Genomic DNA, 57,671 nt, shown 5'->3' on the forward strand with positions numbered 1-57,671 from the left:
AAATCGCCAATAGATGACATACGTGCATACAAACGATGTTTATCGGCGCCAGCGCGTCGACAAATGCCCTGCGGATTATGCCGATAAAAGTAGTAAGCTTGCTCAATATGCACCACAGTATCTGCGAACAACTCGGCCATGTAAGAGAAAATTTCATCTTCAAATAACTCTCCTTGCGGAAATACTATTTGATGCTCAAAAATAAACTCTCGACGAAATAACTTGTTACATACCGAGGTATTCTCGCTAATATTTTGATGGGCGTAGCACTCTACACCCTGGGCAGAAAACTTACTAAAACCACAACTTACCCAATCCGCTTGCTGCCCACTGGCCTCATTAAACAAATGCTGATACATGTTTTCATCTACGTAATCATCACTGTCTAAAAACCCAAGATACTGGCCCTTAGCGTGGCTCATTCCAATGTTTCGCGCTTGAGCTAAACCCACGTTTTTATCTAGCTTAACAATGCGAATTGCCAACCTGGATTGCTGAGCAAAACGCGTCGCTAGTTGATAAGCCTTATCCGGTGAAGCATCAATCACCACAATAACTTCCAGTGAACTTAGTTGCTGGTTTTCTAGGCTAGTTAAACATTCCCACAAATATTGCTCGGTATTAAACACCGGAACCACCACTGACACACTGACCTGAGAAGCAAATACACTTTCCATTATTTAGCTCCTTCACTACTCAAGCTGGGCGATAACAGCCCTGCAGAAAACTGTTGTTTGAACTGGCGCGCCTTTACCCAATAACTCAGCAATACAATTTGTGTGGCCGAGCCCCTAAATTTTAAATAACGGCTTACTTTGTAGTCTTGTAGAACAACTGCGCAGCGCTCAAGCAAACGGTACTTACCCACTAGATGGTCGATAAAACTAAAGAAGCCCAACAAATCAACAGCAGAAATATGATAATAAAGCGCGCTTAAAGCGTGATTAGCTAAACACTGCAGCAGCTCCGCCGCATGATCTTCAATAGCGCCCCGGCGCTCCATATCGGCTAAAAACCTTGCCAGCATCAACTGCTTATCATAGAGGTTGAATCGACCGTGGTTATCTCCACGGCACAGGCCTTCTGGACTCATTCGGTAGTTGTAAAGCACTTGATTAACCTCTGCTACATTCTCGGTAGCAAAGCGTGCGGTATACGCAAAAGGTTCATCTTCAAAAATCACATTGCTATAAAAATTAATTTGCTTGGAAAGCAGATAAACACGACGAAACAGCTTGTTAGTCACAAAGGTATCGTCGTAATACTCTTTGGTAGGAATGTTGTGGTATTCCACACTAGAGGCATGCGTTTCAAAAGAGCGCATTTGGCAACTCACCACATCGGCATTGGTTGTGAGCGCTTTGCAAAACATCAGTTCAAACATATTTGGCTCTGCATAATCATCGCTGTCTACAAAACCAATGTATTCACCCTGCGCCGATTGCATGGCAATGTTGCGAGCCATCGACACACCCACATTTTTTTCCAATACAATTTTGCGAAAGCGTTCTGGATATTGAATACAAAACTCGCCAGCAATCGCTGCGCAGTTGTCTGGAGAGGCATCAATAACCACTATTACCTCAACATGTTCGAGCGTTTGCTTGGCCAGTGAGCTCAAACAACTTGCTAGGTACTGCTCAGATTTATAGACAGGAACAATAATAGATACGTTAAACATGGCGATGCCCTCTTTTGCTATTCTTCGACCCGTTATTTCGAGTTCGAATTCAGGTCATAGCAACACTAGAGCAAAAGCTAGGCCATCCATTATTAGTTATTTAAATTCAATAAGATAAGAGCGAGGAAGTTGTAACAAGGAACGCTTGTTTAGCGGCTTTTGCATTCTGCAATGGGTTGGCGAAGTAGTTGAGCAATCGCCACCACTAAGGCAGTAAAAATATAGATAGGCCAAGTGAAGCCTTGAGTAAGGAAAGTGCCCGAAACAATGGTGCCTAACATACCCGCAAACACCCCTTCAGCGCAGGAGAACAAGCCTGCATGCTTGCTTGTGGCATGTTGTGCGAGGGTCATTAGATTTTGATGGGCGAGCCGACAAACTTTAAATAGCAGCACGCAAAATACAATAAACCCCACAAAGCCTGTTTCTGCTAACACCCCAAACCAAGTGCTATGAACGGCATGGTTTTTACCATCCCAGTGAGACGAGAAGAAATAGTAGTTAGCATAAAAGTTATCAATTCCAACTCCGGTAATGGGATTATATAAAGCCATCTTAAAGGCAGCCTGCCACGCATAAATTCGGCCCATTGAAGACTCATCAATTCCCGACTCGGCCGCCCCACCCGAGCTACGCTCCGACACCCCAGCCAGAATAAACAATATCGGCAAAGCCAAGGCGCCGGCGCTAATTAGCAGCGCCTTATTTTCCACTCTTCGCCATGCTAGCACTGCACAAATGGTGGCAATGCCTAACAATCCACCTCGGCTTTGAGTGGCCAAAATGGCCAAGATAATCGCTCCAGCACATACAATGGCCAGCAAACGAGTAAACGAAAAACCTCGCTTTAAGCTAAAAGCTAAGGCAAAACCTAAGGGAAACTGCAAGGTTAAGGCGAGGTCGTTTGGGTCTCCAAGTACCGAACCCATCGAGCGGCCAATGGTTACTCGGGTACCCTCTACCATCTCTATACCGGCGGCGGCATTTTGTAAGGCAACAGTCGCAATCATTAAGCCACAAACAAAAAATGCAACGGCTGCTCTCTCAAAATCTTCGGGGCGACGCATTAACCAAGCAATCGCCACAGTCATTAATGCTATCTTGCTAAATACCCCATTAAAATAAGCCATTGCTGTAGGCCTACTACTAGCAAATATCACCCCCACCGCACACAAAGCCACAAACAACATTAAGCAGCTTAATTCTTTACTCCAGTAGATTTGCATTTTGCGAGAAATGAATAAATGCCAAGCCAAACAAGCTAAGGATGCAAGGGCCAATAATTGCGGAATGCGTAAAACATACAAGGCAGGAAAAGCTTCGTGTAAACGAAAAAATGAGAAACAAACAAAGCCAAGCACTACCCAGAACGGTTGTTTCATCACCATTACAACAAGCAAAGGAAGAACGCCTAAGGCTATTGGAATCAAGGGATTAGATAGCTTTAACCAAATTAAAGCTACCAACGCCACAACCAATAATGACCAAGCTAAAGGCTTGAGTCGCATTCCGCTATGGTCTTGATTTTTTAAGGCTGCTTTCATCTACATCACTCTCTGGCATTCAGCTTGCTTATGTAGCTGTATAAGCAAGCTGAATGCCAGCTACTATCCAGGAGATTGATATGCCTAACTTAGTGAATAACCAACCCGTATGCAGTGTAGTGATCCCTACTTACAATTGTTTAAGCTACTTAAAACAAGCCTTAGCAAGCGTTGAACAACAAAACGTAGATGAGCTGGAAGTTATTGTAGTAGACGACAACTCTAGCGATGGCACCTGGCAATGGCTACAAAACCAACAACAAAAAACACCGCATCTACGCAGCATTAAACTCAGCGGCAAAGGCCCGGCAGTGGCTCGTAATATCGCCATTCAACAAGCAAAAGCGCCACTTATTGCTTTTTTAGATGCCGATGACATTTGGTTAGCAGGCAAACTACAACGCCAAATCGAATTCCATCAAGCAAAGCCTGAGTTAAGCTTTAGTTTTACCGATTACCGTCATTTGGGAGAACATGGCGAAGACCGAGGCACTTGCTTCGAGTTTTGGCCAAACTACCAAGCCCTAAGCCAACAACAAAAGGGCTACCAACTTAAACCCGATGCCGCAGCAAGTTTGTTTGCAGAAAACGTGGTTGGCACCTCTACGGTAATGGCATCACGCACAGCCTTACTAAAATGCTTCGCTTTTGATGAGCAACTGCCCTCGGCAGAAGATTGGGACTTGTGGCTAAAGTTGGCATTACTAGGCCCTGTTGGCATTAGCAACCATGTTGATTGCGAATACCTAATGCGCGATGGTTCTGAAAGCAGCAAAAGTCAGCTACGCATTAAAGCCATGCACATTATCTATCAGCGCTATGCGCAAGCAGTAAAACAGCAATCACCAAAAGCTTTAGCTCAAGCCAAAGCTCGCATCGCCACCGCAGAAGCTGAGTTATACAATGAACAAAGCCTGCGGCTATCAGCAATATTCTCAAGAGTTCAAGCTCTTTACTATTCCCCGAATCGCCGACGCGTTATAGAAACCTTAGCGGACACCCGTAATTTGTTAATGCTGAGATAGCCTAGGGTTTTATTGTTATTAAGGCATTTAAAATAAAAACAGTTTTAAAGCGTAAAGCTTGCGGTTACGACTAAAGCTTAGCTGTCTCTATTGCTTCTATCTTTACACCAAAACTAGAGATATTAGCTAAGGTAGCGTTTTGGTGGGCTCGAATCTGAGCGCCACTTGCGTGCTCTTTATCGTGAGTTGTGTGAGCATCAGATACCAACACTACCGGATAACCCAGACCAGCCGCTCTGCGAACAGTGGTATCCACACAAAACTCAGAGGCATAGCCGCACACAATTAGGCTATCAACAGCTAGCTCTTTCAATAACTCTTCAAGGTTGGTATTTAGAAACGAATCGGGAGTGGTTTTGCGAACAAAATGATCGCCCGTTTGAGTTACTAGGCTAGACTGCAATGCCCAGCCCTCGGTTCCATACTCAATGACAGAATTGGCATGTTCGTGCTGAATAAAGATTACCGGGACAGACTTTGCGCGCGCCAAACTGGTAACTTGATTGATGTTGTTAAGTACCACTTGAGACTCAAATGGTTGAGGTTCTGGGTCGAATAAAATCGACTGAACATCAATAACCAATACTGCAGATTTCATTAATATCCTCTGATTAAGCTAATGCCGCTTTAGAGTAGGCGCCGCCACGCGCCAAACTAAAGTCCAAGTTATAGGCTCACCTTGCAGCCATACTCCAACTCCATCTCATCAGGCACCTCGAACTTGCCTTCCATAAAGTCAAACATCATGTCGGTCACTTCAAAGGAATATACTTTAGGGTCTTTTTCCATATTGCGTTTAGCGACTCGCTGCCTGCGTGTTTCCGACGCAGCTTCTATGTAGTGAACTTCAGCATTTATTTTCAAAGCCTTAGCATGATTTACAAAAATGTCTCGTAGCGCTTTGGTAGTAAAACCTAAATCGAGAACAACGTTTCCACCTAATGCTAAAATTTGCTCACTCACTTCCCATATTTGCTGGTAGCAACGCTCTACCCGCTCCATCATCCACGAGAAATCGAGTTCCACCATATCCTTAGCAAACAGCGTCTGCATCCAAGGATCTATCGAGAATTTAACTGCGCCAATGTCTTCGCAAATTGAGAGCGAATAGGTTGTTTTACCTGCCCCTGTTGCGCCGCAAACTATGATTAGCCTAGCCATTTCCAACATCCTTTTATGTCTATTCTATGAGTGGAATATAAGATCAAATAGGCAAAATATAAATTAGCTCGTTAAGTGCAAAACAGCTAATCAGCCAATTATTTATAGTTGCCAAAATCCGTGCTCAATTGAGCCAAGTATATAAATCGCAAAGCTCGTAAGCATTACACTCAGATGCAACCTCTAGAGTTACGATCTCAAGGTAATGTACTTTCATGCTTATCCCTTTTTATAGGTAGTTACTATCAGCTGAATACTGGCCTAAAGAAACTACGCTCTACACTTAAAACACATCGAGTATCTTCTGCAAACTTAGCCTCTTTCATTAGCCGATCAGGTGATTAGCTCTCTCACTTCTAGGCCAATAAAACTGGGTAACTTAATCAAGAAGCGCTAAAACGCATAAAAGCGGCCCAGCTTAGCTAAACCGCCTTTATAGACTTACCTGTAAATTAACTCACCCTACAAGCGCACTACGGTATCACAGCGCTTCTCAATCATGTAGGGATCGTGGCTTACCAATAACAGCGCACAACCTTGTTGTTTCGCCAAATCCACTAGTAGGTCGGTCACCTCTTTTGCAATTATCGGATCTAAGCGAGAGGTGGGTTCATCGGCAAACAAAAATACCGGATCCAGTAACAAAGCACGCAAAATTGCAAAACGCTGCAATTCTCCCCCTGACACCTCGGTGCTTCTGCGCGCGAGAAGCTCTGGTGCCAAGTTGAGTTTGTTCATTAAATCCGGCACACGCTCGCGCTCTACCTTATGCAGCTTGAGCAAGTCTTCTAACAATACTCCAAGTGAAACACTAGAGGTAATTGCCGCAGGAGGGTCTTGGTAAAGCTTCAACCATTGATAAGGTTTGGCGTCGTTCTTTAACTTGTTTACCTGGCCATCAACCGGCTTAAGTAAACCCAGTAAAGTATCGCCTAAGGTGCTTTTACCACAGCCACTATCACCTACCACTCCCACCACTTCGCCAGTGTGAATAGTGAAATCGATGTTCTTCGACAGCGCTGTACCATTGCGACCTATCGCTAAACACTTAGTTTCGAGCACTGGGGTTTTAGCAATTTGGCTTTTCTCTCGCTGTTGCCAATGGCGTGGATCCGCAGCAATCAGCAATTGGGTATAAGCGTGTTGCGGGTTTTCCAATACTTGCTCAGCACAACCCCGTTCAACAACTTCCCCTTCTTTCATCACAATAATCTCACCACCAATCTGGCGTGCAACTTCTATGTCATGAGTAATGGTAAGCAAACCACCACCCTTGGCACTATTGATTAGCAATTGAATGATGTCGTCTCTGCGGCTTACATCAAGCCCTTTGGTTGGCTCATCGGCTAGCACCAGTTTTGCTCCACCAGCTGTTGCCGCAGATACCGCTAAACGCTGCGCCATACCACCGGATAGCTGCCCAGGGCGTTTTAAGGCGCTGCTTTTCAAACCCACTCGGTCCAGATCTTCTATCGCGCGATTGAATGCAGTTTCTTCGTCGAGATTGTGTAAACACTCGTAAACTTCAGACACTTGTTGATAAGCCGGCATTAACGGGTCAAGCGCGCGCCAAGGCTCTTGAGGTAGCATTATCACCTGTTTGCCCCAAAGACTGGTGAGTGACTTTTGCTCATGAGCTTTACCAAACACTTCTACCTTACCTTGTTGCGATAATTCGCTAGGTAACAAACCCACAATGGCTTGAGCTAACAAGCTTTTACCCGAGCCGGTTTGGCCAAGAATAGTTAAAGGTTTGTCTTGGTATAACTGAAGCGACAAGGGTTGAAGCAACTCAAGCTCTTTGGCATTAATCGAAAGATCAGTCAGCTGAATTAAGAGATTCACGGCTCGCTCCTGCTAATAAATGAAAACCTAACACCAATAGAGCAACCACGAGTAAGGGTTGAGCGAGTACCCAGGGTGCTTCAATATAAAACGGAAATAGCTCCACACTCATTAAGCCCAGTTCGGCCAATGGTGGTTGAATACCTACCGCAATAAAGCCCAGCGATGCCATCATTAAAATGGCATTCGCAGCGCCAAAGGCTGCCATGGTAAATACCGACGAAGCGACTGCTGGCCAAATGTGACGCTTAAACTGATACCATTTACCAAAGCCCATCATGGCGGAAACTTGCCGTTCGGGGCTATCGACAATGGTTCGCGTAATTGCGCGGGTTACCCGATAGTACTCAACCCACTGCACCAATGAGATAGCGAGGTACATCACTAAAAATGAACCCGGCGCCAGTGCAGAAAGTAATAACACCAACACCAAACCAGGTAGCGCGAGTAGTATATTCACCACCACATCTAGAGCTTGCTCAACTCGGCCTCCCGCCCAAGCAGAACAAACGCCAAGCGTTACACCTAATACAGAGGCACTAACAACACAAAGCACGCCTAAGCTAAATGACAAGCCGATAGCACTGGCTAAACGGGTCATCATATCTCGACCAAAGTGATCGGTACCCAGCCAATTGTTGGCACTTGGCAGTAATAAACGCTGTGCTAAGTTTTGCTCATCAATACTATGTGGAGATAGCCAAGCCACTAATAGCGAAAATGCCAGCAGCCCAAGCAGAATAATTAAGCCAAGCTTTTGATTTAAATTTAATTGCTTCATCATTTCTCTAGCTGACCTCTTGGATCAATCCAGTAACACAACACATCTATCAGGCTATTTAGCAATACAAACAACACCCCCATGGTAAGGGCACAGCCTTGAATAACCGGAATATCGCGGGCAAAAATAGCGTGCGCAAGCCCGTGACCAACACCAGGCCAAGAGAAGAGAGACTCAATCATCACTATCCCCTCAATCACACTCACCAGTTGAATACCAATAAAAGCAACAACGGGCACAGCCATATTTCTCACACCGTGGCGAAAAAAGGTTTGATTCTCGGTTAAGCCTTTTACTCTGGAGAATAGATAAAAGGGTGAACGAAGCACCCTGCCTACGCTATTGTGAACCACCCGATTTGAAACCGCCGCCAAACTAATCGCTAAGGTTACACTTGGCAAAACAAGATGTTGCCAAGTACCGTAACCTGCTACCGGGAACCATTGCCACTCAATGGCGAACAGCAAAATTAGTATCAAACCTAATACAAATACTGGCATTGCCCGGGTGAAGGTAGAAAACCACACCACCAGCGAATTAATCACGCCGCCTTTTTTCTTCAATACTTCTTTAGCCGTTAAGGTACCTAAAGGCAGCGCAATCAATATCGATAAGGCAATGCCAACTCCTGCTAGCAGCAATGAATGGCCAAGTTGATGCAACACCATTTCACTAACCGGTAATCCACTTACCAGTGAATTACCTAAGTTAAGCTGCAGTAGGTCTAACAACCAACTAACGTAGCTACTCAACCAACCTTGGTCTAAGTTTAATTCTTGGCGAACAAGTTCTGCCGCTGCTGAATCAACGTTATCTTGCCCGTAGCGACTGGCCGCAATTCTATAAGCCATGTCTCCTGGTAGGCTACGCATCAATACAAAGGTCAGCGTACCCACTCCCCAAGCAACCAAAATAAGTTGGTATAAGCGCTTTTTAGCTAGATCCCACAACATCGTTTACGTTCCTACTGTTCGAAATACATCTGGTTGATGAAGTAATCACGCTCAAATGGGTCGAACTTAAAGTTCTTCACTCGTGCATTAACCGACGTATGTTGGCTGTAGCTAGAAATAGGTAGCACTGGCGTATCTTGATAGATCTCTTGCGCCACCTCTTGGCTTAAGGCAAAAGACTGCTCAGCTTGGCTGGAATTTAGCAACTCAGCAATGGCAGTATCTACCTGAGGATTTACCCAGTTCATGGTTCCCCAGTCGCCACCACCGTTGGCAAAATCACTACTAATAATGGGTAAAGGGTCGGCACTAAAGCCAAAGTTGCGGGCAATAAGCGCCATTTCTAAAGAACCATCGGTATGACCCGCTGGGATCATGCTTGAGTTAGTTACATCTACTTTTAAATCTACGCCAAGTTTGGCCCACTGCGCTTGAATAGCCGTTGCTACTGTAGCCAGTTCTGGACGGTCTGCGTATGTCATCATAGTAATTTTAAATGGCTTACCATCGCGCTCTAACAATCCCGACGTACCTTTTTGCCAACCTAAACCGCTGAGTATTTGCTGAGCCTGTTCTAAGTTGTAAGGATTATTATCAACTCCTTCAATAAACCATTGCGACATAGAGCTAGGCATAAGTTGTGCAGTTTCAGAACCTTCAGCGCCCAGTACATTTTTGCTAATGGCGGCTCTATCTAAAGCCATACTCAAGGCTTGGCGAGCTTTAACATCACTAAGGAATGGGTGACCAGCATTTAACTTCACAAACATTGTTCGTGGGATTAGATTGCTGTGAACAGCTAACTCGGTGCTTGATTCAAGTTGGCTAAGCATGGCTGGGTCTAGGGTAAACACTATGTCAGCTTCGCCAGATTTAGCCTGCAAAATACGGCTTTCGGCTCGGTGACCAGTTAAATATGTTGCAAAGCTGATTTGAGCCTTTTCTCCCCAGTACTCATCAAACTTTCTCACGGTTAATTTATGAGGCGGCGAAAAGCTTTCCATTTGGTATGGGCCACTGCCATATAGCTCTGGTACCGCACCATCTTCTTGGTAGGATTTTTCTGCCAAAATAGCATTTGAATAGTTGGTTAACAGCGCCGCGAACGCCACATACGGTTTAGCTAACTCGATACTAATTTGATTGCCGCTAAGTGCAGAAATGTTCACTACTTCTGCTTTGCTTAAAGTACCGTGCTTACTTTGAGCAACCTTAAGAGAATGAACAGCTACATTTGCGTCAAGCGCCGAGCCATCGTGGAAGGTCACTCCATCTCGCAAAGTAAATTGCCAGTTCAGCCCATCTTCACTCACCTGCCACTGCGTTGCTAATCCCGCTGTAATCGCGCCACGTTCATCCACGTTTAACAGCGTCTCAATCACTTGCATTCGGGTTAATATGTAGCCCTGTTTAGAGGGATCTAAACTGGTCATTTCCCAAGGACCACTAATAGATAAAGTATTGGCTTTACTTGGCGTTAAAAATTCAGATTTTTTGGAGTCTTTAAACATTACAGCGGTAACAACAACCGCTAGTACGAGCACAACAAGCAACGCACCACGCTTGAGTTTGTTCTTGGGTTTATAAGATATTTCAGTCATAAGGGTTCCTAACGTATTCCATTTAACGCTACAAAAAAGAGATTTTGAAAAGATACTCGGTAGAAAATTTAGAATCGCAGAGGCGGAGAGCGCGTTCTTGGAAGTGCAGTAAAACAGGCCGTTTCTTCTAATGTACTAAAGCTAAGAGAGCACTTAGTAAGAGCGACTAAAGTGACTGAACTAACTGGATAGCTTATTGCTTTAAGTATCGCATCATAAATTTCACACTGGTGCTGTTCATGAACATGCTGCTCCACCTCCATCGCATGAATGAGCGAAAGGCTACTCAACCCCACAGGGATAATGAGCATCGCCAGTATTAGCAATTTATTAAATTGGAAGCGGCTGAAATAAAACACAGTAGCAACAGTGGGATACGAATAAATGTGATGTTATATCATTTCAATTGCAAATCACAGCCAAGATAGTAATTAACAAATAAAACGATATAGGGCCTAAGCACGCAACAAAGAAGTTTTCTAAAACAGAGCTCATGCCAAATGTAAGCAAGCCAATAAAAATTGAACAAAACCAGCCGCTAAAGATTTCTTCGCGCAGTCAGTCACGCAAGCCTTTATGAAATTTCGTTTCAATAAAGTCAATTTAAAAGCAAATGAATAAAAACAAAATACAATAAGATATTGATTACAAAAACAAAAAATAAAAAAACACTTTATAACCAACATCTGATTAAAAAATGACCTTTATTTAACTTCACATTTTTATAACATTGACCTAACCTTTACCTAGAAGCTGATTTGTGACGCAGTTAACAATATAACTAGTCATCGTTAATACCAAATCGTCTTCCGTAACTCTGTTAATAAGTCGACAGCCATTGCACTCATTACAGTAATAAAAACTTTTTTGTAAAAGGAATCACTATGAAAGTTTTAAGTTTAGCTTTAGCTCTTAGCTTTGCAGCAAGCTCTGTTCAAGCCATGGGCATATATGTTTTTAACGATAATTTTGACTGTTCAAAAGTATTGAAAACCGAGCAGTCTCGCGGCCCTATAACCAAAGCGGTTATAGATGATTGCAAAATGAAGACTAAAAAGTAATTCCACAATCGTTAACTTCTGGTCTTTTAGAGCTGCATTTTCAGCTGAGAATGCAGCTAGTTTTTTAGAACGGCAAATACTTATCCTTCCTAAGATCCATCAGATAAGCATTTTGAATTAATGCAAATTGCAACAGGAAACAAGCACAATCAAGCTCCCGTTAAGCCAGCTGGCTATACACCTTTTCAAACTGCGGGATAATTGCTTCTGGAGAATAACGCTCGATAATGGTTTGCCTGGCCTGCTTAGCAAGCTGTTGCTGAAAGTCAGCATCTTGTTGCCAGCGTTTAATGACTTTACACCACGGCTCCACTTCAAAGCTTTCTAGTATAAAACCATTTTGTTGGTGTTTAATGAGATCACTCAACGCCCCAACGTTACTGGCGATAACCGGGATCCCTCTGCTCATGGCCTCTAAAGCAGCCAACGGCAAGCCCTCATTTCGTGAAGGCATACACAGTAAATCCAGTTCTTGCCAGCAAGTATCCATGCTGTTTTGTTTGCCGCGTAGTCTTAGATTACTTAAGTTTTTGTGCTCATAACTTGGCAATAAAGCCCCCTCACCAAACACCACAAAGTTGAGCTCAGGCATGGCCTTAGCCAATTGGTAAAAACGATCAGGCCCCTTTACTTCTGTTAGCCGACCAACAAAGCCAATGGTTAGACGGCGCTTATGTCGCCGCGACTTTAAGGTCGATACAAACGGAGGGACTTGCACGAAGTTATTCACTATCTTGCTAGACGCTGCAACACGCTTGGCTATATCTCTACTAATAGCAATTCTGGCCTGCGACAAACACGCAGTGTAACGATCTAACCAGTCGTAGCAGGCTAAACGCCCTTGGCTAATTTCACCTGCATGATAGCTAGAAACCAACTTGATAGGTTTAATACAGCGTAACACACGCCCAACTAAACTCGCTTTGTAACCATGGCTATGTACTAGCCTTGGAGAGAAGTCATTCACCGCATGCAACAAACTAGCTATCGCGCCGTCGAGTATTAACCAAGGTACTTGAGCTTGCTCTAACTGACTGAGCATCGGATGAGGCTTGATATAAGCCTTCCAAAACACAACACATATAGTATGTCCTCGTTGATGAAGCGCTAAGGCCAAATTGAACACATGGCTCTCTATACCGCCCACTGTTTGGCTGTCGATAAACAACCAAACAGAATGCGCTTGAGGAACCATCTCACCATGATGATATGCCTGCATCACATTGACCTCTTAAAACGAAAAGCTCGGTGAAGTAACACCTAACTCTGCCAAACTTAACTCTTGATGAACTCGAGTCACGTTGCCAGAAGATAACTGCCAAACCTCCGCCACTAAAGTGCTGGCATGAGCAGGCAAAGTTATATCTAGCGCCATTTGTGATTGGCTAATTTGACCACGCCATACACAAGAACTGTACTCTAGACTTTGCTGCTCCATGTCTTTCCATTGGGTGCAAATGTTTAAGTAAGCTCGTTCGTCTCCCAGCATTGGATAAGACACCTGCAACTCTATATCTTGCTGATTACTAAAAATAAAACTCTCTGCAACCTGTACGTCTTCTAAGCTGGTTGCAATTGGTGTTGGTTCAGGGCTTGGCTCTGGCATTGTTTCCACCGGTGTTGTTGGCTCTGGGCTTGGTTCAGTTTCTACAGTTTCAACAACTTCGGTTTGGCCACCTCCACCACCGCCCCCGCCACAAGCCACTAACAAGCTGCTGCTTAACACCAATAGCCCACTACTTAAGATACGGTTTACATTGATTAACTTGTTCATGGTCTTACTCCTGATCTTGATAAATAAGTTCGCTGCGGGCATTCTCCAGCAAGTACCAGTCACTGGCTTGTTGGCCTTCGCTTTGTGCGTATTCAATAAAGTTGGGGTAGGCATCGCTTACTTTGATTCGCTCAAATGGATACTGCCAGTTGTAAGGCACAATGATTGCCCAAGGCAGGCCGTTGCCAGTTTGGTAGTAAGAATTAGCCGCTGGGTTGGATACATCATCCATGCTTCCCCACAAGGTATCGTCGGCTTGCGAGCTTGGGCTTTGATTTTTAGCGTGGATCTCTAAGCCACGGCCTGGCGAGTTTTCAAAATAGGGGTTACGCGCATGCTCGGTTGCGTAGATAAACGGATCAAACGGGGCACTAGGTAAACTACTGGCCGCGACACCTTCAAGCATTGGTAACAATACTTTAAAGTGAAGTTGACCTTCGCCACGACAATCGCTTTGCGTTTTGTAAAAGTCACACTGGTTTTGATTATTAATATAATCGCGCACGTTACTGGCAATGATCGCGGTAATGTCACTAGTGCTTGCATCCAGTACCGGGCTATCCAATAACTGCCCATTTATTTCATATCGAATGGCTGCAACATCCACCAACGCTTTATCAATACCTGGAATACGGATCGCAAAGCCATTATGAAAACTTGCGCCAACCGCTCTTACTTCGCCTTGCAGCTCTATCCTTGCAACGTCGCCATCAGCAAAACTTAACACTTTAGTTTGCAGGTTAACCACTAGGTCGTTAAGGTCGTAGTCGCCTTCTGCAGGCCAGTTATCTTCAAAGGCTACCGTGGCGTAGCCATCAGCACTTGGGTAATAACTAACCTGAGTGGCCGAGTCGCCCACGTAGATTTGCATGTCTTCAACTTCACCATCTGGAGCACCACCCGTGGCAGCGTTACCGCCTGCAGAGCTAATCCGAAAACGTGCCCAGCGGTCACCACTTTCGTAGCCCTCTGGCACACTCACTAGTAGTGATTGCACTCCACTTACAACGGCTTGGTCAATTAACACCTGCTCTTGTGAATCAAATACGCCGTTGCCGTTTAAATCTATCCAAGCACTTAAGTAGCCATTAGCTGAGCTGTCTACCTGCACCACAAAATCTAGGCCTACTTGTACGTCGGTCACAAAGGCGATGCCATCTTCATCGTCTAATATACGAGAGCTGTCATCACTCTTCGGATACACATAAGCATCGGCCTCGCCGTCTACATAGGTGCCTAAGTGAATTCCACCTTCTACTAACTGATGGCGAGCACCATTGTTGGCTAAAGAAGTACCAAAGCTATCTGGTGCGTCACCAAAATCGATATTGGCTTCATCTTCGGCAACAATCGGGGCGATTGCGCATCGGGCGCCATCGTTGTTACCCGATGCTGGACCTTGAGCGTAAAACTGAGCTTGTGGGTTACTTTCTGAGACATCAATTTTGAATACTGAGCCATCGCTGTTGCGGCTAATATATAAATTGCCGTCAACATCAAAGTAAACCGCGCCAAAGGTGCCAGTTTGACCAACATTTGCGAGGTTTTGGCTATTGCCGTTGCTAGCGTCAATGCTCCATAAGTTTCCGTTGTTATCAACGCTGTAAAGCATGTTGTTATCAGGATGGAAGGCCATATCAAAAATGCGCAAGTTTAAGGTACTGCCATCAATTACTCGCTGCATTTGTAGGTAGTCACTATCAGTTTCATCTAGCGACACACGGTATAAACCGCGCGATGAACCGCTGCGATAGAGGTAGTGTGCGTTGTGGCTAACAGCCACATCGCCCACATAAAAACTCACATTACTGTCAATGCCATTCCAATCTAGGATGAGTGGCTCAATTTGGTAATCATCACCAATTCTTGCCAGGGTGCCATGCTGGTAACTCCAAGCATAAAGGTAATCGTCGTGGAGGTTAAAACCCAAAGCGTTGAGTTTACCGGTAGTGCCCATATCATCGGCCAAGGTTTGGTAAAAGCCTGTGGCCAAATTAACACCGAACAGTTGCGCCACATTTTGCTGGACCAAAAAAGCTTGTGTAGGGCAACTTGAGAACGCAGCACCATAAGAGCTCAATGGCGAGCAGAGCATGGCAAAAGCGAGAGGTTTCCAAGGTTTCATATTCAATCCTATCGTTTACTTTGTGAGGCTAGTAATTGCTTATCAGCAAGAGCCAAGCCAGATTTGTAACGATATGATTTATATAAATTTAAGTACTCACTCCCATTGAATAAAATGACACTTTTGCATCTTGCAAATCAGTTAGAATAGCTGAAGAACTAAAGCAATCTAACTCCCTAGCAACCAAACTGCGTTTTCAACATCTATTCCCTTGGCAAACCCTTCTGTTTCCTGTCTGCTAGCGAGTTTCTTTAAAGCATAAATGGATGCATATAAGCGCTCTATTTCAGACTCTGGTAACGCAAAAGGAGGACCGGAATATTGGCTTTGTTCGTAGTTGTAGGTAACCACTAGTTGCGGTGCATTGTTGGTGATAGTTGGTAGCATTTGAGCGTAGCGCGTGCGAATGTCTTCGGGTAAGGCCACTAAAGCACCACGATCATAAATTGCGTCCACTTCGCCTAATAACTCACTGTTTAGGCTAAAGATATTAGCGACAAAAATATCTATATTTGCGCTGGTGTAATGTAGGCCATCCGCTAAGCTCTCTACTTTTGGCTCTAAGTTTAGCTCTGCAAAAAGCTGTTTTATGGCATGCTCACTAAGCTCTACGCCCACTACTTTCATCCCCTTGTCTAACAACCAGGCGATGTCTCGTGTTTTCCCACACAAAGGGACAAACACTCGCGCACCTGCTGCTAGTTTGAGAGCATTAAAGTACTCATATAAAAAGCGGTTCACCTCTCCTTCATGAAAACCGATTTCGTCTTTTTCCCATTTTTGATGCCAAAATTGTTCGTGCACGTTTACCCCCTAAAATCTTTCTAATCTGCAAAAAGCGTTGTGCTAAGCAAGCTTATCCACTAGTTTACAAGTTAAAGTCGACTTTAAGTCAAGAGTAAAAAAGATGGATATTGCAGAAGTAGTAACGGCCTCGGGGCTTAGCGCTTCAACACTGCGCTACTATGAACAACAAGGCTTGATTAAATCTAGTTCAAGAAAAGGATTGCGACGCCAGTTTAATAGCAAGGTAGTGGAACAGCTGGCGTTTATTAGCTTAGCCAGCCAAGCTGGATTTTCGCTACTTGAAATAAAACCGATGCTCACATCAAATGGAGCGCAAGTAGACCGAGCCAAGCTAAATGCCAAAGCCGATGAATTAGACAAAACGATCAAAGCGCTCACTACTATGCGTGATGGCTTAAGACACAGTGCAAAATGCAAAGCAGCCAATCATTTCGAATGCCCTACCTTTCGCCGTTTACTTAACATCGCCAGTAAAAAATCGAGTAAACCTAATAACAAACTCAAACAAGCCTAAAGTAAAAAGCCCTGTTAAGCAGGGCCTTTTTGCATCTTGGTGAAAGCAAACCTAGCTTGCTTCGGCTTCTTCCCATGATTGCTTTTTGCGATAAATAGTAGAAGGACTGACATCCAGCAATTCTGCAGCTTTAGGAATATTACCATCGCAATGGTCTATCGCATGTTCGATGGCTTCCTTCTCAGTAATCCACAGCGGTTGAATTTGATATTGGCTAGCGCCGTTTAAGCCAGTATCACTTTGTTCCTCAGTAACGACTTCTTCTGGGTGTCGACCATCTTTGCCGATGGCACCTTCTGGCACCAATTGGTTAATCGGAGGCGGTAACTGGCTAGCGAGCACCTCCTTGCCATCGTGTAATACACAAATATTGCGAATAACGTTTTGCAACTGACGTACATTCCCCGGCCAATCATAATTACTCATTACCGTAGCGGTTAAACTTGAGAAGCGGCGAAATTGCTTACCCTCTTCCTTGGCGTAACGACGCAGAAACTTTTGCGCAATACCGGGAACATCTAACCCCCTTTCACGCAATGGTGGTAAATGAATTGGCACTACATACAAGCGATAATAAAGATCTTCTCTAAATCGGCCAGCTTGTACCTCTTCCCAGGGGTCGCGGTTGGTGGCACACAAAAACCGAACATCCACTTGTTCTTCTTGGCTACCACCCACTTTTTGAAAACGGCCTGTTTGCACAAAGCGCAGTAGCTTAGTTTGTAACTCCATGTCCATTTCGCCTATTTCATCAAGAAATAAGGTTCCACCATGAGCTTGTGAAGCTGCGCCTGCACGCATCGACGAGGCACCGGTAAATGCGCCTTTAACATGACCAAAAATCTCGCTCTCCATAAGATCTTTAGGAATAGCGCCACAGTTAATTGCCACAAACGGTTTGTCGGCACGGGTACCTTGCTTATGAATGGCTTCGGCACATACTTCCTTGCCGGTACCACTTTCACCGGTAATAAACACAGTGGCTTTACTTGGCGCTACCGCTTCAATCATGCGATATACATTTTGCATGGCTAGGCTACTGCCAATAAAGCCATGGAAACTATCGCGCCCTGCATCCGCTTGGTAGTTTTCGACTAAAGATTTTAGCTTATGAAGGTTAAGTGCATTATTCACGGTCACCTTTAAACGGCTGGCATCAAAAGGTTTTTCGATAAAATCCACCACCCCCAAACGCATCGAGTCAACAGCAATATCTACCGAGCCATAGGCTGTAATAATAATTACCGAGGTGGGCAAGCTACGTTCTACCATCCACTCCAATACTTGCATCCCGCCCATATCTGGCAGATTTAAATCTAATAACATCACTTGCGGAGATTGCTTAGACAAGAACTCAATCGCGGCACCACCGGTGGCAACGCGCGCTAATTTTAAATTCTCTTTGCTTAAATAAGCCTGATAGGTGGCGGCAAGCGTTTCGCTGTCTTCGACCAACAATACGGAGGCTGTTAACTCACTTCCCATGGCTTCTCCTTAAGCGCACACTGTTTTTTCAAACTGTTTAATGGCGTTAATTGTTTGCTCTACGGCATTGTCTAACTGCGGCACAGTATTGGCTAATGCTTCTGCGTCCGATGCTTTACCGGCTATTTCAATCGCTAGTGCTAGTTGCCTCAAACGCTCGCCACCAAAAGTGGCTACATTGCCTTTTAGGGTATGAGCGGCTAATGCTACGTCGTCAAAAAGCTGCTCTTCAAAAGCTTGTTTTATGGTTATCCTCTGCTGCTCAGTTTCTTGATACAACAAAGAAAGCATCAACGGTAGTGCCTCTGTTCCGGCATCTATTACCAACTGCTCGAGCACTTTTTTATCAACCAACACACTTAAGTCTTGTTCTGGCACCGCTGCTGTTTTTGTCTCTGAAACAACATGCAAGTTCGCCTTAGGTTTATCAGCATGAGCACTAACTGTTCTTTGCTCTGGTATCGTTGATATAAGTGGCTCACTGAGCTGCGAGCGAATTGGTGCTTCGCTATACCACTGAACCAGTTTAGCCCTTAACAAGGGGATGTCGATAGGCTTAGTGATAAAATCGTTCATACCTGCAGAAAAACAGGCTTGTTTATCTTCGGCAAAGGCATTGGCAGTCATCGCCAAAATCGGGGTTTCTTGATTAGGCCCACTGGCTGCTCGAATGGCACGAGTTGCAGCTAAGCCATCCATTACGGGCATTGCCATGTCCATAAGGATCACGTCGTATTCATTGTGCTCGCAAAGCTCAACAGCAATTTGACCATTTTCAGCGCAGCTTAACTCTTTAACAAAATCTTTCAGTACTTGAGTCACTACCGCACGGTTCATTGCGCTGTCTTCAACCAACAGTACTCTGGCATCTTCTACTACAGATTGCTCAGGCTCTGCTTGTTCCGCCATATCGTCTAATTGGATAACAGGTGCATGGCGACCTCTAAAGGGCAGATTCACTGTAAAAGTAGTGCCGCGCCCTACCTCGCTTTCTACGCTCACCTCACCGCCCATCTTCTCAACTAGTTGACGGGTAATTGCTAAGCCTAATCCGGTACCGGAATAGCGCTTGGTAGCGCCGCTATCCACTTGATAAAACTCTTCAAATAAGCGCTCTTTATCTTCTTTACTAATACCAATACCAGTGTCACTAACAGTAAGCTCTACACCATAAGGTTGAGTTGCTTTTAACCCCAGGCTCACTCCGCCTTTGGAGGTAAATTTAACTGCGTTCCCCATTAGGTTGAATACAATTTGCCTAAAGCGCAGTGGCTCACCAAAATACTCAGGCAGTATTTCATCCGCCACATCTAACTCAAACTTCAGTGCCTTTTGCTGAGCCGTGGTATTAAATAATTTAACGATGCTTTCTAAGGTATCGGTGGCCGAGAACCATTCGTTGTTAAACTCTAACTGACCCGCCTCAATTTTAGAAAAATCTAATACATTATTCACCAAGGCCATTAGTGTATGTCCGGCCTCATTTCCAGTATCTACAAAGCCCTGTTGCTCCAAGCTCAAATCGGTTTCTTTAAGTATTTGATACATGTTGATAATGGCATTTAACGGGGTGCGGATCTCGTGGCTCATGCTAGCTAAAAAACGGCTTTTAGCTAAGCTTGCGGCTTCTGCATCATGCTTGGCTCGCTCTAGTGATTGCTCTACTGCTTTTTGTTCGCTTAAATCAGTAAAGTGAGCCACATAATGAGTAATTTCACCTTCTGGATTTTTAACCGACGAGATACTTAACCACTCTGGTAAACGTTCGCCATTTTTTCGAAGGTTAACAATTTCACCCGACCACACTCCATCTTGCTTGAGGTGTTGCCACATATTGTCGAAAAACGCTTTATCGTGCTCGCCAGAACTTAATATTGAAGGGGTCTGCCCTAAGGCTTCCTCAGCGCTATAACCTGTAATACGGGTAAAAGCTTGGTTAACCCGCACAATTTCAGCGTGATGATTGGTAATAAAAATGGCTTCGTTAGCATCAAAGGCTTCGGCGGCTAATTGCAGCTCTTGTTCAGTGCGTTTTTTATCTGAGATATCACGCATAAACGCGGTAAACACAGTATCGTCACCCACTTCAACAGAACTAATCGTTAACTCCGAAAGAAACTCATGTCCTTCTTTATGCATAGCGGGTAACTCTAAGCGCTGACCTAATACTGGCGCTTCACCGGTTTTTCTAAAGTGCTTAAGGCCTTGGCGGTGCGCTTCACGAAATGCTTCTGGTACCAGAAAACTCGCAAGTTCTTCACCCACGATTTCATCTCGGCTATAACCAAAAATTCGCTCAGCACTTTGGCTAAATTCTAATACATGGCCGTGTCTATCGGTGGTAATAACGGCATCCATTGCTGAAGCGATGGTTGCCTTTAAAATTGATTGATTTTGCTTAAGCTCTAAGGCTAGCTTTTCTTGTGTTTCAATGGCTTGCTTAAACTCGATATGGGACTTTTCCAGCGCAGCCGACATGGTGTTAAACGCGTTTGATACCTCGGATATCTCATCCTTGCCCTTCACTTTAAGTTGAATACCCGGTCCAACTTGAGTAATAGTTTTGGCGGCATCTCTTAAATCGCCCAACTGGCGAGTAAGGTAAGAGCCCAACAAAAACGAAAACAGCGCCACTAAAGCTATTTCCAATAACGCGATACTCACGCCAAAAGAGCTCGCTTCTGAAATTAGGCCATGCAGACCATGATCATAAACGCCAATTTCTATGTTTCCGTATATTCGCCCACCAATCTCTACGACATTTTCGGTAACAAATACGCTGTGCTCATGGTCTCCTAAATCGGGGTTATCTCTAGGGTTAGATAAGGGATCTACGCCAGCCTTTGATAACAAACGATCGTTTTGGTCTTTGATGATGACGTAGGCAATGTCTTTTTGTGCAGAAAATTCGCTAGTGAGGCTATCTAGGGTGGCTAAATCGGTAGTGATAATGGCGTTTTTAGTGGTAGAAGCAAACAGAGAGGACATCATTCTACTGTGCTGCTCAACTTGCAGTTCGTTAGAATCATACAGCCAGCCAATACTGCTATATACCAACACGCCTAACAGCACGGCTTCAATTAAAGCGACGCCCAGAACTGTTTTTGCCTTAAAGCTAAATGTCATCGCGTCGTTTCATCCTTGTTGCTAAGGTCTATTAGTGGTGGGTATCGCCTATCCCAAGCTCTCTCACATCATCCCACTCGGCGTCTTTGGCGGCAACAAAACCTTTCATATTTAAGGCTTTAAGTAAGCTTTGTTGCGCTTCATCTTGCCCCATACTAAGAAAAGCTTGCTGCACAGCGGCTAACACTGGCGCTTCCACATTGGGGTGTGCCGCGATAGCATGAGGTGTAAACCCTGGCGACTCCCATAATATGCGTAATTGGTCTTTAACCGTGCTGCTTTGAAAAGTGCGCGGAATCCCCCCGCCAGCTGGGTATAAACCCGCAGCCACAGCTCGATAAACCGAGTCATGCGACCCAACATAAAACGGATTAAAATCAATTTCTTGTTGAGCTAAGTAACCTCTAAGCACCACACTAGCAGCAAACGCATTGGGTGCAGGAAAAGCCATTGATTGAGAATCTAAGTCACGCACATTATTGATAGTAGTATCAGAATCTTTACTTGCCACAATAATACCACTAAGTTTTTTATCTTTTGATTTTGCGAAAGCTTGGTAACCAGGTTTATCTGAATAAACCTGGTAATGATAAGGGTTCATATAGGCAAAGTCGTATTGCCCTTGAGCTAGGCGCTTTTCAAACTCAGCAATACTTGGTGCAGTTTTAAACTCTAAGAGATGACCACTATGCTGGCTAACGGCCTCCAAAAGCGGACTCCATTGCAGCGCCAAACGGGTAGCAGATTGCTGCGGCACAATGCCAAAGGTATAGGTTTTTGCCTCAGCCTTTGACATAAGAGCGGCAAAAATCACCAGCAATAAACATACTAACAATACCGTAACTTTTATTTGCATACGGCGTTTGGCCTTATATTGCTTGCTTTTTAGCTCAAACAATTCTTGTTGCTGTTTACTCAATGGAACGCGACTTCCTTTCGCCGTTTGTATTATGAAAAACATATCATATCCTTATTGAAAGTAGTTGAGAGTTAACGAGAATTCTTTGCAGATACCCCTTGAAACGAGGAAACATGTCGGTAATTCGTGAAGTTTCTCTCAATAACTCGTTTTTTAAACTTGGATTAAAACGATCGTTCATCACAACCCCGAGTAAGCGAATATCTTCAAGGCTAAGATCGTTAATGGCCGATTCAAAAGCAGGCCGAGAAGTAACACCTGCCATCATGGTGATAATGCTGGCGTCACACGCCGATAAAGCTCGAGCGGCGTGAAGGTTGCCACTATTGGTTTGATTGATCGCCGAGGTATCAAACAACACTAGCTGATAACTTTCCTTCCATTGCTCTACCCACTGCTCAATAGCTCCAGGTTCTCTTAGCTGCACTAAGCTCACTTTGTCCATTGGCACCGGCAGATAATCTACGCCAGATTGTTGGTCTTTAATCACCCCAAGCACTTTGCCGCGATCCCAACCTAAATCGAACACTGGCACATCAAAGTGACGGGGATGATGTAGGTTAAAATCCACCACAAGTACACTTCGTCCTGCTCCAGCTGCACGCCTTGCAATGGCATCAACTAAGGTAGAAACGCCCTCTTCTGGCTGGCTGGCACTCACACCAATGCAAGAATGCTGTTTCACCGGTAAGCGTTGATACACTCGCTCTAGTTCTTGATAAGTTGACGGTAAGCTAATCATATAAGACTCCAGTAATCGGCTAATTTAGTGGTGCAAAGGCTTATAGAAAACCTAACAGCGCGCTAATGGTGACAATGCGGAACACATCTTCCATGCCTTGGCGGGCCTTATGCCAGCCGCTCTCTTCACGTGAAGGAATATACACAGTGTCGCCAGCGCGAATCACTGGCAACATGCCAAAGTCACCGGTTTTAGAGAACTCAAGTAAGTTGAAGGTGCGGGCTTGGTCTTTACAGCAAGACAAGTTAACTACGGTAATCTTTTCTGGGAAGCCATCGTTATCAACACCACCCGCTTCGGCTAACAAGTCTAATAGCGTCATGTCATCGTTAAAGCGGTAACGACCAGGCTTGTTCACCGAGCCAAGTACGCGCACGGTGCGCTCTTTTTTCTCCGACAACCAGTTACGGTCTTTTTCTGGAATGTAGATAGAATCACCAGGAACTACGTTTGGCAGTAAGGACTCATCACCGGTTTCAAAGTACATCGCTAAATCTAATTTAGACACACGAGAGTGTTTGCCATTGCGATGACTAATTCGCACATTGCTAATGTCCGCTTGCTCCGCTGGGCCATCGGCTGCTGCTAAAATGTCTAGGAAGTGCATGCTAGGGTCAAAACGGTAGCGACCAGGTGCAACTACTTGACCAAATACGTAGATAGAATCTTCTGAACGCTGACGCACCCATTGTGACTTGTTGTCGCTTGGATCATCTGGCAATTGCGGCACCATAATAGTGGTACCCGCTACTATGCGTGGCATGCTGTTATTGCTAATTTCGCCATTTAGGTAAGCGTTTAAGTCAAAGTTAACCGAACGAGTATTACCGTTTGAATCGCTAAACAACACGGTAATTTTAGCCATGTCGGCATTGGGTTTAGGGCCACCTGCATGAGCTAACAAATCCATAAGGTTCATCTCGTTCGCCCATTCAAAACGACCAGGACGATTAACTTCACCCATAACCTTCACTGCGCGATTAGGCGATACTTTAGTCCACGACTTTTCATTTAAATCGGTTTTCTCTGGGATGAAAATCGCATCACCAGCGGCTATTTCTGGTAACTGAGAGATTCGTCCTTCGGTAAAAGATTGCAAGTCAAAACGCTCTACCGAACCATTGCTACGAATTACACGAATTTGGCGAGTTTCGGCAAAACGGGTTGGGCCACCAGAGTTAGCTAGCACATCTAAAAAGCCAGCAGATTTGTTACCTTCGTAAGCACCGGGCTTAAATACTTCGCCCATTACATACACGGTGTTTGCGCCCGCTTTAATCTCTTCTTCTTGCTTAGGTACAAAAATAGTGGTGCCAGCGCTTAAACGGGGCATCATCTGGCTATCGCCAGTATCTAAATAGCGTTTTAAATTAAATAGTTGTGGGTCACCGTTGATGATAACGCGGATCTGTTCAACACTGGCGTAGCGAGTCACACCACCTGCTCGCATTAGCATATCAACTAAGGAGGCAGACTCTTTAAAGGAAAAGCTACCAGGGTTATATACTTCACCAAATACTTTTACTGCAGTGCGATCTTCAGCGGCGTCCCCTTTATCGTTTAAGGCTTTTGGGTCAAAATCTACTGCTACATTGCCAATTTTAGGTGAGGCAGGAACAAACAATACATCTAAAGACTCAAGCTCTGGCAGTACACTTAAATCGCCAGAATCTAAGTAGCGTTTATAGTTAAATACTTGTGTTTCATCTAAGCTTTCGCGGCGCAGTTGCATGCGGTCTAATTGCGCACCAGAACGTAAGCCACCTGCGGCTTGAATCGCCATTTGCACACCAGCACCTTGTGCCAGTACTACTTCACCCGGTTGGCCCACAAAGCCCAGCACACTAATGCGAATACGGCGCTCTTCTAACAATACTTTTAGGCCAGCAAGATCACGGTAAGCTTTTGACAATTCGCGCTTAATCTTTTCTTGCATTTGCGCTTCGGTAAAGCCCGACACCATGATTGGGCCAACTTCTGGCAAAATTAAACGGCCGTTGCGCCCTACTTCAAAGTTCTTATCAAGCGAGGCTTCTCCAGGGAGAATAATTCTTACTACATCACCCGCTTGCACTTGTGGTTTAGCTGCATGAGCTTGTGCGCTAAATACAATACTTAATACAAAACCAAACAACATCCATGCTGCCACTATGTACTTACACAATTTAAAGAATTTCATGACAAGCTCCTTATTTAACACGCAAAGCGTGCTGAGCGAGGATGTTGCTGTCAGCATCAATAACACTGATGGTAACGCGGCGGTTAGAATGGCGAACAGCATCGCTGTTACCTTCTAAATACGGTTGAGAGTCGGCTACGGCAGCCACTTCGATTAGCTGTTCGTTCATGCCTAGTTCGGTCATAAACTCGGCTACGGCCTGTGCGCGGGCTAAAGATAAACGCTGTTTGTAATTGTCATCGCCCTTGCTATCGCTATGCCCAGTGATAATTAGCGAGACCTTACTGGCTGCGATAATTGGCGTTAGATTACGAAGCTGATCTTGGTAAGCAGGCGTAAGCTCGCTAGAGTCATAAGCAAATTGATTATTGCTGTTTAATGCATCGCTAATGCTTACCATTAATTGTGAAGACTGAATATGTCCTAAACGGTCGGTTTGGCAAGCACCACTCTCGGTTACGCGGTCCAAACGTTTTTCCAACATACTTAAAAAATGCTGCTGAATTTCAATATCGTTGGCGGCATCAAAAGTTAGCCCGCCTTCTAGTTCGCGCAAAATGCGCTGCTGCTGCATACGTGCTTGTGTAACCGAAGCAGGGAAACATAACTCTGCCCCTTCAAGCACCAATAAATCTAACTGGTGTTTTACTAATACAGCTTCAAACTGCAGGCCATGTTCAGGGCCTAGCTCGCGAAGATCGGTAGTGCCAGTGTCACCGTCCATCCAAGCCAAGATAGCGTGTTGATGCTCGGCAAAACCACCGCGTCCTTGTTCTGGCCAGGCGGTACAAGCTGTGGTCATGGTTAACAATACGGGGATGATAATGCTACGCATAATAGGCTCCTGAAGCTCAGCTTAAGCGGCGATTGAAGGTAAAGTATCAGTGGTATGATTTTGGCTAGGTAGCGTATCAATCATGGTAATGATGTGGTCTACACGAAGCATAACCAGCAAATCTCGAGGCTGTTGTTGAGCACCAAGTAACACTAGTTGACCGCCTGCCGCATTAATGCGTTTAAACATAAATACCAAGGCGCCAATGCCAGATGCATCTAAAAACTCTACTTGGCTCATATTCACAATCACCAATTTGCTTGCTGCGTCGGCACAAATACCTTCGAAGGCTGCTTTATGCTCGGCGCAAGAATCGGCATCAAATGCGCCAACAATAGAAGCGGTAAGGTTTCCTTGGTTTGAAGTAGTTAGTTGCATTTTCATAATTCGCTCCACAATTCTTGATTTCAAGACTGATAAAGCGAGTTTTATGCCAAACTAAAAATATTTAATAAATACAAAAAGATAGAGATAAAAAAGAGTGATAAGGAGGGTTTTAAAATTAAGAAGTATTCTGATTTCGCAAATTGCAATTTGCGGGTGACTGCCAGCCTAGTAGTTAAACGCCCAAGCACTTGGTTTGGGCGTTTAATGGCATAAACACGCTAAAGTTTAAATTGGCTAATCATAGTGCCTAACTCATGGTTAATTGCCGCAATATTCTGAGTTTCACTACGCTGGCTTTGCCCTTCACTGTTTAGCTTTTCAACCATGTCGTGAATCTGATGCATGCTCCGGTTTATTTCTTGAATCACAATGTTCTGCTCGCTGGCAGAGGTAGAAACCTGGCTATTTAGCTCGTTAATTTGATGAATAAAATCACCCAATTTTTGCAAGCTGGTTGAAGTTTTATCCGCCTCTTCTACGGTATCTGAACAAGTATGTTCGGTGCTGCCTATCGACGATACCACCAAGCTGGCTTCTTGCTTAAGCTTGGCTAAGGCCTGCTCTATTTCGCTGGTACTACTTTGAGTACGGCTTGCTAAGGCTCTCACCTCGTCGGCCACTACCGCAAAGCCGCGACCTTGATCCCCTGCCCTTGCTGCTTCAATAGAAGCATTTAGTGCAAGCAAGTTGGTTTGCTCAGCAATACTACCAATCACCTCTACAATGTTTTGAATACTCGAAGTTTCGTTATTCATGTTCTCTACATTGCTAGAGGTTTCATGAATTTCACTGGCTAAGGCTTCAATTTTTTGTTGAGTAGATTTAATGGTTTGGACCGAGTCTTCGCCACTTTGGTTTGCCTCAGTGGTGTATTTAGCCGCGGCTGAGGTATTGCCAGCCACTAATTCTGCGGTATTCGACAACTCTTCAATGGCTGCAACAATCTGCGTAGTCTCGTTGGTATGCTGCTGCAAAATGTCACTGCTACTTTTACTGTGCTGGTCTAGAGTATCTATACCTGAAGATAGCTTAGAGCGGGCAGCGTTTATTTCTAACAACATGGTTTGCAATTGAGCAATAAAGCCGTTGATACCCTTGGCAATAATGCCAATGTCATCATCAGTTTTGACTTCTAAACGCTGAGTTAAATCGCCACTACCTTGGCCGAGCTCGGTTACTAAGTTGCGTAACTTAATAATCGGTTGATAAAGCTGGTTTAACACAAACAGTAAAATAATCACCGACACCAATGTTGCGGCTGCAATAATGCTGGCCATTTTGTAGCTTGTGGCTTTAAGCGGCGCAAAAGCCGTTGCCTCGTCGACCGTAATCATTACGTACCATTCATCATCACCCAGCAGCTTCACTTGCTGGCTAACAAACAAGGTAGTTTGTCCACCCACCTCGGCGGTTTGTATTGCTTGCTCTTTGCCTATAAGGCTTTGGTAAACGCCGGCAAACACTTCAACATCGGCAATGTTGTCTTTCTGTTTTACTTGCTCATTGGTAGAGGCCAACACTAAGCCACTTTTGTCTAATACCAAGCCCGTTGCTCCAGCTATTTCGCCTAACGAGCTCAACTGTTCTTGTAAGTGGTCAAAACGTAAATCGGCCATAATGATGCCATCTTTAATCGGATGCATTACCCCCATCATTGGCACACCATCACTACGAGTAAAAAACACATCGCTTAACGACAAGCCACTATTACGTTTCGCAGCTTGGTACCAAGGCCGTTTACGTGGGTCGTATTTGTCTAAGCGACCAACACCATTAGGAAACGACTCAGAAGCCCTAGAAACAAACGACGACCCATCATCAAAACCAATAATTACTTTATACACTCCACCTAAACGGGCGGTATATTCAGTCATGGCTACGTGGTTATCGCCAATATCCTTTTCCTGATAGAGCTTTGCTAACTGAGTTACTGCGTCGGTTGTACGCTGAAAAGAGGTTTCAATCTCTTGAGTTTTCTGGTCAATAGTATGATGAATATCACGAAGTAAACTATCGGTTATTTGATCTTTGATCAGTGTGTATGAGAGGTAACTTGTTACAAGTAGAGATAAAACAAGCATAGATGCCATTGCCGACAACAAGCTTGATTTAAAGCCAAAGCGATTCATCCTTTTCACCTTTTGTAATATTTTATAACTTAATGTATTACAAATAGGCAACGATTAATGTTAGGTACTTCAACAAAATTAAACTTCGCTTTGCGACTAACAAAAGGCTTCAAAAAAACACACGTATGTCACTAAATTGCACTAGGTTGACTGAACAAAATAAGCACAAAGTACTGCTTTAATAGCACTACCAACTTAAGAGCCTTAAGGCACAAAAACACGAAAAATCAGAAAAGGAAGGCCCAGCCGATAGATTGAGCGTAAAAGCTGTTTCAGTATCCTACAGCGCCTTTATCTAAGCGAACTATTAGGGTCTGTTGATCTTTGGTGTTGAAGTTTTGCTCGAGATAAGCGGGCTTTAATCGCGGCGAGCACTTAGAAGCCTAGTGGGCTAAGCAAGAAGTGCTTAACAAAGAGTAAAGTTCGCTTACCCGAACCCTTCGGGCAGCATTTATTAGCCATTTACTCAGCGTTAGCGAGTGATTATTAAGCCCACTTAACTGCACACTCACTGCCTTGCCTAAATGGCTAATAAATTGCTGCAAAAACCATCAGCAAAGATCAACAGACCCTAGCTAAAGCTATGAAGATTTTTTAACAAACTGAGCGGTTACCATCATGTCGCCAGCGCCATCTACTTTGCAATCTAACTGGTGATCTTTGCCATTGGCCATGCGTTTAATCACCGCTTTAGTGCCAATCTTTAGCACCAAAGAACTGCCTTTTACTTTAAGATCTTTAGCCAAAGTAACTTTATCCCCTTCGGCCAACAACGTGCCATTGGCATCCTTAACAACCACCTTCTCTGCTTCTGCAACTTCATCGGGGTTCCATTCAAAGGCGCATTCTGGGCAGATAAGCTGGCTTTGATCTTGATAAACATATTCAGACTGGCAATTGGGGCAAGCGGGAAATGACATCTCTTTAAACTTCTTAAATTTTACTTAGCAAACATGATACTGATCGTGCGCGCCAAGAGCGAGTAAGTACTACCAATTTTATCGGAACTTCATTGCGCAACAACACTAAAATATTGATTACTTTGTTAAATACATTGCCATTTAGGCAAACTGCTATACCCTAGAGAAAACATTTCGTTTTGTCATTTATCACCGATACCTGGCTTAGCGCTCATTTATTTGTTGAGACAGCCTAATGACAAAATTACGCCTATCCTACCAAACGGTTGAGTTTGGAAAAACCGATATACACCTGTGCACCTTACGCAATAGACAAGAGTTTCACGACCCAGCAGGCATTGCCGAAAAGCTCGGTATAAGCTCTGCCTCTTGGCCAATATTTGGTGTAGTTTGGCCATCAAGCTTTGTGCTCGCCCACTACATGGCCGACTATGACACAGGCACCAAAAGAATATTAGAAGTAGGCTGCGGTATCGGGCTCAGCAGTTTATTGTTAAACAAACAACTTGCCGATATTACCGCCACCGATTATCACCCCGAAGTTGAAACCTTTCTCAACAGAAATACCAAGCTAAATGGCGACAAAAGCATAAACTATGAAAGAGTTGGCTGGGCAGATGAACACGACACCCTAGGGCTGTTCGATGTGATAATTGGTAGCGATTTACTCTACGAGAATGAACATATAGACCAACTGGCTAACTTCATTAACGACCACTCAAAGCCTTCCAGCGAAGTAATTATTGTAGATCCAGGACGTGGCCGAAAAAGTAAGTTAAGTGCAAAAATGCTCGAGTTTGGCTACACATCAAGCCATGCCAAACCCGTACATACCGACTACATTGATGAAGTTTTTAAAGGGTATATTTTAACCTTTAAGCGAGCGCAATAAGCAGCAAACACATTATAAAAAACTCGACGAGCCCTTAGTACTCTTAAACAGTTAATTGCTTGTTCGAGACTAAACTAGAGCTCTAATGCGTTTTGCAGGCATGCCCCCAACAAGTGAATCTGGTTCAACGTTTTTTGTAACAACCGAGCCTGCTGCCACAACAGAACGAGCCCCAATAGTTACGCCTTGGCAAACAACAACATTTCCACCAATCCACACATCATCTTCCACCGTAATTGGCAAAGACGTAACCTCCCATGTTCTACGGCGCTGATAGTCTAAGGGGTGAGTTGGAGTATAAAACTGCGAATTTGGGCCAATAAGTACATTGCTACCAATTTTAATAGGGGCGTTGTCTAGCATCGTAACCCCCATATTAATATAGGTATTATCACCCACAGAAATGGTCTTGCCGTATTCACATAAAAAAGGCGGGCAAATAATACTGCCCTTACCTAAATGCGCTAATAGCTGAGCCACATAAGGTTTGGCAGCTTCAAACTGTCGTTGATTTATCTGTTGGAGTAACTCAAATGCTTTATTTCTAATTTGTGCAAGTTCAGGACTATCAGCATCATACTCCTTCCCTAAACACATATTCTCAAACTCGCTCATTGCACTTCCAATAGCTATTATCGGCTGTCCATTGTAGCAAAATGGAAAAATGAAAAAGTGGGACAAGCCACACCAATGCAGCTATGCGGCAGCTACGGTAAACGCGCTGCTGTTCAGCTAAGAGGCAACATCAATTGATTCACTAGGTATTAATAGTAATGCAGAAAAACAAACTGGCATTGCTTACTTCCGGCTTTTCTTGCCACTCTGCATGAGCCTGCATGATAGTGCTTCTTATAAGAGATATTGCTGATGTGTTTGGCAAAGCTGAGAGATCACTGGTTCCCTGATATTTTTGAGAGTGGCTAAGTTTACCATCTTCAGATTTAAGCCAGCCTTCCCAGCCATGCACTTGCGTATTATTTTGTTCGACTAGCTGAAGCAGCTCCATTGCATCGGTATAGCCTAAAACTAGCTCATCCTCTGATTCGGATCTTTCTTTAATATCTTTCAAGCTGTACATAATTGTGACACTTAACGCTTTGCTAAGCGGCAACAAAATAGTTGGCAAAAATTAGCGATGAATGAGCAAAAGCCAACTGTTTTTTGTCCATTTAAGCAACTTGTTATGTGTATTATGTACACCACTCTGCGAGTACATCTGATGACGAGAAACCGTGCATCATAATTTGATTTGGATCTTCACCAAAACCCAAAGCAAATTCATTTTCATTGTCTAATGTTAGGAGCCAGCTACCTTTACTTTTTGCAATAGCCCAAATCTTAGAGTTTTTATACCTTTCAAAGTCACCATTTTTTGCACATGTAGATACAACCTGTGCTTCCACAGGAACTATGACACTTGCCAACAAATCTTTAGACAGCGTTTTAACGAAGTCTTCATAAGTTTCACCTTTTGGGGTAATGACTTGTGCATCTCTAGTTAGTGCTGCTTTAATTTTTGATAATGCTTCAGACTTATTCATACACATAACATTTGTATATTGCGCATGCGCGTTTACCTCATGAGACCAGTGAACACGCGCATACTTAATCCTTTAAATTTAGAGAAGAAACAACAATGAGGTTCAATACACTTTTGGGCAAAACGCGCATGCACAGTTAACAAACCTATTATCTAATTCAACACTAAGCTAAGTAGCTGATACTAAGCCTTAAATTTTTCCACCTCAAGGATAAACGCGCAAAGATTAAACTTTTTATTTGGCAAAAATAGGAAGTTGCTTATCGGCGCAAAAAGCAACAGCCAATCAAACTTGCTTCTTAGTAATAAGTGTCAGCCTCTATTGCCCTTTTCCCGCTAGTACTACCCACACCGTTTTAAGCAGTACGCTTATATCTTGGTATAACCAAGAACTGCATTGACTAAGGCTTAATGCGTAGCAATGATCGTAAGCGAGCTTTTGTTTAACGTCTTCGATTGAGCAATCATAGGCCAAGTTTACCTGCGCTAAACCGGTAATGCCGGGTTTTACACCCACAGTGCGTTCACTATAAAAAGGAATGGAGTTTTCTAGCGTTTGATAGAAAACTGGGCGCTCTGGTCGTGGCCCAACCAAAGACATTTCGCCTTTAAGTACATTGATGAGTTGGGGTAATTCATCAATTCGGGTTTTACGTAAAAACCGCCCCACTCGAGTAATGCGTTTGTCTTGCTTTGCCGCCCAAACGGCACCAATGCCAGATTCGGCATCGGCCCGCATACTTCTAAACTTAAAAATGTCGAACAGCTGCACTACATTGTCAGACATTAAACCTACTCGGGTTTGCTGGTAGAAAACCGGCCCTTTACTATCCAGCTTTATGGCTAATGCCACCAAGGGAAATAAGGGACTAAATACCAACAGCAATAGTGTTGCCCCCAGCACGTCAAATAGCCTTTTACCTACTGCAACTAAGGGGCTTACAAAGCCACTTAAGTAGCGACGCTGTAGCTTTTTAAGGAGGTAATCTACACAGCCCATCATGCTAGAAAAGTGCCCTTCTACTAAATAATTTAGGCTGCCTATTGCGTTTGGTAGTTTTGCATTAGGCATAAAGCGCGGCAACATCGCTAAACTGTAAGCCACAACCTGCAAAGCAAATAACACTGCAAATACTGCAGATTGCGCAGCTAACACCATGGCCCCAAAAAAGCTGGTGAGCATAAATACAGGGATGGTTACTCGTAAGGCTTTGCCTGAGAAGAAGGTAAAGGCCACCCCTTTAAAACGCGGTAGCAACATATGACGAAGACGAATGAGTTGCTGTAAGTTGCCCGCTCCAATGCGCTTTCTGCGGCTGCGATCTTGGCTGTCGGCGGCGTGTTCGAGCTCTAATGCGCGAATGTTTGGTTCGTAAACAGCCTTGTAGCCTTGGGCGACTATGTCCATTGGAATCACAAAATCATCGTTAATGGTGTCGTCTGGCATTACTCTAAAAAGAGACTTTTTAATCAAATAAAATGCGCCATGAGCGCCCAAAGGTGCGCCCATGTTTGCCTCACAACGTTTCACTTCGCGTTGGTAATTCCAGTAAGCCTGCTCACCTACCGAACCAGGGCTTAGTAGATGATAGTAACCACACACTACGCCAACTTGCGGTTGGCCAAAATGCTGAGCTGCAATTAACATTGCGTCTACCGAAATAAGCGCTGATACGTCAGACAGTGCCACAATATCCGCTTTGCTTTGCGAAATGTGCTGGTTAAGCACAGCCACTTTGCCTTGGTTCTGCAGCTGTTCACATATTTCTATGGAAAAACTGCAAAACGTTAAGTCTTCTAAACACGCTCTTGCCACGCTGGCGGTATCGTCGCTGCAGCCATCGCATATCACTTTAATGCTTAAGCGGTCTTCGGGGTAATCTAAGGTAGCGAGGTTAATCAGCTTTGCCGCAATGTAGTCTTGCTCGTTATAAGCAGGAATAAGTAACTCTATGCTGGGCAATTGCTGGTCTTGCTCGCGTTGGTGATATTTGCGCGCAACGCTTTGAATTTCATCCTCGGAATTTTGCGTTTTGTCTTTGCTCAAAAGCTTTAACAACAAAGGATATAAAGCGTGATGATAAACCACCAAGAACATTGCGATTAAGGTTACATAAATTAATGCGTTCATGATTATCCCCTTATAAGAAACGGTGGCGTAAGGCCGCGTAATTGCGTGCGGTAGTGCGTAAATCGCCCGACTGCTTAACAAATTGGCGTGGATTTCCGCTACTCGGTTTTTCGAGCTTAAGCTCTAAAGCTTGCGCCATAGCAAACGCAGAACCTGGCTCTACCACTGTGCCAGTGCGCGGGCACAAGGCTTCGGTAGAGGCACCTACATTAGTCACCACTGCTGGTACTTCACAGGCTTGTGCTTCTAAAATAACCAGCGACAAACCTTCAAAATAAGACGGTAAACAAAACAAATCTAAACTTTGGTAAAAGCGCGGCATACAATCTAGTGCGCCTAAAAAATGTACCCGATGGCTAAGGTGCAAACTATCTACTAATTGCTCTAAACCTTGGCGTTGGCTGCCGTCTCCGGCAAAGGCCAAGTGCACATCGGCAGGTAAAAATGGCAGCGCCTCAATTAATACGGCTTGGCCTTTCTCTACTTCTAAACGCCCTGCACATCCAATTATTTGGCAGTTATTAGGTAATCCTAAGGCCTCGCGAGCGGTGAGTTTATTGCCGGGGGTAAAACTGTGAGTGTCGATGCCGTTTTTAATCACTTGTACATTTTCGTCGGTTACACCTAAGGCAGTTTTTAGTTCACCAGCTACCAAATTGGCATCGGCCACTAGCATCGGTTTAACCCATTTAAGAATTGCACCTTGCAAAATGCGACGACGCTGCTGGCGCAAATGCCAGGCGTCGTGCTCGGTATGAATAACCACCTTAACCCTGGCTAAACGTGCAGCAATACCACCATAGATGAGCGGCCCAATGTGATGAGTGTGCACCACTGGCACCGCCCAGCGGCGAAACAAGTTGGTAAGTTTCCACAAGGTTTTCCAGCTAAAACCAGCTGGCTTGTTTAAAAACATTAGGCGGTCGGCAAAAGGAATCAAACGAGGCCATGCGGCTAAGGCTTCTTCTTTAGTACCTTCTAAAGAAATGATAATGCCTTGCTCATGCGCTTCTTCCATGCGCTGTAGGTCAAGCGCCATAGTTTCGATGCCGCCAGGTTGTAAGTGTTGTACTACTTGGATCCAAATACTCATTGGGTCATCCTCTTTAATGCGATTCTTTAAGCGGCGGAATGCGGCTTAATACCGATACGCCTGCGATGTCTTCAATTTCTTTAATGGTGCGTAAGCTTGAGTCTGTGAGCTCGGCAATCACCGCTAAGCTAATTCCTATGGCTATGCCTCCCACTAAACCAGCAACAACAAACATCCACAAAGGTAAGGTTGAAGGGCCACTGGGTGTGTAAGGGCGGTCGATAATTTTGATCCGATCAGACTGTTCAAATACGCCAAGCGCACCGGTTACTTGCGCCATCTCATAGCGAGTGAGTAAATTTTCATAAAGGCTACGCTTAACCCGCAGGTTACGGTTTAGAATTCGCAACTGCTTCTCTTGCTCACCCACCGATCCCACTTGGCGCTGTAAAGAAGACGCTAAACTGCGTAATTGCGAGACTTCTTCGGCCAATGCGTCTACGCGTTGGCGGGCAATCATTAAGGCTTCAACCTGCACAATCAGCATTTCGCCATTAGACTCGGTAATAGAAATTTGCTGCTGCAATAAAGCCGAACTGTCGTGGTTACTGACTGCCGATTCGGGATGCGCTAATACTTGAGCTCGCTCTTCTTCTAAATGACGCAATACCCGTTTAACCGCGAGAACTTTTGAGTGACCTTCGGTGTAGCGTGACATCAAGGTGGCTAACTCGGCGCGGTTAAGCACTATTTGTTCTTCTAAACGGGTTAATACTGGGTTGGTGCGCGACAATTGTTGATCGATGCTACCTAAACTTTGTTTAGCACCCGCTAGCTCCGCTTCTCGTTCAATAAGGCGTTGGCGAACTTGCGATAAACGCTCAATGTTCGCAGAATGCTGCTCTGGTAATGCATCGGCATGTTGGGTGCGGTAAATTGCCAGTGCTTCTTCGGCTTCTTCTAGCTCCATGCTGCTTAGGCTTAAGTGCTCTCGCAAAAAGCGCTCAGACTCTTTAATTGACGAACGTTCTGGCGCTAGTAATTGCTCTACAAAGTGCTTAGAAACGGTTTCTAATAACTGACTCATGCCCTGAGGATTAGGCGATTTATAGTCGATGCGAATGAGATCTTTACCAACCTGACGAACGCTTAACGAAGCCGACAATCGATTAATCACTTGCTCTTTTTTGCTGGCGCTGTCGGTTTCAAACATCAAACCTTGTTCAATCGCTACTTCGCTCAATACGTGGCGGCTGTGCAGTAACGTGGTTAACGCTTCCATGCGCCCTTCTACGTTGGCCGACACGGCTAAGTCTTCGAGAAATGGGTTTAAGCTGGCGGTTTCTTGCACCAACATACTGGTATGCGAGGCATACTGCTTGTCGGTAAACATTGATACGAGTGCTCCCGTCACTGGCATCAGAAGTATTGGCAAGACAATTAGATAACGTCTGCGCCATAGCGCATCAACGATTAAATAAACTCTTGGTAATAATTCGCCCATTACATTCTCCACTTGATTCAAGTGTTGAATAGCGAATTTCATACCAAGATTTTTATTTATTAATAATCAGCAACTTAAAATCACTTTCACTTTAGACAAGGTGGTGAACTTGCATTTTGCAACAACCTCCTTGGAATGGCTGAATTAACAGCTAAATTTGAGCGACTCAGCTTTAGAAAACTGTTGTGAGGTCCATACATCTTTAATTTGTGGCCAGCCCCAATCTGTCATCGCAACGCCTTGCAACACGTTTTGAAAACGCAACGATTGCCAATGGTGAAACAAGGGCAAACACCAATATTCACTTACTAAGGTATTGGCCAATGGCGTCATCTTGCTGAAGTAGTCTTGCAGCGCGGAGGTTTCACGAACGTCACTAAGCTGGGCTTGCATCCATTGCCAATTATCGCTGCCGACACAATGCTTAATAATCGGGTCGTTAAACAACCACCGAAACGCCGATGCTGGTCGGTTATCGTCTAAGTTGTAACTTGTCACTATCAGGTCTTGGCTTAACGTATTTTGTCTAGCAACATGGTTTAATTCGGCATAGGAATACGCTGTTAGTTGAGTGCTTACGCCTACTTGATTAAGCAACTTGGCAATGGTTTCGGCGTACAATTGCAAATCATCATGTTGATAAAAGCCAATGCTAAGCTCGTTGGGTAGCGGGACGCTCTCTGCAGCCAAACTAAAACAGTCTGGCCAAATATCTAACAAACTAAAAGCAGGCTCTACGGCCATACTTTGTAAACTTTTTTCTGCTGCAAGCAAAAGTGCTTCGGGCTGCAAATAGCTTGATAGCCAGCGCCTTTGGCTGTAGTTAAGTGTTTGCCGCTGTTGATTAAACAGCAGATATTGGCAGCCAAATTCTAAACGTTGTTGTAGATGTTGAGGCTGGCTTTGATCATTGCTGGTAAAAGCGTACTGGCCCTCTTTTGCAGCCGAACTTTTAGCGACAAACCAAATGCTCACTTCGTCGGGCAAAGCGCGATAACCATGATAGCTAGAATTTGCCTGCAAATGGATCCGCTGACTATTGTGGGCAATTAACGTGAAGGGGCCAGAACCAATCACTTGCTTACTGCTCTCCCCTGTTTGGCTAAGTTGCAACGCAGGTTGAATGGCATACTTTGGGTCTGCCAATAGGCCAGCAAAGCCCTGGTCACTGCTGGCTAAGGTAAATTCTACCGTTAAGGCGTTAGCCGCCTTAACACCAGTGACATGGCTTAGTTCATGTTGATATTGGGCATTAGTTTGCAGCGTATTAAACAAGGCGGCAACAGCATGGGCATCGATTACACTGCCATCGTGAAATTGCAGCTGTGGTCGCAAGTAAAAGCGATAAACCTTGAAGGACTCATCACACTGCCAATGATGGGCTAAGTCTGCATGAATGTTCCCCTCGGCGTCGCACCTAACCAAATTAGCATACAGCTGCCGCAGCAAATAACGCTCACTATTACGTAGCAACAAGTGAGGTAATACAGCCGAAAAAGGCCGCGAATAGGTTAGTTGCAGATTAAGAGAACCATCTCGATGGCTAGCACCAGAAGTAGCAATAAGTAGCCGGCCAAACCATTGTTGGTCATCGTCTAGTAGGGCTAACGCAGCGCTATAATCTCCAGAATCAATTTGTGCCTTAGCCAAATGTTGCTTTAGATCGGCTTCGCTAAACAACAAACTCAAATGTGAGCGCTGGTTGCGACCAACACTTGGCTGCCAATTAAGCCACCCAAGCTCGGCCATGTGTTTTAGCAAAGTTCGGGCATGTCGTGGGCTAGTGCTTACCGCCTCTGCAATATCGGCCAAAGCCAGCTTAACCGGTTCTTTGGTGCCAAACTTAGTAAGCTTTAAGTAGTACCTTAGTAGTTTAATCGCCTGCAAAATCCTACCTCATTTATCGAAACAACTTCCTCATTTTAGCTTTATTTAGAAAAAACCTCAGAAAAATGGCAGAAAACTACATGTAAAGACAATATAAGGAAATTAAAATCCAAAGATCATCTGTTTTTCATTCCGCTTAATGGGCGCAAAATAGCCTTGTGTTTAACAACAGCTCTTAGAGGAAAACAATGACTAGCCTAGAACTTAAAGCCAATCAACAGCTTATGCACTATCGCAAAAACATAAACCATTTGAACAGCGCGCAAGTTAAAGACAAAGCCAGTGATAAGCTAGTGGCTGCAGCCTCTCCTGCCACCATGGCCAAACACACAAAACAACAGGCGCTGCATAGCCATAGCCCATTGGCCCAAGCTGCACTGCAATCGATGCTTAGCTTATGCCAATGGGATGTATCTAACTTAAGTGATGAAGAGCTTAGCAAGCATTTTTAGCTTGCTAGCTTAAAGCGACCAACGTTACTTTCTTGCTGATTTGACAGCGCGTTTAAGCGCTGGCCTTCAGCAGCTAGGGTATCTAATGTTTGGCTGTTTTCTTTCGCTTGTTGAGCTAATAAAGCCATTTCCTTGGTGATACTGCTAGCTCCTTCGCGCTGCTGCTCGGTAGCAGTACTAATGCTGTGAGACATATCCCTAAGCTGCTGAATATCTTCACCTACCTCTGAAATCGCCTCAGATAATTGATTATTTAAGCTCACGGTATCACCCATTTTGCTACGGCTTTCGTCCATTAGCTCCATAGACGTGCTTGCTTGCTCTTCTAGCCGGGCCATTACTTTGGCAATTTGCTTCGTTTGCTCGCCAGTACGCATAGACAACAACCTTACTTCGTCGGCTACTACCGAAAACCCGCGGCCATACTCGCCAGCCCTTGCCGCTTCAATCGCTGCGTTTAACGCCAGCAAGTTGGTGGCATCGGCAATGGACTGAATAACTTCCAATACCGATTTAACGTCTTGCACATCACTTAACAAACTCTCCATAGCCCCATGAGTACTGTAAATATGCTGCTGCAAGGCTTGAATAGTTTGCTGGTTTTGCTGCATAACGCTGGTACCGCTTTTTAAACGATTGTCTGCACTTTCCGTTTGATGGAAGGAATCACTAGCAATGGTGGCAATCTCTTGGCTGGCATTCGCCATTTGTGTAATGGCGCTACCAACGCTAGCTAAACTGGTATTCTGATGGTCGTTTTTGCCTTTAATTTCACCAGTTATATTGGCATTGCTATTAGCCATGGTTTCTAGTTCGTTAGTCACTTGTGCAATTTCGCTTAAAGAGCGGTTGGTATTCTCGGCAACTTCATTCACCCAGCCTGCTACTTTGGCAAATTCACCATTCCAGTGATGTTGCATATGTAAGGTAAAATCCCCTTTGGCCATTGCCTGTGTAACCTTAGCCAAATCATCTATCGGTCGTTTGATTAAACGACTAATCGAAATACACGCAGCAACTGCAACCAATAAGGCTATAAAACCGGCAACGCTGGCGCTAATGCTTACCTTTGTCACCAGGCTTTCTGCCTCGTTAACCATCGTATCGGTTTGGCTATCAATAGTGCTTACTAACTGCCTAAGTGCGGTAATTTGTTTTTCGATTTCGCTTTCTAACTCGGTACGTTTTAAGCCGACTTGCTGAATGTTTCGTTTGTTTTCAAGTATCCGTGATAACAAGCCTTGAGGCTGCTGCACATGCTTAATAAAGAATGCCCAGTTACTTTGAATATCGGCGTGACTGTTAATCGATTCCACTTCAAAGCTTAAATCTTCAAAGCTAGTGCTTAAACGAGTAGTGCTGGAGCGAATAGTTGCGAGTATTTTGTTCACCGCATTTGGATCGTTTACCGACACCAACTCAAATGCCTTAAGCTGAACGCGTTGCGAGGCGGCCATATACGTTCGGTAGATATCGCGAATATACTGATCTTCCAAGGCGTAAGGTTCAACCTGATACCCCATGTCGTTATACAGCTCGGTAGATTGCAAAATAAACTGATTAAACAATTTAGTCAGTTCGTCGGCTTCGCTATAGCTTTGTGATAACGCTTGGTATACCGCCACCAACTCCTTGTCTAACTGGTGCACCATAGACTTAGAAGCAGAGAAACTAGCAATAATAGACGTTTGTTGTTGAGCAGTTGAGCCGGCGATAGCTCGCTCTAATAAAGACTCTGTAGCATCGCGCTGTTGTTGCCAGCCTTGGTACAGGTCATCCAATTGTTGTTGATTATTCGAGGTGAGAATTGCCAGAACCAAATGGTTCATTTGTAAGTATGCGGCTTCTACCTCAGAAGCATTTTGTAAGGCCACCAGGGATTGTGTTGCTAAGGTTTGGTTGCGGCTTTGAATATTATTTAAGCCCACAATGGCAATAAGAATTGCTGTAACAAAAGTACTAGCAATGACCGCTACCACCGTAACCACTTGCCGCGAAATCGACATTTTTCTCAAGCGATTGAAATAGTTAAATCGTTCTACCATGCTGTACCCCATAACCAACAATACTTTCCGTAGTGGTTATTGACGTTAACGAGGGTAAACATTTTCAGCAATAACAATTCGGCTATTTTATGGATAGGATCAACAATTGTTTCTCAGTTGATATAGGCTTTACTTGTTGGTTTTAAGCTTTTGATATTACTGGTTAAAAATAAACAACCTCGGATACTATAAAAGCTAAAACTATTGCTTAACTCCTCGCAAGCTCTGCCGATAAAATGACTGTAAAGGGAATTTATTGGGAATGACGCAATGTCTTTATCATCGATTAATAGCTCGGCAAGTAACGCCTACAAGGCGCAAGCAGCTGCGCAACAAGCTAAAGCAGTTAAAGCCCCACTGCCGCCAACAAATACTACAGAGCAAACCGCAACCCAAAAACCAAACGAGCCAGAAGACAACGCCGTTAAATCTTTTGCTTACGGTGCCTTAGGCATGGACAAACCCAACGAAGTTAAAGACAACGATGATGGCGCCTACACCGCAGGACAAGTATTAAAAGCCATTGGCACAGTTGGCAGCATCATCGCCATAATGGTGTGAACTAACGAGCGTTAACTGTCCAAGTCGTTTCTTGATGCAGATCGGGATGACGTGGCACCAAAAACGAAAAGGCCAATGAAGCCAATGCAATGCCCGCCCCTATCCAAAATACTAAGGATGAAGAATACAGCCAAACAAATCCCAACAACGCGGGCAATACCACCGCGGCAATATGGTTAATGGTAAAGCTAACCCCCGCCGAGCTGGCAATGTCGGCAGGATCGGCAATTTTTTGGAAGTAACTTTTTATCGCTATCGCCATAGCAAAAAACAGATGATCGATAATATATAAGCCCGCTGCCCACTCTGCGGTGTCCACCAAAGCATATCCAGCAAATACAAAAATTAGCCCTGTGTACTCAATAATTAACGCTCTACGTTCACCAATACGCCCAATCAATTGGCCAATTTTTCCAGCAAACAAAATGTTTAGCACTTGGTTGGCTAAATAAAGCAGAGCAATGTCAGACACCGAATAGTTAAACTTCTCCACCATCAAGAAACCAGCAAACACCACAAATATTTGCCTACGCGCTCCGCTTAAAAATACCAAGGTATAAAACAGCCAATAACGCTGGCGCAGTATTAGCCGTTTGTGTTGTTCGTGTTCTGCGGTGTAATGCGGAAACCTTAAGGCTATAAACAACACCGCGATTATGGTTGCTCCGCCAAACATGGCGTAAAGCGAGACATATTCAAACTCGGTGTACTCAAGCAAGGCCCACAAAGAGCTATAGGCCAGAACCGCTGCTGCACCTTTCACTGCTAGAGCTTTGCCCATAAAGGCTGGCGTTTCATCTTTTGGGATCCACTGTAGAGTTAAAGATTGATTCACCGTTTCGAAATAGTGAAAGCCCACCGACATAAGTACCGTAGTAAAGTACAAGCCGTATACACTAGGGAAAAATCCGGTAAGAGTAATGCCAATGGCTAATACCAATAAACTTAACAAGGCAAAGGTTTGCTCTTTAAGCACTAACAGTACAAAAATTGCAGTAAAGGCTAAAAAGCCAGGGATCTCACGCAAGCTTTGCAAAATGCCAATTTCACGGCCAGTAAACTGGGCGACTTCGATAGCAAAGTTATTGAGCAATACCATCCAAATAGAAAAGCTAAACGGCATTAAAAAGGCCATCATTAACAGAAGTTGTTTCTTAGAACGCTGCATCATAATCCTTGATGAAAGTAACCGGTCTTTAGCTCAGTTCAGAAAAAGCTAAGCGAATACCAAAGGCAGCAAATAAGCCGCCTAAACCACGATTTAACCAACACTTAATTTTGTCACTTGCCTGTACGCGATGAGAAATAGAAGCACTTAACCAAGCTAAAATATGCCCCCAAATCATAGCGTTAAGATTAAACACCAAACCCAACACCACAAATGCCAAGGCTTTGTTTGGCTCGGCTGCGTCGATAAACTGGGGAACAAATGCTAAGAAAAACAACGCCACTTTAGGGTTTAAGCTATTGGTAAGAAAGCCCTGGCTAAATATTTTGGAATAGCTGGCTCCAGCGCCCTTATTGTTGCTTAAGTGCAAGCTAGCATTGGGGGTGTTTTTTGTAAGAGCCATCGAAAAGCCCATATACAACAAATAGATACAGCCAATAACTTTTATCACGGTAAAAGCCGCAGCCGAACTTGCTAAAATAGCAGAAAGACCAAACGCCGCCGCAGCTATATGTACAAAGGTACCCGCACCAATGCCTAACGCGGCCACCGAGCCAGCTTTAAAACCTTGGCTAGCACTGCGCGCCATTACATACAAAGAGTCTGGCCCTGGGATCAAATTCAGCAAAATACCCGAAACGACAAATAGCCAGAACTCGTTAATACCTAACATTGCTACTACTCCATTAGTGTTTTGCTTTGTGCGCGAAAGATCTCAGATTAGCATGGAGCTTGTACAAGCCCTAAGCAGAAAGACTATTTACACCAATAAAAGTAAAACATAGTTTGGCAAACTATGCTCAAATTTAAGCTGCTTCAAACACGGGTAAATCTATTGTTTGTTGTGGGTTATTTTACTTGGAACCTGAGTACGGTTTTAAGCTTGTCCGGTGTTACTTTTCGAGGATCTGACAGGTAAATTTCTCGATGAACTTTAGATAGTCGCTCAAACCCTTCGGCGACGGCAAAGGCTTCCATTTTTTCAAAGCTTTGCGGCTCATCATCGAACGGGCCTATATGAAGCATTTGTACCGTTTTCCCTTCTTCTATTTGCTCAAAACTAAGTTCTTCAAAAAGAGGGTTAGTTTTTTTCTGTTTTGCTAGCTCAAGCATATCGCGGTAAAACGCTTGGTCTATAAAGTCTGGCTGGCGGATCATTAAACGATATACCAGCTCATCTTTATTAATGGTGCCATCAAAATTGGCTTTTGCTTTTTCGTTAATATCCCAAACACCTTCTAAAGGATAAACGGTAAAATCAAAATAGCCTTGCGGTGGCTTATCCATCTTTTTAGGCATCATTTTAATGGTGTAAGCGAGCGTATATAAGGCCTCTACCTTTTTGGTAAAAGCACTGCTTGCAGGGCTCCCCTCGCCTTGAATACTTATAAAGGAAAACTCAGGAACGGTAAGGGTTTCTGGTTTGTTTTTCGGGAGATAGAAACTCTTCTCCTTTTTTCTCCATTCATGTTTGGCTTGCATCTGCGAACTCTTATTTTCAAGCTAATGATTAGGGTCTGTTGATCTTTGGTGTTGAAATTGCTGCAAAAACCATCAGCAAAGATCAATAGACCCTAGTAGATTATCACGCTTACACTAAGTCATCATTGTCCTAAGCGGTGTTGTATTAACTATCTACTTTCATTCCAACATTCGTTTCACTAAAAACCGCATATGCTTTAAGTTTCTCCACTGGATACTGGACTCTGGACACGGCCCACAAAAAAGGCGACTAAAAGCCGCCTTCATTGATTGGGTTAATCACTAACCACAGCTACCAAATACAGCTGTAGATTGCGTTTCTGCTTGCTCAACCAAGTTTGCACACGAAACCTCTGTTGCGCTAAAGGCTTCTGCTAAATCGATGCGAATTTCTGCGTAGGTATCTAAATTACGCATTTTAAATGAGCCATTGTCAAAGTTGTAAGTATATTGAATCCAAGTAGCGTAAGTTTCGCCGTTAGCGGGATCAATAATGTCTTGTGGTACTAGGTTGCCTGCGTCAAAGGTAGACTGCAGCTTTCCTTCGGTTTGTGCCCAGTTTGCATCTTGCTTAAATTCAACATTTGCTGAGTGATACAAACCACGCAGCATACGATCTGCCGATGAAATACTAGAACCAATTTTGTGGCCAGTTTCAGTAAGGCTCATATCGCCTGCAGCTTGAGCGTTTGCTTCATGATATTGCTGTAGTGGCGCATTAGCCATTACCCGCATTTGATCATTCACACTACCGCGGTGTACGCGCATTTCCCCGCCTTTATTTAGCTCAAATAACGCAATATCGCCGCTTTTGTCTTGAACCGAAATATGTAAACCGTGCTGGTCGCCATGAATGCCATCTACCCAAGCAAACTGGAATTGCTTGGCTTCAAATGCTTTCACAGCTTCTTCTACTGTAGCGAAATTTTCAGCCATAAAGCTTGCAGCATCACCCCAGTTTACCGCCGGTGCGCCGTTATCTTTATAGTCTTTAATAAACTCTGCTGAGTCATATAAATACAAGGTAGAGGCAGATAAGCCCGCGGCATTAATTGCCTCTCCTACTGTATCAACAAATACTTCACGCTCTTCTAAAGCGAGCGTTGGGTACTTTACTGTCCAAGTTGCCGCAGTTTTATATGAAGGTACGTCTTTAGTTGTTACTTCTGTACCTACTGGATGAAGAATAGCAACCGTTCCAAGCTGAACACCCCAATCTAGGGTACGTACTTGCGAAACGCCGTGTGGAGTATCTAAGGTAATGCGAGAACATGCATTAGCAGTTTGTGCAGCGCCAAACGTTACCGCAGCAATGGTTAAAGCAATCATCGATTTTTTCATAGTCATTCTCTCGTTATTAATTGCCCACTCCTTGGCGAATAGTGAACAAAAAAGCACAAATAAAAGTGCTTTCCGGTTCGAGTGATGACAATTAAAACATGACGAAACTAAACTAATTAATCAGCACCTTTAAGGTCAACTAACAGCTTGTGATTGAGGTATAAGACAAAGAACAGCGGGTAAACATGCCCAGAGGCTAGGCAAGCTAAATCATCGTTATAAACAAGCAGATTTAGCTTGTCTAAAACGACGAGTCAAACAATAACGACACGCTTAAGCACTATACAACTGAACGCAGTTTCGCCCCTGTTCCTTGGCCATATACAGGGCTTTGTCTGCTTGTTGCAGCAAGGTCTTTAATGACTTCACATCGCTGCTACTTGCCACTCCAAAGCTGGCGGTGCAGGTAAAGTTAGCTTCACCCACGATAGGAATAATGTGTTTAGACACCCGCTCGCGCATTCGCTCGGCTACTTGTTGCGCTTGCTCTAAGTTGGTTTTAGGCATGGCAATAACAAACTCCTCGCCACCAATACGGGCAAACAGGTCTTGCTCACGACAAATCGCATTTATTTCTTTGCTTATTTCAACTAAGCACAAGTCACCAACCACATGACCATGACGATCATTAATGCTTTTAAAATAATCAAAATCGAGCAAGACCAAGCTCATTGTTTGGTGCAACTTGTTGGCATGCTCGAGCATTTCGTTACCCTCAGCAAAGAAGCAATGGCGATTAGCCAAACCGGTTAGCGAATCGGTCGACGCTTGTAAGGTAAGTTGTTTTTCGTTGGCTTCAATTTGTCGCGCAAAAATGGTCAGCACAAAAACCACTTCAATCATATTCACCAATACCACCGACTGATAAAGCAAGTGATTGGTGGCAGCATCTAGCTCTATGAGCGGGTTTAAATTAAGGGTGTTTTCGCAATAAAGGAACAAACCTACCGAGGCAGCGCTTAATGCCAGCATCTCTCGTCGCTGATGAAGCTCAAACAGCAAAAATGCGCCAGTAGGCACCAAGAAATAGTACAAGTGAAAACCACTTTGATTGGTCACATACACATTGGTACAAACCAGTAAATGCACCATTAACACCGAGAAAAACCAGGTTTTAGCTCCAGATACATGACCCCGGTGCATAAATGCTAAGGTGGCAAAGTAAGCCACTGTAAAACCAAGATTAATTGAAGCAACACCGCTATTATCAAGCAGTAGCCAATAGTTGAGTGAGTATAAGCCAGATATAACGGTGGTTATTAAGGCGATGATATTGGTTAGCTTTATGCGGCTAACGGCAGCAAAAGAGTGCCCTTCGGCCCCTAAGTTTATTAGTTTTTTAATTTGCATATTGTTATCTGAGACTTCCCTTTCCAAGTACAGACTAACATACAAACTAGTAACAAATTGTTTCAAATTCGCATTTTCTAACATTAAGATTTAGTTGCAAACGTCGGCAATAATAGAGCTAAAAGTCAGTAAAATTCATTATTTTTTAATTAACAGCAAGTTAAAGCAAAGGCGAAAATATTTGCAGCGTTAAGTGACAAAAATGCTAATGGCTAACGCTGCTGCCAAGCACTTAAAATTTAACTATGCCAATAATCCAACTATTGGGCTTTAACGACTCATTCCATTAAAGCCCTAATACACGCACTAAAGCAGCGAATTTAAGCGTCGCTTAAAACGATTACTTAGGCATTTCCACCAACAAATGCCCTTGTTGTGCTTGGCTTAAATCAACTTCAAAACGTTGTGGTGACCAACCATGTACTTTATCGCGCGCTTCGATATAAACAATGGAACCAACAGCTGGATGTGGCACCTTGCTTAAGCTGCGAGTAAAGGGTTGCTCGTTAACATGGGGGTGTAATAATTCGCGCTCTCCCAAAACCGTGCCATTTACATCCACTACTCGCCACATATTGGCATAGTGATCCCAACCTGTATCGCTATGCAAAAGTGATACATCAACCTTCCAGGTTCGTTGGCCATCTTGAGTAAACTCTGCGGCCACTATTGTGACATCGTTAGCTAAGGCCGAAATGGAGTAAAAGCTAAGAGCTAAGCAACTGGCTAGAAAACTTCGCGAAATGTTAGGTAAGGAAAGTGGCATACCAGTACCCTATTGGCTGCTAGGAATGTATTTACACCCTAGCAGCAAAGCCAACTATTGAGTAGCTTAGTTTTGTAAGAGTTCTATTAGCTGTTTAGCCACTGCTCGGCTTGGTCAGCCTGACCCATATCAAATGCTTTAATGCTTAAGCCTGGAATAAGCTTGCCTTCAAGCTCGCTAATGGTTTGCACCCATTGCTTGTCGCACAACACTGCGGCGCGTTTAAACTGACGGATCACTTTAAACATCTCGGGAATACGTGCAAATTCTACGGCTAAGGCACTTAAGGTAGGTAATGCAAAGTCTTCGATTCGGTAAAGCATTAGCCCCTGCTCTATACCTTGTGCTTTGCTGCTAAGTTCATCTAAGGCTAGTTTCATTTCGTCCGCATCCAGCTTCCCGCCGAATTCAATATCTAAACGGTTGTCAGCCACTTTTGTTACGTTAAACATGTTGTTGCTCCATAAGGTAACTTAAGATGATTAACGCCACTGTATGCCAAACCCGATAAACTGATATTGCGCTAGATCGTATTCTTAAACGCCTAAATTGCGCTTAGGCTCGTTGTTTATTTGTAGAAAATCACCAACCAAATAGTCGCCACATTTTCCGCTGTTTCTGCTACTCGATGCTTTTGATGTGCAGGGATATTTAAGTAATCACCCATTCCTAAAACAACACGCTGGCCGTTATCAAACTCTATAACTGCCGAACCTTCTAAAACACTTACCCATTCATTTTCTTCTTGATCATACCAACCCTGTTCAGGTGAGGCTTGTCCATAAGAAACAATCCGCTCAACCCTCAATCCATCGGCTTGCAATAAGTCACTAAAATGCTCTTGGCTCTTATCCCTAGGCAACTTAGCAAATAGATTGTCCATAACTATTACGCCTTTTAATTAAGCCAAATCGCTGGTTCATTTAGCTAAGCCAAGCCCAGTTAACGTTTGTTTAACTATCACCAATAATTCCGCCTCACTGCTAACAACTTTTGACAACACGCTAATTCCCATTAGCAAACTTTGTAGCGCTAAAGCTTTATCTCTGGTTTGCTGTTCTTCTAGCTCTCCTTTAGTCACTGCTAGTTGCAGTAGCTGCTCGAAGCGGGCAATGTTGGCGTGCACCATAGTGCTTAGGTTTTCACCCAACTCTTCGTCTACAGCCACTAACTCAGAGATCGAGTTAATCACCAAACATCCACGCGCTTCGGGATCGCTTGCTCTAAAACGGCATACATCTGCGAAAAATGCGTTAATTAGCGCGAGTACACTAGTATGTTGCTCTGGCTGGTTTAAAACTTGATCCGGGGTAATGGTGGCGTATAAATCTAGGGTTTCTAAAAACAGCGCTTGGCGGCTACCAAATGCGTTATAAAAACTGGAACGCGTTATGCCAAGTTTTTCGGATAAGGCTTTAACCGAACAGGCCTCGTAGCCATGTAGCCAAAATTCATTCATGCAATCTTCTATTGCTGCTGAACGATCAAACTTCGCTGCTCTGCCCATGTTCTTCTGATACCGCTCAATATGTTCACATGTGTACAAATTAGCATAATTGTACTTAGCTGGCTAATTCCCTGCTCCAGAAGTTGGCCATCTAAGCTTTGCTCTTCAGATAAAAACGATTATTTATGATTTATTTTTGTGCACATATGGACAAAAACGATTTATAAAACTAAATTGTACATATGTGTACAATACATATTGTACCTTGTTGGGCGCAGTTAACATGCCCTGTTACATCTTGATTTAATGCAAGCCAACTAAAAGGAAGACCGAGACATGACTGCATTTTTTGTTGCAACTAGCCAAGTAAAAGACCCAGAAAAATTTGCGCAATATGGACAACAAGCAGCCGCTACACTGGGCGAATTTGGAGGTGAACTGGTAATAAAAGGGAAATTTTCTGGCAACCTTAGTGGTGCAAATGAGCATGATGCTGTGGGAGTAATTAAGTTTCCCAGTATGAGTAATTTGCAAAGCTGGTACGACAGCCCTAATTATCAAGCGCTTTTGCCACTTAGGGAACAAGCGGTGTTTATGAACATTAGTACTTACGCGGTACCTGAGTAAGCTTTAGCCTTGCCCAAGCTTCAATTTTAAACCCAGATTTGCTGGATCATTTCTGGGTTTACTTAACTTCACATAAGGCCATCACAAGCTAAAGCTAGCAAGTCAAATAACAGCTAAGCTAAAAGCACCAGTCGCTAAATACCTAGAGGCCTGTTAGTGAAGCTTATTAAGATACTTGCCATTTTATTGGGGCTTATTGCTTATCCGACATTAGCAAACCAACACGCAACAAACATTCAAATAGTAATGCAACCAGCGGTAAGCCAAGCCGATAAAGAAAGCCGTGCGCTTATAAAACGCAGTAATGTAAACCAGCACTTTAGTCAGTTAGTCGCACAACTGTTCAACTTTAGACGAGCAGTAACTTTAGAATATGGCATTAATGATGGCCCACTGTACGACCCAGACGCTCATGGTATTTACATTCCTTATGCCTTTGTTGCAGAGACCTTAGAGTTTTTCGCCAACAACAATTACCAAAAACGTTATGGCATAAGCGCAGAAGATGCGGCCATAGATACTCTATTGCACACCCTGTTACATGAGTTAGGCCACGCTTACATTACCGACCAGCAAATACCAATCCTTGGCAAAGAGGAAGATGCAGCAGACAATTTAGCCACCATTGTATTACTCAACTACGTTGAACTGGGCGACGAAGTAGCAATTAGTGCCGCCGACATGTTTGCGTTTGAATCTGAAGATAAACCCAATTTTTACGAGTTAAGTGAGTATATAAATGAACACAGTTTTGATTTACAACGCTATTTTTCTACCCTGTGTTTAGTGTATGGCTCTAACCCTAAACGCTACCCAAAACTGCTAAACGAGATTGACACCAGCTACTTGGCAGAGCGCCAAGAGTTTTGCATTCACCAGTACCAGCAAACTAACCAAAGCTGGCACACTTACTTAAAACAACCTTAAGCCTGGTTAGTCAGCTTAGTGCTAAGCACCGCTTCTAATTGGCTAAAACCTTTAACCAAATCACCTAAGAGCTCTTTGCCAATGGCATTCGCTAAATGTTGGTCCAATTCAGCCAACAACAACCTCGCATCAGCCATTAACAACTCACCTTGATGAGTAAACAAAATTTGCTTCTGTTTACCTACTCCTTCTCGCTGTTCCAAGTACCCCTTGTTACTTAGATCTTTTACTGTTTTAGCCACCATCTGGCGACTCACACCCAAATTTCTCGCGATTTCCGAACCAAAATTAATCCCGCAATCTAACGCACTTAAAAAACTTAAGGTGGCAGGGCTAATTGAACTGTAGCCCTTGTTAGAGAGAGCCTTAGATAAGTAATTACTTGTTAAATCTTGAATTTTGCTAGTTGCCATAACCAGCTGCAAAGCGTGGCTATCAACCATCGCAACGCTCTTTTGTGTCAACCTTGTTGACATGATTACCCCTAGTCACTACGCTTATGTCAACCAAGTATACATAAGGAGCAATTATGAAACACCTCTATCTGTTTTTAGCTATAGCAGGAGCCATTGTGCCCTATGTGTTTTTTATTGAGTTTATTACGGTGCATGGCTTTAACTTAGGGCTATTTATTCCTGCCCTTTTTGCCAATGGTGCTGCAGGTGGCTTTAGTGCTGATTTACTGATTAGCTCACTGGTGTTTTGGTTGTTCATGTTTAGCGATAAGCAAGCAGATCGTCCAAAGCCGTACTGGTTTATTGTGATCAACTTATCTATAGGTCTAAGCTGTGCTTTACCAGCGTACTTGTACTTTAAAATAAGAAATCAACAAACCGCTGCAGCTGTTCAGGGTATCGCTTAGCCAGAAAAGGGTTAATCGATTAAAAATAGCTCTAGCATCTGCCGGAGCTATTAATACAGCTAAAAAGCTACTACAAATGGCAACGTGAAGGCCATAAGCTAGTAACTCTCTCCAAATACAATGTCTTGCTGAGTGTCCAACCATAGAGGATGTTTAAACATCGCTTTAGAAAAAAGGCGACTTTGCAAATGCAGATTTAACCAAGCTTGTAAGTGAGTATACGGGCCGTTTAAGTAAAGCTGCCGGTTAACCTTAGAAAACTGTCGAATAAACGGCAGTAAAGCGTAATCGAGCAGGCTGGCTTTATCGCCCATTAGAAACCTGTGTTTAGTTAAACGTTGCTCCAAGTCTTGCACAAAAGGCTCACACTTTAGCCTGCATGCTTCTAGGTCTTGATGATGGTAGCGTTTTGCGTCTTTATAGCGCTCTAAATCCGGCTTAAATTGCTGATCGTTATGCTCAATAATTTGCAGCATTTCATCTAGCGCATCGCCTCGCGCTGAATACAATAAATCATTAGGGTCGTTACGCCTTAGCGCCCACAGCATAATATCTAGGCTCTCATCAATAACCTGATATTGAGTTGCTTCAGCGTTGGGGGTATCAGCTAAAACCAATACCGGTACCGTTCCTTTTGGCGACAAGGCTAGCATTTCTTCAGGCTTGTTTTTCATCACTATTGGCCGCAAATGCACAGCTTGCCCAGCCAGCAAAATAGCCAATCGAGCCCTCATCGCATAAGGACAGTTTTGCAGAGAGTACAATATAGGTAATGTAGACACGTTAGCGGATTAGCTCCCTGACTGTATGAAACTTATAAGGCCCCCATTTTATGGCGTTTGGCGAAATGTTTAAGTAATACGCCTTAACTTTTCTAAAAGCCCTTCTTTAAGCATATATCGAGGTATATCCCATTCTTGAGGAGGGAGGTTCGAAATATGATCTTTCCGTGACCTATTCCAAAAATTATATCCTGGGAGGTTTTCAGCGCAACAGTGTGCCATTGAACTAACACCAATAGACTCATTATTAATGACTACTTCTTCTGAGGTGCTTGATTTGTCTCCGTCATTACCCCAATAATTGTTTTCAATCGTATTCACAAACCATTGTATGGCGTCTTTAGGGAACTCTAACTGTGATACCTTTCGTTTGCCTGTAAGTTTACTTGTGTATTCTGTCCAGATTATGACGTATTCATCAAGAAGAATAATATTATTAATATCACCTTCAAACATCGGGTAATCAACGCTAAATAATATTTTTGCTTGTTTAGGTAGATCATCAATCTTTAGAATAGGAAATTCTTTCACTAAAAATTACTCATTGATTCCCTGACGGCATGAGACTTATAAAATCCCTATATTTTAAAGCGTTTAGCAAAATGTTTAAGTAATACTCTTGAGTTTCTCTAAAAGCCCTTCTTTAAGCATATATCGAGGTATTAACCAACTTTGCGGTGGTCTATTTGATACATGATCAACCCTTGACTTGTTCCAAAAGTTATAACCAGATAGATTTTCTGAACAGCAGTGCATCATTGAGCTAATTCCTATACTTTCACCACTAAACATTCTACTTTCCGAATTGGTGCTTTGATCTCCTTTATTTCCCCAATAATTATTCTCTATTGTTCTTGTGAACCAGGCTATTGACTCTAAAGGAAACTCTGATTGAGATATTTTGTCTTCTTTGGTGAAAAGACTTTTATATTTTGACCAGTAAACTATGTAATCCTCAAACTGTATAAGTTTGTGCTTTTCATTTTCAAACATAGGGTAATCTAGTTCAAATAACACCCTAGAGCTTAGAGGAAGATCCAGAGGGTCTAATATTGGTATTTTTTTCATCATAAACTTACTTAATTGGAATTAGATTGACTGTTCTCACTATAGGAGAACCACCTGATTTGGAAGTCTGTAGCTCAGTCAGAGGAGGTAAGTCTTTTTCTATACTTAAGGTTTCTACAACACCGTATTGCCCCCCTCCATCAGCGGTGTTAGCAGTTAAACCATTTCCTTTGAACTCGGCGTTAGCTCCTATTTCCGTTCTAACTTCATGCCTAGCTAAAAATTTATCTGCTTCGTTAGGAGGCATACTAGAAGCATACTCATTTATTTGTTTAGGATTGAACTCCTTGCCTCCGACACCCCAAAAACTTGTCATTTTATCTGCATATTCAGCTTGATAGCCCGAATTCATAGTACTTATAAGTACATCTTTATCATGCCCTTCCACATTCTTGGTGACAACATCGCCCATATTCTCCCATGTAGGTACAACAGTATTTCCACCAAACCGATCTAAGTTCTCACCTCGATCGATGATGTGCATAACATAATCTTTTTTGGGGTCATACCATGAACCGTTGCCAAGTACTTTATAAATTAACTCGGGGTCTGAATCGGCAGCTTCAATTTGGTCAAACGAAGTCGTCCAAGTAGGAACTAGCCCGCTATCTCTTTGAAAGGCTAGTTTAGCGTCGTCAGCACTATTCTTCGGCTGAATGCTAACTAAGAACCTATCATTAGCCGTTGCTCCAGAATTCGCCATTTTTACTAGCTCATCATCACTGTATTTTGGTTTGTAAGCTGGCTCACCTGCTTCCTTACGTTCTTTGATCTCTTCTCGAGACTTCGCCAAACGTTTTTCCGCTTGCGCAAAAGATTTTATCTTTCCATCGCGTGAGGTCTTAGGTTTTGCACTTCTAGTCTCTTCTAATTTCTCTGGTTGAGCACTAGCAGAAACCCTGCCACCATGCCCTAAAGATTCTTTTGCAGCGACAACACGTGAAATAACTTTTTCAGGCACGCTTGCTACTGGAATTCCACCTTCGGCATCGGTTGATGGCAACGGCGCAAAGTTTTCACCCTTAAATACACTTACCTCTCCGCTCATAATGCTGCGGCTTAACCAGCTGAGTTTATCTTGGCGAGATTTGTGGTGTGCTAAGTAGTCATTAGAAACTTGCTGATAGAGCCTATCAATATCAAATTGCTGGCCCCATGAGACGCTATGGTTTTGTAACAAGGCATCAATGTTGTATTTCTCAATACTATTTTGAACTTGCTCTGCAGGTACGTCATGAGTATTAGCTTGAGCAGGCAAGAAAAAATAAGACTGGCCAAATGGGTCTACTAGCAGTGTTTGGTTGAACTTAGATTGCTCGATAGGATTAGCGTTTGCTTGCATACTTGCCTCGCTCTACGCTGCCTTGGTTTGCTGCCTTAAACATGCGGTTCCTTGCCTGTTTTAGTTGCTAGGTATTAACTTTAAAATCAATAAAGTGGCGATGCTATCAGGCTAATGAGGGATGAGTCAATATTGAGAGGGCGTACAGCATACTTAGCGCGTAAATAATCATCAAACAGCGCACGTATATGAGCGTGACGCTAAGCGAACCAAATACTTAAAAACAACGGAAGTAGTGCCTTTTAGCAAGGTAACACCCTACTAAGCAACACTGATTAAATAGTCGTCAAAACACTGCTAGCAAAATACCAGCAGTGCTTGTTAGAGGATTACAAACCTTGGCTGTATTGGGCGTTCGTTGCCACAGTAACCATACTGCTGAGCTGTTGTTGCGCTTGCTCATCCCCTTGCAGAAATGCCTCAAACTGAGTGACCAATACCGTTTTATCTAACTCAGCTTTCGAGCCTGCGCCTATGTTGGTTAGGTCGATAAAAAACTCGTCAAACTGGCCTGCTAGATCATTCACAATCTCGAAGTTCAAGAATTGCTCGTGGTTGTAAATGCTTGGGTAGCCGCCCTTTTGTTTGTCGACCGCAAACGACACACCTTTCACATTAGTAATAGTGGTAGCCTTAGTACACTTAAGCATGCAGCCATCTTCAATCGCAGGCTTATTACAGCCTACGGTTTGTTGGAAGAAACACTGGCGGCTAGTCATCATCAAAATAGGGTGATAAATGCTGTAGAGCAATTTGAAGTTATCGGGCTTGGTAATATTTCGAATTTGCATGCGATTAATTTCGTTAGAAATAAACGCACCAGCACAATTAAGCTCTTCTTTTAAAGTGACCAAAGCGTGTGAATTGGTGGTGTTTAAGAATGGTCCGGCTATCCACTCAATGCCCATTTGGTAAGCCTTAAAAGCCACACCGGTATTGTTACTTACAATACGTGCAGGGCGAACTTCTTCCAGTAAACGCACCGCTTCTAGATAATCTTTACCAATTAACACCGCTGGAAACCACGGGATTAATCGCGGATTACGCAAGAAAATATCAATGTATTTATTATTGCCAGTTTTAAAGCTTTCTGGCAGCTTAAAATAAACATCTGATTCGGTTAAATCACATAGGTGTAAGTCTTTTTCGTCTGCAATAAGCAGCGACATGCTTGGCCGACCTTCTGTGCGAGGATGCTTAGGCAAGGCAGGCACCTCTACCGCTGGCACATGAGGCACAGAATTGTTTAAGGCCAATATAGCTTGGTTTTTCAGCTCACTAATTTGTTTAAGCGGCAAACTTAAGTTGGCTGCTAAATCTGAGCAATCAAACTCAGCGTAATCGTAATCTCGGTTAGCGAAGTTTTTAAAACGTTTCTCAAGCAGGGCTTGGTCTAAAGATTGTTTACCGACTTGGCTAAGCAACTCTTCAGTCGCCAATTGATACACTTTATCGTTATCACCAACAGTGAGAATTAAACGCAAGGGTTGATTAAACTCACCAGAAAACTGAACCTTTAAAGGCTGCTTGGCAATGCTCAAGTACTTAACTTTTTCGGCCAGCTCATCACCAATTTCGTTGCGCTCTGCGTGCAAGCCTTTTCTGGCTTCTTTAATTTCTACCACTGATATAGCGTTATATTTTTGAACTGCATGCTGCACGCTGTTATCACGCGGATTATCGATAAACATATCCTTGGTAAGGTTGCCCTTTAAGAAGGAGTTGGTGAAATCTCGGTTAAATACTCGGTATAGGTTTGAATCGTCGGCTAGAATTTTTCCGGTCTCAACAAACTTATCGATATGTTTACGCCAGCTATCCACCACGGTGTAAACATAGTGAGCACCTTTAATACGGCCCTCAATTTTTAGAGAGTCTACTTGTGCATCCACCAGCTCTGGCAAATCAAAATAAGCAGAATTGTCTTTAAGGTTAAGAGGGAAACGATTACCAGCATTCGTGATTTCGTATTCGTCTCTACATGCTTGGCTACAACGGCCGCGGTTACCTGAGTTACCCACACTTACCGAGCTTGAATAACACTGACCAGAAAAGGCGATACATAACGAGCCATGTACAAACACCTCGGTTAATACATCATGTTTATGTGCTAAAGCCGTTAGCGTTTTTATCTCAGCTAAATTTAACTCGCGTGACAGGTTAAGCCTAGAAGCGCCGAGCTTAGCCAAAAACTCTACCTGCCCTTCGTTGTGGGTAGTGAGCTGGGTAGAAGCATGAATATCTAAGCTTGGGAAATGCTTCTTAACTAAGTTAAACATGCCCAAGTCTTGCACAATAATCCCGTTAAGGCTGGTATTTACCAGTTTGTTAAGCAACTTAACCATGGCAGGAATTTCTTGTTCAAGAATGACCACGTTTAGGGTTAAAAACACTTCACAATCATACTTATGCGCCAAGCGTAAAATGCCATTCAAATCATCAAAAGAAAGGTTTGAGGCGCGGTTACGAGCATTAAAGGTATCTAAACCACAATACACCGCATTGGCACCAGCGATTACCGCCGCCTTTATGGCTTCTACATCACCACCGGGGGCAAGTAATTCAATCTTTCTACTCATGTTTCAAACTCACTTTACTTGGGCGAACAGCCTAATCTTAAATTGCGCGGGATTTTAACGGCAACAGAACACTATTGCTACAGTTAACTAACCTCATCCAGCAGTACTTGCTCAATTAAGCCAACTTGGCAAGTGGCAGCTAAACAACGGCTAGAACAGCAACTGCCACTTTGCTGTTTCACCCGACAAATTTGTAATAACAACCTAAACTATAAATAGCCCCCACAGCATAGAGTGGGCGCTTAATAGCAAATGACCGATTGCTCGAACAATCAGGACTAAAGCTTATGG

The 57,671-nt window shown here is 43.7% G+C and carries 55 protein-coding genes (2 of these 55 cut by a window edge); 10 read left to right on the plus strand and 45 right to left on the minus strand.

What is annotated here, in order from left to right:
- The 3 genes from ACYFDN_RS05950 to ACYFDN_RS05960 all read right to left on the minus strand — a co-directional run.
- Nucleotides 1-677 carry the 5' portion of a glycosyltransferase family 2 protein gene (locus ACYFDN_RS05950; protein WP_483510321.1) on the minus strand. 289 nt of this gene lie to the left of the window's left edge, so only the first 677 of its 966 coding nucleotides appear in the window; its start codon is at nt 675-677; its stop codon lies beyond the left edge, outside the window.
- Complete coding sequence (locus ACYFDN_RS05955) at nt 677-1,681, minus strand: glycosyltransferase family 2 protein (RefSeq protein WP_483510322.1); 1,005 nt, start codon at nt 1,679-1,681, stop codon at nt 677-679. The genes ACYFDN_RS05950 and ACYFDN_RS05955 overlap by 1 nt, the downstream gene beginning before the upstream one ends.
- Nucleotides 1,682-1,830: 149 nt before the next feature.
- The gene (locus ACYFDN_RS05960; protein ID WP_483510323.1) at nt 1,831-3,225 is read right to left on the minus strand and encodes an O-antigen ligase family protein; all 1,395 of its coding nucleotides are present in this window, start codon (nt 3,223-3,225) and stop codon (nt 1,831-1,833) included.
- A gap of 53 nt (nt 3,226-3,278) precedes the next feature.
- Here ACYFDN_RS05960 and ACYFDN_RS05965 point away from each other — a divergent pair, with 53 nt between their 5' ends.
- Nucleotides 3,279-4,250 (plus strand): glycosyltransferase family 2 protein, encoded by a 972-nt coding sequence (locus ACYFDN_RS05965; RefSeq protein ID WP_483510324.1) that lies wholly within the window; start codon nt 3,279-3,281, stop codon nt 4,248-4,250.
- 70 nt (nt 4,251-4,320) lie between these two features.
- Here ACYFDN_RS05965 and ACYFDN_RS05970 read toward each other — a convergent pair whose 3' ends face one another.
- The 6 genes from ACYFDN_RS05970 to ACYFDN_RS05995 all read right to left on the minus strand — a co-directional run bounded on the left by ACYFDN_RS05970 (nt 4,321) and on the right by ACYFDN_RS05995 (nt 10,591).
- Nucleotides 4,321-4,848 carry a cysteine hydrolase family protein gene (locus ACYFDN_RS05970; protein WP_483510325.1) on the minus strand — a complete coding sequence of 176 codons (528 nt, stop codon included), beginning with the start codon at nt 4,846-4,848 and terminating at the stop codon, nt 4,321-4,323.
- 68 nt (nt 4,849-4,916) lie between these two features.
- The gene (locus tag ACYFDN_RS05975) at nt 4,917-5,411 is read right to left on the minus strand and encodes a P-loop nucleotide/nucleoside kinase family protein (RefSeq protein ID WP_483510326.1); all 495 of its coding nucleotides are present in this window, start codon (nt 5,409-5,411) and stop codon (nt 4,917-4,919) included.
- 462 nt (nt 5,412-5,873) lie between these two features.
- On the minus strand, nt 5,874-7,256 hold the full coding sequence (locus tag ACYFDN_RS05980; protein WP_483510327.1) for an ABC transporter ATP-binding protein: 1,383 nt from the start codon (nt 7,254-7,256) through the stop codon (nt 5,874-5,876).
- Nucleotides 7,231-8,040, minus strand: coding sequence for an ABC transporter permease (locus tag ACYFDN_RS05985; protein ID WP_483510329.1), 810 nt, complete (start codon nt 8,038-8,040; stop codon nt 7,231-7,233). Before ACYFDN_RS05985 ends, ACYFDN_RS05980 begins: the two co-directional genes overlap by 26 nt.
- Complete coding sequence (locus ACYFDN_RS05990; protein WP_016400548.1) at nt 8,037-8,990, minus strand: ABC transporter permease; 954 nt, start codon at nt 8,988-8,990, stop codon at nt 8,037-8,039. The genes ACYFDN_RS05985 and ACYFDN_RS05990 overlap by 4 nt, the downstream gene beginning before the upstream one ends.
- Before the next feature lie 11 nt (nt 8,991-9,001).
- Nucleotides 9,002-10,591, minus strand: coding sequence for an ABC transporter substrate-binding protein (locus ACYFDN_RS05995; protein ID WP_483510331.1), 1,590 nt, complete (start codon nt 10,589-10,591; stop codon nt 9,002-9,004).
- Between the two features lie 884 nt (nt 10,592-11,475).
- Here ACYFDN_RS05995 and ACYFDN_RS06000 point away from each other — a divergent pair.
- Nucleotides 11,476-11,652: a hypothetical protein gene (locus ACYFDN_RS06000; protein ID WP_016400551.1), complete on the plus strand. Its 177-nt coding sequence runs from the start codon at nt 11,476-11,478 to the stop codon at nt 11,650-11,652.
- A 160-nt stretch (nt 11,653-11,812) separates the two neighbouring features.
- Here the strand turns inward: ACYFDN_RS06000 and ACYFDN_RS06005 are convergent, their stop codons facing one another.
- The 4 genes from ACYFDN_RS06005 to tmpT form a co-directional block, all read right to left on the minus strand.
- Entirely contained in the window at nt 11,813-12,871 is a 1,059-nt protein-coding gene (locus tag ACYFDN_RS06005) for a glycosyltransferase family 4 protein (protein ID WP_483510480.1), read from the minus strand.
- 12 nt (nt 12,872-12,883) lie between these two features.
- Nucleotides 12,884-13,426, minus strand: coding sequence for a hypothetical protein (locus tag ACYFDN_RS06010; protein WP_483510332.1), 543 nt, complete (start codon nt 13,424-13,426; stop codon nt 12,884-12,886).
- Between the two features lie 4 nt (nt 13,427-13,430).
- Nucleotides 13,431-15,551: an LruC domain-containing protein gene (locus ACYFDN_RS06015; RefSeq protein ID WP_483510334.1), complete on the minus strand. Its 2,121-nt coding sequence runs from the start codon at nt 15,549-15,551 to the stop codon at nt 13,431-13,433.
- Nucleotides 15,552-15,719: 168 nt separating this feature from the next.
- Nucleotides 15,720-16,355: a thiopurine S-methyltransferase gene (gene tmpT / locus ACYFDN_RS06020; protein WP_483510336.1), complete on the minus strand. Its 636-nt coding sequence runs from the start codon at nt 16,353-16,355 to the stop codon at nt 15,720-15,722.
- Nucleotides 16,356-16,458: 103 nt separating this feature from the next.
- Here tmpT and ACYFDN_RS06025 point away from each other — a divergent pair, with 103 nt between their 5' ends.
- Nucleotides 16,459-16,872 carry a helix-turn-helix domain-containing protein gene (locus ACYFDN_RS06025; protein WP_483510338.1) on the plus strand — a complete coding sequence of 138 codons (414 nt, stop codon included), beginning with the start codon at nt 16,459-16,461 and terminating at the stop codon, nt 16,870-16,872.
- A gap of 51 nt (nt 16,873-16,923) precedes the next feature.
- Here ACYFDN_RS06025 and ACYFDN_RS06030 read toward each other — a convergent pair whose 3' ends face one another.
- The 9 genes from ACYFDN_RS06030 to ACYFDN_RS06070 all read right to left on the minus strand — a co-directional run bounded on the left by ACYFDN_RS06030 (nt 16,924) and on the right by ACYFDN_RS06070 (nt 29,594).
- Nucleotides 16,924-18,357, minus strand: a complete 1,434-nt coding sequence (locus tag ACYFDN_RS06030) for a sigma-54-dependent transcriptional regulator (RefSeq protein ID WP_152782278.1) — start codon at nt 18,355-18,357, stop codon at nt 16,924-16,926.
- Between the two features lie 9 nt (nt 18,358-18,366).
- A complete protein-coding gene (locus ACYFDN_RS06035) occupies nt 18,367-21,483 on the minus strand; it encodes a PAS domain S-box protein (RefSeq protein ID WP_483510340.1) in 3,117 nt (1,038 codons plus the stop codon).
- Between the two features lie 31 nt (nt 21,484-21,514).
- The gene (locus ACYFDN_RS06040; RefSeq protein WP_483510341.1) at nt 21,515-22,444 is read right to left on the minus strand and encodes a phosphate/phosphite/phosphonate ABC transporter substrate-binding protein; all 930 of its coding nucleotides are present in this window, start codon (nt 22,442-22,444) and stop codon (nt 21,515-21,517) included.
- 1 nt (nt 22,445) lies between these two features.
- The gene (locus ACYFDN_RS06045) at nt 22,446-23,144 is read right to left on the minus strand and encodes a P-loop NTPase family protein (protein WP_016400561.1); all 699 of its coding nucleotides are present in this window, start codon (nt 23,142-23,144) and stop codon (nt 22,446-22,448) included.
- Nucleotides 23,145-23,184: 40 nt separating this feature from the next.
- Complete coding sequence (locus ACYFDN_RS06050) at nt 23,185-25,323, minus strand: SLBB domain-containing protein (RefSeq protein WP_016400562.1); 2,139 nt, start codon at nt 25,321-25,323, stop codon at nt 23,185-23,187.
- Between the two features lie 10 nt (nt 25,324-25,333).
- Nucleotides 25,334-26,158: an OmpA family protein gene (locus ACYFDN_RS06055; RefSeq protein WP_483510343.1), complete on the minus strand. Its 825-nt coding sequence runs from the start codon at nt 26,156-26,158 to the stop codon at nt 25,334-25,336.
- Nucleotides 26,159-26,179: 21 nt separating this feature from the next.
- A complete protein-coding gene (locus ACYFDN_RS06060) occupies nt 26,180-26,542 on the minus strand; it encodes an STAS domain-containing protein (RefSeq protein WP_483510344.1) in 363 nt (120 codons plus the stop codon).
- 221 nt (nt 26,543-26,763) lie between these two features.
- A complete protein-coding gene (locus ACYFDN_RS06065) occupies nt 26,764-28,674 on the minus strand; it encodes a methyl-accepting chemotaxis protein (protein ID WP_483510346.1) in 1,911 nt (636 codons plus the stop codon).
- Between the two features lie 581 nt (nt 28,675-29,255).
- Entirely contained in the window at nt 29,256-29,594 is a 339-nt protein-coding gene (locus ACYFDN_RS06070) for a zinc ribbon domain-containing protein YjdM (protein ID WP_483510348.1), read from the minus strand.
- Nucleotides 29,595-29,829: 235 nt separating this feature from the next.
- Here ACYFDN_RS06070 and ACYFDN_RS06075 point away from each other — a divergent pair, with 235 nt between their 5' ends.
- Nucleotides 29,830-30,486, plus strand: coding sequence for a class I SAM-dependent methyltransferase (locus ACYFDN_RS06075; RefSeq protein ID WP_483510350.1), 657 nt, complete (start codon nt 29,830-29,832; stop codon nt 30,484-30,486).
- Between the two features lie 69 nt (nt 30,487-30,555).
- On the opposite strand, the gene ACYFDN_RS06080 is transcribed toward ACYFDN_RS06075, so the two are convergent.
- From ACYFDN_RS06080 to ACYFDN_RS06110, 7 genes are all read right to left on the minus strand, one after another.
- On the minus strand, nt 30,556-31,101 hold the full coding sequence (locus tag ACYFDN_RS06080) for a sugar O-acetyltransferase (RefSeq protein ID WP_483510351.1): 546 nt from the start codon (nt 31,099-31,101) through the stop codon (nt 30,556-30,558).
- Nucleotides 31,102-31,243: 142 nt separating this feature from the next.
- Nucleotides 31,244-31,564 (minus strand): hypothetical protein, encoded by a 321-nt coding sequence (locus ACYFDN_RS06085; RefSeq protein WP_483510352.1) that lies wholly within the window; start codon nt 31,562-31,564, stop codon nt 31,244-31,246.
- A gap of 112 nt (nt 31,565-31,676) precedes the next feature.
- Nucleotides 31,677-32,027: a hypothetical protein gene (locus ACYFDN_RS06090; RefSeq protein ID WP_483510354.1), complete on the minus strand. Its 351-nt coding sequence runs from the start codon at nt 32,025-32,027 to the stop codon at nt 31,677-31,679.
- 318 nt (nt 32,028-32,345) lie between these two features.
- On the minus strand, nt 32,346-34,157 hold the full coding sequence (locus ACYFDN_RS06095) for a sugar transferase (protein ID WP_483510355.1): 1,812 nt from the start codon (nt 34,155-34,157) through the stop codon (nt 32,346-32,348).
- 10 nt (nt 34,158-34,167) lie between these two features.
- Nucleotides 34,168-35,250, minus strand: a complete 1,083-nt coding sequence (locus ACYFDN_RS06100) for a glycosyltransferase (protein WP_483510357.1) — start codon at nt 35,248-35,250, stop codon at nt 34,168-34,170.
- 13 nt (nt 35,251-35,263) lie between these two features.
- Complete coding sequence (locus ACYFDN_RS06105) at nt 35,264-36,694, minus strand: Wzz/FepE/Etk N-terminal domain-containing protein (protein ID WP_483510358.1); 1,431 nt, start codon at nt 36,692-36,694, stop codon at nt 35,264-35,266.
- 144 nt (nt 36,695-36,838) lie between these two features.
- Nucleotides 36,839-38,581, minus strand: coding sequence for an ABC transporter substrate-binding protein (locus ACYFDN_RS06110; protein ID WP_483510359.1), 1,743 nt, complete (start codon nt 38,579-38,581; stop codon nt 36,839-36,841).
- A 188-nt stretch (nt 38,582-38,769) separates the two neighbouring features.
- Here ACYFDN_RS06110 and ACYFDN_RS06115 point away from each other — a divergent pair, with 188 nt between their 5' ends.
- Nucleotides 38,770-39,033: a hypothetical protein gene (locus ACYFDN_RS06115; protein WP_483510360.1), complete on the plus strand. Its 264-nt coding sequence runs from the start codon at nt 38,770-38,772 to the stop codon at nt 39,031-39,033.
- Here the strand turns inward: ACYFDN_RS06115 and ACYFDN_RS06120 are convergent.
- Nucleotides 39,030-41,078: a methyl-accepting chemotaxis protein gene (locus ACYFDN_RS06120; RefSeq protein ID WP_483510361.1), complete on the minus strand. Its 2,049-nt coding sequence runs from the start codon at nt 41,076-41,078 to the stop codon at nt 39,030-39,032. The genes ACYFDN_RS06115 and ACYFDN_RS06120 overlap by 4 nt on opposite strands.
- A gap of 270 nt (nt 41,079-41,348) precedes the next feature.
- Here ACYFDN_RS06120 and ACYFDN_RS06125 point away from each other — a divergent pair, with 270 nt between their 5' ends.
- Nucleotides 41,349-41,639: a hypothetical protein gene (locus ACYFDN_RS06125; protein ID WP_483510362.1), complete on the plus strand. Its 291-nt coding sequence runs from the start codon at nt 41,349-41,351 to the stop codon at nt 41,637-41,639.
- Nucleotide 41,640: 1 nt separating this feature from the next.
- On the opposite strand, the gene ACYFDN_RS06130 is transcribed toward ACYFDN_RS06125, so the two are convergent.
- The 9 genes from ACYFDN_RS06130 to ACYFDN_RS06170 all read right to left on the minus strand — a co-directional run bounded on the left by ACYFDN_RS06130 (nt 41,641) and on the right by ACYFDN_RS06170 (nt 49,205).
- Complete coding sequence (locus tag ACYFDN_RS06130; protein ID WP_483510363.1) at nt 41,641-42,807, minus strand: MFS transporter; 1,167 nt, start codon at nt 42,805-42,807, stop codon at nt 41,641-41,643.
- Nucleotides 42,808-42,835: 28 nt separating this feature from the next.
- Entirely contained in the window at nt 42,836-43,480 is a 645-nt protein-coding gene (locus ACYFDN_RS06135) for a LysE family translocator (RefSeq protein ID WP_483510364.1), read from the minus strand.
- 176 nt (nt 43,481-43,656) lie between these two features.
- Nucleotides 43,657-44,289, minus strand: coding sequence for a GyrI-like domain-containing protein (locus ACYFDN_RS06140; protein ID WP_483510365.1), 633 nt, complete (start codon nt 44,287-44,289; stop codon nt 43,657-43,659).
- Between the two features lie 282 nt (nt 44,290-44,571).
- Nucleotides 44,572-45,630, minus strand: coding sequence for a linear amide C-N hydrolase (locus tag ACYFDN_RS06145; protein ID WP_483510366.1), 1,059 nt, complete (start codon nt 45,628-45,630; stop codon nt 44,572-44,574).
- 273 nt (nt 45,631-45,903) lie between these two features.
- Nucleotides 45,904-46,980 carry a GGDEF domain-containing protein gene (locus ACYFDN_RS06150; protein ID WP_483510368.1) on the minus strand — a complete coding sequence of 359 codons (1,077 nt, stop codon included), beginning with the start codon at nt 46,978-46,980 and terminating at the stop codon, nt 45,904-45,906.
- 340 nt (nt 46,981-47,320) lie between these two features.
- A complete protein-coding gene (locus tag ACYFDN_RS06155) occupies nt 47,321-47,746 on the minus strand; it encodes a hypothetical protein (protein ID WP_472590683.1) in 426 nt (141 codons plus the stop codon).
- 86 nt (nt 47,747-47,832) lie between these two features.
- The gene (locus ACYFDN_RS06160; RefSeq protein ID WP_483510370.1) at nt 47,833-48,198 is read right to left on the minus strand and encodes a SpoIIAA family protein; all 366 of its coding nucleotides are present in this window, start codon (nt 48,196-48,198) and stop codon (nt 47,833-47,835) included.
- Between the two features lie 116 nt (nt 48,199-48,314).
- Nucleotides 48,315-48,629: a cupin domain-containing protein gene (locus ACYFDN_RS06165; protein ID WP_483510372.1), complete on the minus strand. Its 315-nt coding sequence runs from the start codon at nt 48,627-48,629 to the stop codon at nt 48,315-48,317.
- Between the two features lie 36 nt (nt 48,630-48,665).
- Nucleotides 48,666-49,205, minus strand: coding sequence for a TetR/AcrR family transcriptional regulator (locus ACYFDN_RS06170; protein WP_483510374.1), 540 nt, complete (start codon nt 49,203-49,205; stop codon nt 48,666-48,668).
- 324 nt (nt 49,206-49,529) lie between these two features.
- Between ACYFDN_RS06170 and ACYFDN_RS06175 the strand changes: the two genes are divergently transcribed.
- Nucleotides 49,530-49,820: a DUF1330 domain-containing protein gene (locus ACYFDN_RS06175; RefSeq protein ID WP_406608893.1), complete on the plus strand. Its 291-nt coding sequence runs from the start codon at nt 49,530-49,532 to the stop codon at nt 49,818-49,820.
- Nucleotides 49,821-49,976: 156 nt separating this feature from the next.
- Nucleotides 49,977-50,747 carry a DUF4344 domain-containing metallopeptidase gene (locus ACYFDN_RS06180; protein WP_249483640.1) on the plus strand — a complete coding sequence of 257 codons (771 nt, stop codon included), beginning with the start codon at nt 49,977-49,979 and terminating at the stop codon, nt 50,745-50,747.
- Here the strand turns inward: ACYFDN_RS06180 and ACYFDN_RS06185 are convergent.
- Nucleotides 50,744-51,223: a MarR family transcriptional regulator gene (locus ACYFDN_RS06185; protein ID WP_483510376.1), complete on the minus strand. Its 480-nt coding sequence runs from the start codon at nt 51,221-51,223 to the stop codon at nt 50,744-50,746. The genes ACYFDN_RS06180 and ACYFDN_RS06185 overlap by 4 nt on opposite strands.
- A gap of 53 nt (nt 51,224-51,276) precedes the next feature.
- On the opposite strand from ACYFDN_RS06185, the gene ACYFDN_RS06190 reads away from it, so the two are divergent.
- Nucleotides 51,277-51,609, plus strand: coding sequence for a DUF2834 domain-containing protein (locus tag ACYFDN_RS06190; protein ID WP_483510377.1), 333 nt, complete (start codon nt 51,277-51,279; stop codon nt 51,607-51,609).
- Nucleotides 51,610-51,707: 98 nt separating this feature from the next.
- Here the strand turns inward: ACYFDN_RS06190 and ACYFDN_RS06195 are convergent, their stop codons facing one another.
- From ACYFDN_RS06195 to ACYFDN_RS06215, 5 genes are all read right to left on the minus strand, one after another.
- A complete protein-coding gene (locus ACYFDN_RS06195; protein WP_483510378.1) occupies nt 51,708-52,391 on the minus strand; it encodes a glutathione S-transferase in 684 nt (227 codons plus the stop codon).
- A gap of 69 nt (nt 52,392-52,460) precedes the next feature.
- Nucleotides 52,461-52,922, minus strand: coding sequence for a hypothetical protein (locus tag ACYFDN_RS06200; protein ID WP_483510379.1), 462 nt, complete (start codon nt 52,920-52,922; stop codon nt 52,461-52,463).
- Between the two features lie 75 nt (nt 52,923-52,997).
- A complete protein-coding gene (locus tag ACYFDN_RS06205) occupies nt 52,998-53,462 on the minus strand; it encodes a hypothetical protein (protein ID WP_152782204.1) in 465 nt (154 codons plus the stop codon).
- A gap of 4 nt (nt 53,463-53,466) precedes the next feature.
- Nucleotides 53,467-54,801: a hypothetical protein gene (locus ACYFDN_RS06210; protein ID WP_483510380.1), complete on the minus strand. Its 1,335-nt coding sequence runs from the start codon at nt 54,799-54,801 to the stop codon at nt 53,467-53,469.
- A 329-nt stretch (nt 54,802-55,130) separates the two neighbouring features.
- Nucleotides 55,131-57,380: a peptidase U32 family protein gene (locus tag ACYFDN_RS06215; RefSeq protein WP_483510381.1), complete on the minus strand. Its 2,250-nt coding sequence runs from the start codon at nt 57,378-57,380 to the stop codon at nt 55,131-55,133.
- A 287-nt stretch (nt 57,381-57,667) separates the two neighbouring features.
- Here ACYFDN_RS06215 and ACYFDN_RS06220 point away from each other — a divergent pair, with 287 nt between their 5' ends.
- On the plus strand, nt 57,668-57,671 hold the 5' portion of the coding sequence (locus ACYFDN_RS06220; RefSeq protein WP_483510383.1) for a hypothetical protein. Its footprint extends 707 nt past the window's final position; 4 of the gene's 711 nt are visible here — the first part of the coding sequence; its start codon is at nt 57,668-57,670; the stop codon falls past the right edge of the window.

It is taken from the genome of Agarivorans sp. D1326 (genome assembly GCF_056958115.1).

What these genes read in the sequence shown, in the direction of transcription:
- ACYFDN_RS05985 (WP_483510329.1), bottom strand. Translation starts at nt 8,040, where the DNA reads ATGATGAAGCAATTAAATTTAAATCAAAAGCTTGGCTTAATTATTCTG.
- ACYFDN_RS06170 (WP_483510374.1), bottom strand. Translation starts at nt 49,205, where the DNA reads ATGAATGAATTTTGGCTACATGGCTACGAGGCCTGTTCGGTTAAAGCC.
- ACYFDN_RS06165 (WP_483510372.1), bottom strand. Translation starts at nt 48,629, where the DNA reads ATGGACAATCTATTTGCTAAGTTGCCTAGGGATAAGAGCCAAGAGCAT.
- ACYFDN_RS06105 (WP_483510358.1), bottom strand. Translation starts at nt 36,694, where the DNA reads ATGGGCGAATTATTACCAAGAGTTTATTTAATCGTTGATGCGCTATGG.
- ACYFDN_RS06035 (WP_483510340.1), bottom strand. Translation starts at nt 21,483, where the DNA reads ATGACATTTAGCTTTAAGGCAAAAACAGTTCTGGGCGTCGCTTTAATT.
- ACYFDN_RS06150 (WP_483510368.1), bottom strand. Translation starts at nt 46,980, where the DNA reads ATGCAAATTAAAAAACTAATAAACTTAGGGGCCGAAGGGCACTCTTTT.
- ACYFDN_RS06205 (WP_152782204.1), bottom strand. Translation starts at nt 53,462, where the DNA reads ATGATGAAAAAAATACCAATATTAGACCCTCTGGATCTTCCTCTAAGC.
- ACYFDN_RS06120 (WP_483510361.1), bottom strand. Translation starts at nt 41,078, where the DNA reads ATGGTAGAACGATTTAACTATTTCAATCGCTTGAGAAAAATGTCGATT.
- ACYFDN_RS06010 (WP_483510332.1), bottom strand. Translation starts at nt 13,426, where the DNA reads ATGAACAAGTTAATCAATGTAAACCGTATCTTAAGTAGTGGGCTATTG.
- ACYFDN_RS06210 (WP_483510380.1), bottom strand. Translation starts at nt 54,801, where the DNA reads ATGCAAGCAAACGCTAATCCTATCGAGCAATCTAAGTTCAACCAAACA.
- ACYFDN_RS06075 (WP_483510350.1), top strand. Translation starts at nt 29,830, where the DNA reads ATGACAAAATTACGCCTATCCTACCAAACGGTTGAGTTTGGAAAAACC.
- ACYFDN_RS05995 (WP_483510331.1), bottom strand. Translation starts at nt 10,591, where the DNA reads ATGACTGAAATATCTTATAAACCCAAGAACAAACTCAAGCGTGGTGCG.
- ACYFDN_RS06055 (WP_483510343.1), bottom strand. Translation starts at nt 26,158, where the DNA reads ATGCGTAGCATTATCATCCCCGTATTGTTAACCATGACCACAGCTTGT.
- ACYFDN_RS05970 (WP_483510325.1), bottom strand. Translation starts at nt 4,848, where the DNA reads ATGAAATCTGCAGTATTGGTTATTGATGTTCAGTCGATTTTATTCGAC.
- ACYFDN_RS06115 (WP_483510360.1), top strand. Translation starts at nt 38,770, where the DNA reads ATGACTAGCCTAGAACTTAAAGCCAATCAACAGCTTATGCACTATCGC.
- ACYFDN_RS06175 (WP_406608893.1), top strand. Translation starts at nt 49,530, where the DNA reads ATGACTGCATTTTTTGTTGCAACTAGCCAAGTAAAAGACCCAGAAAAA.
- ACYFDN_RS06025 (WP_483510338.1), top strand. Translation starts at nt 16,459, where the DNA reads ATGGATATTGCAGAAGTAGTAACGGCCTCGGGGCTTAGCGCTTCAACA.
- ACYFDN_RS06130 (WP_483510363.1), bottom strand. Translation starts at nt 42,807, where the DNA reads ATGCAGCGTTCTAAGAAACAACTTCTGTTAATGATGGCCTTTTTAATG.
- ACYFDN_RS06085 (WP_483510352.1), bottom strand. Translation starts at nt 31,564, where the DNA reads ATGTACAGCTTGAAAGATATTAAAGAAAGATCCGAATCAGAGGATGAG.
- ACYFDN_RS06125 (WP_483510362.1), top strand. Translation starts at nt 41,349, where the DNA reads ATGTCTTTATCATCGATTAATAGCTCGGCAAGTAACGCCTACAAGGCG.
- ACYFDN_RS06045 (WP_016400561.1), bottom strand. Translation starts at nt 23,144, where the DNA reads ATGATTAGCTTACCGTCAACTTATCAAGAACTAGAGCGAGTGTATCAA.
- ACYFDN_RS06015 (WP_483510334.1), bottom strand. Translation starts at nt 15,551, where the DNA reads ATGAAACCTTGGAAACCTCTCGCTTTTGCCATGCTCTGCTCGCCATTG.
- ACYFDN_RS06050 (WP_016400562.1), bottom strand. Translation starts at nt 25,323, where the DNA reads ATGAAATTCTTTAAATTGTGTAAGTACATAGTGGCAGCATGGATGTTG.
- ACYFDN_RS06030 (WP_152782278.1), bottom strand. Translation starts at nt 18,357, where the DNA reads ATGGGAAGTGAGTTAACAGCCTCCGTATTGTTGGTCGAAGACAGCGAA.
- ACYFDN_RS06005 (WP_483510480.1), bottom strand. Translation starts at nt 12,871, where the DNA reads ATGCAGGCATATCATCATGGTGAGATGGTTCCTCAAGCGCATTCTGTT.
- ACYFDN_RS06145 (WP_483510366.1), bottom strand. Translation starts at nt 45,630, where the DNA reads ATGAAAAAATCGATGATTGCTTTAACCATTGCTGCGGTAACGTTTGGC.
- ACYFDN_RS06140 (WP_483510365.1), bottom strand. Translation starts at nt 44,289, where the DNA reads ATGCAAGCCAAACATGAATGGAGAAAAAAGGAGAAGAGTTTCTATCTC.
- ACYFDN_RS06040 (WP_483510341.1), bottom strand. Translation starts at nt 22,444, where the DNA reads ATGTTTTTCATAATACAAACGGCGAAAGGAAGTCGCGTTCCATTGAGT.
- ACYFDN_RS06160 (WP_483510370.1), bottom strand. Translation starts at nt 48,198, where the DNA reads ATGTTTAACGTAACAAAAGTGGCTGACAACCGTTTAGATATTGAATTC.
- ACYFDN_RS06090 (WP_483510354.1), bottom strand. Translation starts at nt 32,027, where the DNA reads ATGAATAAGTCTGAAGCATTATCAAAAATTAAAGCAGCACTAACTAGA.
- ACYFDN_RS05975 (WP_483510326.1), bottom strand. Translation starts at nt 5,411, where the DNA reads ATGGCTAGGCTAATCATAGTTTGCGGCGCAACAGGGGCAGGTAAAACA.
- ACYFDN_RS06070 (WP_483510348.1), bottom strand. Translation starts at nt 29,594, where the DNA reads ATGTCATTTCCCGCTTGCCCCAATTGCCAGTCTGAATATGTTTATCAA.
- ACYFDN_RS06215 (WP_483510381.1), bottom strand. Translation starts at nt 57,380, where the DNA reads ATGAGTAGAAAGATTGAATTACTTGCCCCCGGTGGTGATGTAGAAGCC.
- ACYFDN_RS06095 (WP_483510355.1), bottom strand. Translation starts at nt 34,157, where the DNA reads ATGAACGCATTAATTTATGTAACCTTAATCGCAATGTTCTTGGTGGTT.
- ACYFDN_RS06190 (WP_483510377.1), top strand. Translation starts at nt 51,277, where the DNA reads ATGAAACACCTCTATCTGTTTTTAGCTATAGCAGGAGCCATTGTGCCC.
- ACYFDN_RS05990 (WP_016400548.1), bottom strand. Translation starts at nt 8,990, where the DNA reads ATGTTGTGGGATCTAGCTAAAAAGCGCTTATACCAACTTATTTTGGTT.
- ACYFDN_RS06060 (WP_483510344.1), bottom strand. Translation starts at nt 26,542, where the DNA reads ATGAAAATGCAACTAACTACTTCAAACCAAGGAAACCTTACCGCTTCT.
- ACYFDN_RS06185 (WP_483510376.1), bottom strand. Translation starts at nt 51,223, where the DNA reads ATGTCAACAAGGTTGACACAAAAGAGCGTTGCGATGGTTGATAGCCAC.
- ACYFDN_RS05955 (WP_483510322.1), bottom strand. Translation starts at nt 1,681, where the DNA reads ATGTTTAACGTATCTATTATTGTTCCTGTCTATAAATCTGAGCAGTAC.
- ACYFDN_RS06100 (WP_483510357.1), bottom strand. Translation starts at nt 35,250, where the DNA reads ATGAGTATTTGGATCCAAGTAGTACAACACTTACAACCTGGCGGCATC.
- ACYFDN_RS05965 (WP_483510324.1), top strand. Translation starts at nt 3,279, where the DNA reads ATGCCAGCTACTATCCAGGAGATTGATATGCCTAACTTAGTGAATAAC.
- ACYFDN_RS06065 (WP_483510346.1), bottom strand. Translation starts at nt 28,674, where the DNA reads ATGAATCGCTTTGGCTTTAAATCAAGCTTGTTGTCGGCAATGGCATCT.
- ACYFDN_RS05960 (WP_483510323.1), bottom strand. Translation starts at nt 3,225, where the DNA reads ATGAAAGCAGCCTTAAAAAATCAAGACCATAGCGGAATGCGACTCAAG.
- ACYFDN_RS06135 (WP_483510364.1), bottom strand. Translation starts at nt 43,480, where the DNA reads ATGTTAGGTATTAACGAGTTCTGGCTATTTGTCGTTTCGGGTATTTTG.
- ACYFDN_RS06000 (WP_016400551.1), top strand. Translation starts at nt 11,476, where the DNA reads ATGAAAGTTTTAAGTTTAGCTTTAGCTCTTAGCTTTGCAGCAAGCTCT.
- ACYFDN_RS06080 (WP_483510351.1), bottom strand. Translation starts at nt 31,101, where the DNA reads ATGAGCGAGTTTGAGAATATGTGTTTAGGGAAGGAGTATGATGCTGAT.
- ACYFDN_RS06155 (WP_472590683.1), bottom strand. Translation starts at nt 47,746, where the DNA reads ATGCCACTTTCCTTACCTAACATTTCGCGAAGTTTTCTAGCCAGTTGC.